At 51.7% G+C, this 56,532-nt stretch carries 56 protein-coding genes and 1 tRNA gene (2 of these 57 running past the window's edge); 33 read left to right on the top strand and 24 right to left on the bottom strand.

The genetic code is table 11. The features are described from left to right. Positions 1-560: the 5' portion of a sulfotransferase gene (locus BL107_RS01410; protein ID WP_009788471.1), read on the bottom strand. 61 nt of this gene lie to the left of the window's left edge; 560 of the gene's 621 nt are visible here — the first part of the coding sequence; it begins with the start codon at positions 558-560; the stop codon falls past the left edge of the window. Between the two features lie 5 nt (positions 561-565). Further along, the gene (locus BL107_RS12010) at positions 566-1,375 is read right to left on the bottom strand and encodes a glycosyltransferase (RefSeq protein WP_009788470.1); all 810 of its coding nucleotides are present in this window, start codon (positions 1,373-1,375) and stop codon (positions 566-568) included. Between the two features lie 71 nt (positions 1,376-1,446). On the opposite strand from BL107_RS12010, the gene psbZ reads away from it, so the two are divergent. The 6 genes from psbZ (at position 1,447) to BL107_RS01375 (ending at position 7,363) form a co-directional block, all read left to right on the top strand. Then, the gene (gene psbZ / locus BL107_RS01400) at positions 1,447-1,635 is read left to right on the top strand and encodes a photosystem II reaction center protein PsbZ (protein ID WP_009788469.1); all 189 of its coding nucleotides are present in this window, start codon (positions 1,447-1,449) and stop codon (positions 1,633-1,635) included. A gap of 7 nt (positions 1,636-1,642) precedes the next feature. Next, positions 1,643-2,128 (top strand): 6,7-dimethyl-8-ribityllumazine synthase, encoded by a 486-nt coding sequence (gene ribH, locus BL107_RS01395; protein ID WP_009788468.1) that lies wholly within the window; start codon positions 1,643-1,645, stop codon positions 2,126-2,128. Between the two features lie 61 nt (positions 2,129-2,189). After that, positions 2,190-2,261, top strand: a tRNA-Gly gene (locus tag BL107_RS01390). Positions 2,262-2,520: 259 nt separating this feature from the next. Beyond that, entirely contained in the window at positions 2,521-3,735 is a 1,215-nt protein-coding gene (locus tag BL107_RS01385) for an HlyD family secretion protein (protein WP_037987874.1), read from the top strand. Continuing rightward, positions 3,692-4,384 carry a hypothetical protein gene (locus BL107_RS01380; protein WP_232193093.1) on the top strand — a complete coding sequence of 231 codons (693 nt, stop codon included), beginning with the start codon at positions 3,692-3,694 and terminating at the stop codon, positions 4,382-4,384. Before BL107_RS01385 ends, BL107_RS01380 begins: the two co-directional genes overlap by 44 nt. Positions 4,385-4,396: 12 nt before the next feature. Continuing rightward, positions 4,397-7,363 carry an ABC transporter transmembrane domain-containing protein gene (locus tag BL107_RS01375; protein WP_037987871.1) on the top strand — a complete coding sequence of 989 codons (2,967 nt, stop codon included), beginning with the start codon at positions 4,397-4,399 and terminating at the stop codon, positions 7,361-7,363. Positions 7,364-8,153: 790 nt separating this feature from the next. Here BL107_RS01375 and BL107_RS01370 read toward each other — a convergent pair. Beyond that, positions 8,154-9,509 (bottom strand): hypothetical protein, encoded by a 1,356-nt coding sequence (locus tag BL107_RS01370; protein ID WP_009788464.1) that lies wholly within the window; start codon positions 9,507-9,509, stop codon positions 8,154-8,156. 126 nt (positions 9,510-9,635) lie between these two features. After that, a complete protein-coding gene (locus BL107_RS01365) occupies positions 9,636-10,826 on the bottom strand; it encodes a glycosyltransferase (protein ID WP_009788463.1) in 1,191 nt (396 codons plus the stop codon). Between the two features lie 35 nt (positions 10,827-10,861). On the opposite strand from BL107_RS01365, the gene BL107_RS01360 reads away from it, so the two are divergent. The 3 genes from BL107_RS01360 to BL107_RS12495 all read left to right on the top strand — a co-directional run bounded on the left by BL107_RS01360 (position 10,862) and on the right by BL107_RS12495 (position 14,491). Next, on the top strand, positions 10,862-12,247 hold the full coding sequence (locus tag BL107_RS01360; protein WP_009788462.1) for a M48 family metallopeptidase: 1,386 nt from the start codon (positions 10,862-10,864) through the stop codon (positions 12,245-12,247). A gap of 376 nt (positions 12,248-12,623) precedes the next feature. Next, entirely contained in the window at positions 12,624-13,694 is a 1,071-nt protein-coding gene (locus BL107_RS01355) for a tetratricopeptide repeat protein (protein ID WP_156779357.1), read from the top strand. Positions 13,695-13,705: 11 nt separating this feature from the next. After that, positions 13,706-14,491 carry a hypothetical protein gene (locus BL107_RS12495; RefSeq protein WP_156779356.1) on the top strand — a complete coding sequence of 262 codons (786 nt, stop codon included), beginning with the start codon at positions 13,706-13,708 and terminating at the stop codon, positions 14,489-14,491. A gap of 18 nt (positions 14,492-14,509) precedes the next feature. On the opposite strand, the gene BL107_RS01350 is transcribed toward BL107_RS12495, so the two are convergent. Continuing rightward, complete coding sequence (locus BL107_RS01350) at positions 14,510-15,991, bottom strand: sulfatase-like hydrolase/transferase (protein WP_083772460.1); 1,482 nt, start codon at positions 15,989-15,991, stop codon at positions 14,510-14,512. Here BL107_RS01350 and BL107_RS12490 point away from each other — a divergent pair. Next, positions 15,980-16,990 carry a glycosyltransferase gene (locus BL107_RS12490; RefSeq protein WP_156779355.1) on the top strand — a complete coding sequence of 337 codons (1,011 nt, stop codon included), beginning with the start codon at positions 15,980-15,982 and terminating at the stop codon, positions 16,988-16,990. The genes BL107_RS01350 and BL107_RS12490 overlap by 12 nt on opposite strands. A 59-nt stretch (positions 16,991-17,049) precedes the next feature. On the opposite strand, the gene BL107_RS01340 is transcribed toward BL107_RS12490, so the two are convergent. Next, positions 17,050-17,781 carry a sulfotransferase domain-containing protein gene (locus BL107_RS01340; protein ID WP_071984214.1) on the bottom strand — a complete coding sequence of 244 codons (732 nt, stop codon included), beginning with the start codon at positions 17,779-17,781 and terminating at the stop codon, positions 17,050-17,052. Positions 17,782-17,847: 66 nt separating this feature from the next. Here BL107_RS01340 and secA point away from each other — a divergent pair, with 66 nt between their 5' ends. After that, positions 17,848-20,661, top strand: a complete 2,814-nt coding sequence (gene secA, locus BL107_RS01335) for a preprotein translocase subunit SecA (protein ID WP_009788458.1) — start codon at positions 17,848-17,850, stop codon at positions 20,659-20,661. Here secA and BL107_RS12005 read toward each other — a convergent pair. The 6 genes from BL107_RS12005 to miaA all read right to left on the bottom strand — a co-directional run bounded on the left by BL107_RS12005 (position 20,646) and on the right by miaA (position 26,901). Further along, positions 20,646-22,169 (bottom strand): glycosyltransferase family 2 protein, encoded by a 1,524-nt coding sequence (locus BL107_RS12005; protein ID WP_009788457.1) that lies wholly within the window; start codon positions 22,167-22,169, stop codon positions 20,646-20,648. The genes secA and BL107_RS12005 overlap by 16 nt on opposite strands. Positions 22,170-22,174: 5 nt before the next feature. Then, the gene (locus BL107_RS01325; protein ID WP_009788456.1) at positions 22,175-23,029 is read right to left on the bottom strand and encodes a sulfotransferase family 2 domain-containing protein; all 855 of its coding nucleotides are present in this window, start codon (positions 23,027-23,029) and stop codon (positions 22,175-22,177) included. Then, complete coding sequence (cysE, locus tag BL107_RS01320; protein ID WP_009788455.1) at positions 23,026-23,772, bottom strand: serine O-acetyltransferase; 747 nt, start codon at positions 23,770-23,772, stop codon at positions 23,026-23,028. The genes BL107_RS01325 and cysE overlap by 4 nt, the downstream gene beginning before the upstream one ends. A 9-nt stretch (positions 23,773-23,781) precedes the next feature. Next, entirely contained in the window at positions 23,782-24,783 is a 1,002-nt protein-coding gene (locus BL107_RS01315) for a GntR family transcriptional regulator (protein ID WP_009788454.1), read from the bottom strand. Positions 24,784-25,294: 511 nt separating this feature from the next. Then, positions 25,295-25,948, bottom strand: coding sequence for a translation initiation factor IF-3 (gene infC, locus BL107_RS01310; protein WP_009788453.1), 654 nt, complete (start codon positions 25,946-25,948; stop codon positions 25,295-25,297). 56 nt (positions 25,949-26,004) lie between these two features. Further along, positions 26,005-26,901, bottom strand: a complete 897-nt coding sequence (gene miaA, locus BL107_RS01305) for a tRNA (adenosine(37)-N6)-dimethylallyltransferase MiaA (protein WP_009788452.1) — start codon at positions 26,899-26,901, stop codon at positions 26,005-26,007. A 158-nt stretch (positions 26,902-27,059) separates the two neighbouring features. Here miaA and gyrB point away from each other — a divergent pair, with 158 nt between their 5' ends. Genes gyrB through BL107_RS01285 form a run of 4 tightly spaced genes read left to right on the top strand, consistent with a single transcriptional unit; the run spans position 27,060 to position 30,087 of the window. Next, positions 27,060-29,027: a DNA topoisomerase (ATP-hydrolyzing) subunit B gene (gene gyrB, locus BL107_RS01300; RefSeq protein WP_009788451.1), complete on the top strand. Its 1,968-nt coding sequence runs from the start codon at positions 27,060-27,062 to the stop codon at positions 29,025-29,027. Continuing rightward, entirely contained in the window at positions 29,027-29,335 is a 309-nt protein-coding gene (locus BL107_RS01295; RefSeq protein ID WP_009788450.1) for a hypothetical protein, read from the top strand. The genes gyrB and BL107_RS01295 overlap by 1 nt, the downstream gene beginning before the upstream one ends. Next, on the top strand, positions 29,316-29,696 hold the full coding sequence (locus BL107_RS01290; protein ID WP_009788449.1) for a CrcB family protein: 381 nt from the start codon (positions 29,316-29,318) through the stop codon (positions 29,694-29,696). Before BL107_RS01295 ends, BL107_RS01290 begins: the two co-directional genes overlap by 20 nt. Further along, a complete protein-coding gene (locus BL107_RS01285; RefSeq protein ID WP_009788448.1) occupies positions 29,689-30,087 on the top strand; it encodes a CrcB family protein in 399 nt (132 codons plus the stop codon). Before BL107_RS01290 ends, BL107_RS01285 begins: the two co-directional genes overlap by 8 nt. On the opposite strand, the gene BL107_RS01280 is transcribed toward BL107_RS01285, so the two are convergent. After that, positions 30,053-30,526, bottom strand: a complete 474-nt coding sequence (locus BL107_RS01280) for a glutathione peroxidase (protein ID WP_009788447.1) — start codon at positions 30,524-30,526, stop codon at positions 30,053-30,055. The genes BL107_RS01285 and BL107_RS01280 overlap by 35 nt on opposite strands. 70 nt (positions 30,527-30,596) lie before the next feature. Here BL107_RS01280 and mgtE point away from each other — a divergent pair, with 70 nt between their 5' ends. The 3 genes from mgtE to BL107_RS01265 are packed head-to-tail and all read left to right on the top strand — an operon-like array spanning position 30,597 to position 33,833. Next, positions 30,597-32,057: a magnesium transporter gene (gene mgtE, locus BL107_RS01275; RefSeq protein ID WP_009788446.1), complete on the top strand. Its 1,461-nt coding sequence runs from the start codon at positions 30,597-30,599 to the stop codon at positions 32,055-32,057. 52 nt (positions 32,058-32,109) lie between these two features. Next, positions 32,110-33,108 (top strand): RpoD/SigA family RNA polymerase sigma factor, encoded by a 999-nt coding sequence (locus BL107_RS01270; RefSeq protein ID WP_009788445.1) that lies wholly within the window; start codon positions 32,110-32,112, stop codon positions 33,106-33,108. 38 nt (positions 33,109-33,146) lie between these two features. Then, positions 33,147-33,833: a hypothetical protein gene (locus BL107_RS01265; protein ID WP_156779354.1), complete on the top strand. Its 687-nt coding sequence runs from the start codon at positions 33,147-33,149 to the stop codon at positions 33,831-33,833. Here the strand turns inward: BL107_RS01265 and BL107_RS01260 are convergent. The 3 genes from BL107_RS01260 to BL107_RS13185 form a co-directional block, all read right to left on the bottom strand. Further along, positions 33,808-34,674, bottom strand: coding sequence for an alpha/beta fold hydrolase (locus tag BL107_RS01260; protein WP_009788443.1), 867 nt, complete (start codon positions 34,672-34,674; stop codon positions 33,808-33,810). The genes BL107_RS01265 and BL107_RS01260 overlap by 26 nt on opposite strands. 209 nt (positions 34,675-34,883) lie before the next feature. Beyond that, positions 34,884-35,906, bottom strand: a complete 1,023-nt coding sequence (locus tag BL107_RS01255; RefSeq protein WP_006169828.1) for a fatty acid desaturase — start codon at positions 35,904-35,906, stop codon at positions 34,884-34,886. 5 nt (positions 35,907-35,911) lie between these two features. Then, positions 35,912-36,034, bottom strand: coding sequence for a hypothetical protein (locus BL107_RS13185; protein ID WP_255344614.1), 123 nt, complete (start codon positions 36,032-36,034; stop codon positions 35,912-35,914). 152 nt (positions 36,035-36,186) lie between these two features. Between BL107_RS13185 and mutT the strand changes: the two genes are divergently transcribed. Continuing rightward, a complete protein-coding gene (gene mutT / locus BL107_RS01250; protein ID WP_037988640.1) occupies positions 36,187-37,311 on the top strand; it encodes an 8-oxo-dGTP diphosphatase MutT in 1,125 nt (374 codons plus the stop codon). Further along, positions 37,311-38,270, top strand: a complete 960-nt coding sequence (locus BL107_RS01245; RefSeq protein ID WP_009788441.1) for a carbohydrate kinase — start codon at positions 37,311-37,313, stop codon at positions 38,268-38,270. The genes mutT and BL107_RS01245 overlap by 1 nt, the downstream gene beginning before the upstream one ends. Here BL107_RS01245 and tsaE read toward each other — a convergent pair. Further along, the gene (gene tsaE, locus BL107_RS01240; protein WP_037987860.1) at positions 38,237-38,737 is read right to left on the bottom strand and encodes a tRNA (adenosine(37)-N6)-threonylcarbamoyltransferase complex ATPase subunit type 1 TsaE; all 501 of its coding nucleotides are present in this window, start codon (positions 38,735-38,737) and stop codon (positions 38,237-38,239) included. The two genes, BL107_RS01245 and tsaE, sit on opposite strands and share 34 nt — an antisense overlap. A 25-nt stretch (positions 38,738-38,762) precedes the next feature. Between tsaE and ahcY the strand changes: the two genes are divergently transcribed. Both ahcY and BL107_RS01230 read left to right on the top strand, forming a co-directional pair. Next, positions 38,763-40,193 carry an adenosylhomocysteinase gene (ahcY, locus tag BL107_RS01235; RefSeq protein ID WP_009788439.1) on the top strand — a complete coding sequence of 477 codons (1,431 nt, stop codon included), beginning with the start codon at positions 38,763-38,765 and terminating at the stop codon, positions 40,191-40,193. A 46-nt stretch (positions 40,194-40,239) separates the two neighbouring features. Then, on the top strand, positions 40,240-40,899 hold the full coding sequence (locus BL107_RS01230) for a DedA family protein (protein ID WP_009788438.1): 660 nt from the start codon (positions 40,240-40,242) through the stop codon (positions 40,897-40,899). A 13-nt stretch (positions 40,900-40,912) separates the two neighbouring features. Here the strand turns inward: BL107_RS01230 and BL107_RS01225 are convergent, their stop codons facing one another. Beyond that, positions 40,913-41,290 (bottom strand): single-stranded DNA-binding protein, encoded by a 378-nt coding sequence (locus tag BL107_RS01225; RefSeq protein ID WP_009788437.1) that lies wholly within the window; start codon positions 41,288-41,290, stop codon positions 40,913-40,915. A gap of 143 nt (positions 41,291-41,433) precedes the next feature. On the opposite strand from BL107_RS01225, the gene BL107_RS01220 reads away from it, so the two are divergent. The 7 genes from BL107_RS01220 (at position 41,434) to BL107_RS01190 (ending at position 47,765) form a co-directional block, all read left to right on the top strand. Further along, positions 41,434-42,486, top strand: a complete 1,053-nt coding sequence (locus BL107_RS01220) for a rod shape-determining protein (RefSeq protein WP_009788436.1) — start codon at positions 41,434-41,436, stop codon at positions 42,484-42,486. 4 nt (positions 42,487-42,490) lie between these two features. Continuing rightward, on the top strand, positions 42,491-43,237 hold the full coding sequence (gene mreC, locus BL107_RS01215; protein WP_009788435.1) for a rod shape-determining protein MreC: 747 nt from the start codon (positions 42,491-42,493) through the stop codon (positions 43,235-43,237). Between the two features lie 2 nt (positions 43,238-43,239). Further along, positions 43,240-43,749: a hypothetical protein gene (locus BL107_RS01210; protein ID WP_037987858.1), complete on the top strand. Its 510-nt coding sequence runs from the start codon at positions 43,240-43,242 to the stop codon at positions 43,747-43,749. Continuing rightward, the gene (locus BL107_RS01205; protein WP_009788433.1) at positions 43,746-45,056 is read left to right on the top strand and encodes an extracellular solute-binding protein; all 1,311 of its coding nucleotides are present in this window, start codon (positions 43,746-43,748) and stop codon (positions 45,054-45,056) included. Before BL107_RS01210 ends, BL107_RS01205 begins: the two co-directional genes overlap by 4 nt. Positions 45,057-45,146: 90 nt before the next feature. Beyond that, positions 45,147-45,908 carry a response regulator transcription factor RpaB gene (gene rpaB, locus BL107_RS01200; protein WP_037987856.1) on the top strand — a complete coding sequence of 254 codons (762 nt, stop codon included), beginning with the start codon at positions 45,147-45,149 and terminating at the stop codon, positions 45,906-45,908. A 57-nt stretch (positions 45,909-45,965) separates the two neighbouring features. Continuing rightward, complete coding sequence (lysS, locus tag BL107_RS01195) at positions 45,966-47,474, top strand: lysine--tRNA ligase (RefSeq protein ID WP_009788431.1); 1,509 nt, start codon at positions 45,966-45,968, stop codon at positions 47,472-47,474. A 27-nt stretch (positions 47,475-47,501) separates the two neighbouring features. Beyond that, a complete protein-coding gene (locus tag BL107_RS01190) occupies positions 47,502-47,765 on the top strand; it encodes a hypothetical protein (protein WP_006851112.1) in 264 nt (87 codons plus the stop codon). Positions 47,766-47,770: 5 nt separating this feature from the next. On the opposite strand, the gene BL107_RS01185 is transcribed toward BL107_RS01190, so the two are convergent. Genes BL107_RS01185 through egtB form a run of 4 tightly spaced genes read right to left on the bottom strand, consistent with a single transcriptional unit; the run spans position 47,771 to position 50,653 of the window. Continuing rightward, the gene (locus BL107_RS01185; RefSeq protein WP_009788430.1) at positions 47,771-48,244 is read right to left on the bottom strand and encodes a hercynine metabolism protein; all 474 of its coding nucleotides are present in this window, start codon (positions 48,242-48,244) and stop codon (positions 47,771-47,773) included. Next, positions 48,241-48,483 (bottom strand): hercynine metabolism small protein, encoded by a 243-nt coding sequence (locus BL107_RS01180; RefSeq protein ID WP_009788429.1) that lies wholly within the window; start codon positions 48,481-48,483, stop codon positions 48,241-48,243. The genes BL107_RS01185 and BL107_RS01180 overlap by 4 nt, the downstream gene beginning before the upstream one ends. A gap of 26 nt (positions 48,484-48,509) precedes the next feature. Continuing rightward, complete coding sequence (gene egtD, locus BL107_RS01175) at positions 48,510-49,463, bottom strand: L-histidine N(alpha)-methyltransferase (protein ID WP_009788428.1); 954 nt, start codon at positions 49,461-49,463, stop codon at positions 48,510-48,512. Continuing rightward, complete coding sequence (egtB, locus tag BL107_RS01170; RefSeq protein WP_198002311.1) at positions 49,460-50,653, bottom strand: ergothioneine biosynthesis protein EgtB; 1,194 nt, start codon at positions 50,651-50,653, stop codon at positions 49,460-49,462. The genes egtD and egtB overlap by 4 nt, the downstream gene beginning before the upstream one ends. Positions 50,654-50,698: 45 nt before the next feature. Here egtB and BL107_RS01165 point away from each other — a divergent pair, with 45 nt between their 5' ends. Continuing rightward, a complete protein-coding gene (locus BL107_RS01165) occupies positions 50,699-52,639 on the top strand; it encodes a serine/threonine protein kinase (RefSeq protein ID WP_037987852.1) in 1,941 nt (646 codons plus the stop codon). A 343-nt stretch (positions 52,640-52,982) separates the two neighbouring features. Here BL107_RS01165 and BL107_RS01160 read toward each other — a convergent pair whose 3' ends face one another. Both BL107_RS01160 and smpB read right to left on the bottom strand, forming a co-directional pair. After that, the gene (locus BL107_RS01160; RefSeq protein WP_009788425.1) at positions 52,983-54,104 is read right to left on the bottom strand and encodes a hypothetical protein; all 1,122 of its coding nucleotides are present in this window, start codon (positions 54,102-54,104) and stop codon (positions 52,983-52,985) included. Between the two features lie 4 nt (positions 54,105-54,108). Then, positions 54,109-54,609 carry an SsrA-binding protein SmpB gene (smpB, locus tag BL107_RS01155; protein WP_009788424.1) on the bottom strand — a complete coding sequence of 167 codons (501 nt, stop codon included), beginning with the start codon at positions 54,607-54,609 and terminating at the stop codon, positions 54,109-54,111. A 50-nt stretch (positions 54,610-54,659) separates the two neighbouring features. Here smpB and ruvB point away from each other — a divergent pair, with 50 nt between their 5' ends. The 3 genes in view from ruvB to BL107_RS01140 are tightly spaced (at most 1 nt apart) and all read left to right on the top strand, a layout consistent with a single transcriptional unit that may run on beyond the window. Beyond that, positions 54,660-55,703: a Holliday junction branch migration DNA helicase RuvB gene (ruvB, locus tag BL107_RS01150; RefSeq protein ID WP_009788423.1), complete on the top strand. Its 1,044-nt coding sequence runs from the start codon at positions 54,660-54,662 to the stop codon at positions 55,701-55,703. After that, positions 55,700-56,470 (top strand): tetratricopeptide repeat protein, encoded by a 771-nt coding sequence (locus BL107_RS01145; RefSeq protein WP_009788422.1) that lies wholly within the window; start codon positions 55,700-55,702, stop codon positions 56,468-56,470. The genes ruvB and BL107_RS01145 overlap by 4 nt, the downstream gene beginning before the upstream one ends. A gap of 1 nt (position 56,471) precedes the next feature. Next, a protein-coding gene (locus tag BL107_RS01140) for an amidohydrolase (protein WP_009788421.1) crosses the window boundary here: on the top strand, positions 56,472-56,532 show its 5' portion. It continues 1,118 nt past the right edge of the window; 61 of the gene's 1,179 nt are visible here — the first part of the coding sequence; the start codon lies at positions 56,472-56,474; the stop codon falls past the right edge of the window.

Raw genomic sequence — 56,532 nt, 5'->3', positions numbered from 1 at the left:
AAACGGTTGAGCTGTCGTTCTGAGCTTTCGCTGATGTGAAACACCAGAAGTTGTGTGGGGGCATGGGTTTGGAAGTAAGTCATCACCTCCGCGTGGTGTTCATACCAGTCGTGCAGCCAGCGTTGTTTCAACTGTCGACGGTTGCGGACCCCCTGGGGGGCTAAGGCTTTCAGATAAGCCTCGGCAAATTTTCCCTCGTCGTGCTTTAGCCGAGACCGCACCCAATGGAATGGATCTCGGGTGTTGAGGATGAAGAGTGCATCGGGGTAACCGCGATGCAAGGCCTTGAACCAGCGGCAGCCTTCAATCAGCGGTGCGTTCGTGCTGTTGCTTTCGCCCCAAGGGGATCCTGGGATGCAAATCATGTCGGTGTAAGCCGTCCATTGCTCGACCCCTGTGAGCAGCGGTAAGCCTTCTGCTTTGTTTTTGTGCAGGGCAAGGGCGAGGGTGTTGGCGCGCCAGTGCACTGAAGAAATTTTGTTGGCTTTGAAATAGTCGTGGAAGGAGGTGGTTCCACATTTGTTGAAACCGATCAGAAAGAGGCGAGGCGTTGAGGACATCGGTTTCAGGTTGTCCAGCGGTCATCGGTCCAGAGCGCACGCTGCGCGGCATCATTCAGCAGATTGCTGCTTAGCTCAGGTAGAGCATGGGCACGGATGGCCTCGAGGGGAAATGGAGTGACTTTATTGAGTGCACGCACGCGCATGATCGCTGCATGTAGGTCTGCATCGCGGTTGGCTGTCGTTGCTTGGGCGTGCTTGCGGTAACTCACGTGCTCTTCGTCCACCGCTTGGATATTCACTCCAGTGCGTGCCATTCGGAGATACAGGTCATAGTCCTCAGCCATGGTTAAGTCCGGACGGAATCCTTCGCCTGCGGCCTCAAATGCCTTGCGGGTAAAAGCAGTCCCAGGGTTGGTGATGAAATTCACCATCTCAAAGAGTGCGGATGAGAAGGGTTGAAGAACAGGTTTGGGTCGTCCTTCAGGTCGAGCACTGCTGAACAAACGCACGCGTGTGTAAATCAGTGCTGGGTTGCTGGGATTGAGCAGCTGAAAGCAGCGTGCAGCCCGGTGGGGATGGTTGAGGTCGTCGCTATCGAGGGTGATGAAACGGTCACTCTGGGCCATGGCAATGGCCTGATTGCGCGCGCTTGATACCCCACGGTTGAGGTCGTCCAATCGGTGAAATCTCAGCCGATCATCTTGAAACGCGTTCACTACGGAAGCAAGGTCGCTGGAATCGCTGTGGTCATCCACCACAAGTGCTTCCCAATCCTCAAAGCTTTGTGCAAGGCAGCTCCCTAGCGCTGCTTTCAGTTCGTGGGGCCTGTTCTTGGCGGGGATTAGAAAGCTCACCTTGGGCTGCTTGCTCATATGACGGCTGGTCTCTCTTCCACCAGGGGATCGTCTCTTCGTGTGACAATTATCAAACGTCCCGCCGATCCATGCAGTTCCTTAACACTCTCACCGTTCTGGCCCTTGTGGTGGTTTCTTTCGCGTTGATCGTCGCAGTGCCAGTGCTGTTTGCTTCGAACGAAGACAGCGGTCGCTCCAATCGCCTTATTCTTTTGGGTAGTGCAGCCTGGGTTGCTCTGGTTCTACTCAACTGGGGTGTCAGCTTCTTCGTCGTTTAAAACCCATATGGCAACTTTCGAAGGTCGTTTTACCAATACAGCAGGTCTTCGCATCGCAGTAGTGGTAGCCCGCTTCAATGATCTCGTTACAGCCAAGTTGCTGAGCGGATGCCTTGATTGCTTGGCTCGCCATGGCGTTGATACATCGTCCACAAGTTCCCAACTCGATGTGGCTTGGGTGCCTGGCTCTTTTGAGCTCCCCCTGGTTTGCCAGCAGCTGGCTCGAAGCGGTCGCTATCAAGTGGTGATCACTCTTGGTGCGGTCATTCGCGGTGATACACCCCACTTCGATGTCGTGGTGGGGGAGGCCAGTAAAGGCATCGCTGCGGTTGCTCGCGACACCAGCATTCCTGTGATCTTTGGCGTGCTCACCACAGACACCATGCAACAGGCCTTGGAGCGGGCTGGTATTAAAAGCAATCTGGGCTGGTCCTATGGCTTGGAGGCGTTGGAAATGGGTTCATTGATGGCTGCATTGCCGCCTTTGGATTGACCTCAGGCACCTTGGTGGTGCATGCTGGCTTAGCGACAGGAACCCAAGGGTTCATGCGATTGCGGATGTAGCTCAGTGGTAGAGCATCTCCTTGCCAAGGAGAGGGTCGAGAGTTCGAATCTCTTCATCCGCTTTATTTATTTTTATTAATTCGCTAGGAATCATTTTTGTACGAATTAAATGAGCATTCTTCAATCTGTAATTATCGACAAGGTTTCACAAGCGTAAATATGTTTATTTTGCGAAGAGAGCATCACCTAGTTGCTCCTCGAGATGGATTTTATTGTACTTCCAAGCCTCGATGCTTTATAGTGAATCCTATATTTAGGTTCTTTCAATACTTGGCTTTCGTTTTAAAGCAAAGTATGATATTGCCAAGCTGTGGTTAAGCAATGGAGAAGAAGCCCCTAATCACCGAAAATACTTCTCAATCATCTGCAGATGATTCAAATGTTCGATCTAAGCTCACTGTCAAGCAGCAAGTCGGTGATGCAGCGAATAAATGGTTAGCTCGAAATAGATCTTTAGTACTTCGACAAACTCCAGCTTGGGCTCAAGGGCTTACAGCGCTTATGCTGGCACTCGGAGGTACAGCTCTATTAGTTGGTATCTTTTTTAGAATTGACGAAGTCGTCACTGTTCAAGGCCAATTAAAATCTATTGGTGGAACTATCGAAGTGAAAACACCAGCTGGCGGAAAGGTAGCTGAAGTTTTATTTAACGATGGAGATAACGTTCAGAAAGGCCAATTGCTACTTCGCTTTGATACGCGTCAAGCTAAACAAGAACAAGAAATGCTTGTACGAGTTATTGCTATTGAGAAAAAAGAATTGAAGTCTCAAGTCTCTACTATTAATAGCCAGGAGGCAATGTTGTTAAGCAGAGTAGAAGTTCTTAAAAGACGCATTAAAACTAAATCAATGATTCTGAAGCAAATGGAGACCCTTGTAGAAGAAGGGGGGTTTCAACGTCTTCAGTATTTAGAACAAAAAGATGAACTCTTTCAGCTTGAGAATCAATTAGGTGAGCTCTTAGAACAACAAAACCAATTAAATAATCAAGTTGAGCAGATTCAGTTAAGCTCTACAAAATCTATTAATGAGATGGAAACAAGACTAAAAGCCGCTGAGTTACAACTTCAGTACCAAAACGTCAATGCCCCAGTATCAGGCATTGTGTTTGACCCTCAAGCAAGCGCAGATGGTGTGATGTCTGCTGGCGAAAGAATTGTTTCTATTGTTCCTCAGAAAGGCCTATACGCTGAAGTATATGTTCCTAACAACGATATTGGCTATATCAAAGTTGGACAAGAAGCTAAAGTACGTGTTGATGCATTTCCCTTTACAAGATATGGCGATATCGCAGCTACAGTGAGTCAAATCGCTGCTGATGCACTAGAACCCAAAACTGAACAGAATTTTTATCGTTTCCCAGTAAAGCTTAGGCTTTCAAATTCATATTTAATTTCCAATTCGATGAAAGTTCCTTTGAAATCAGGAATGTCCATTACTACTAATTTAAAATTGCGAGATAAACGAGTTATAAGTCTTCTTAGTGACATGCTTGTCGATCAAGCTGATAGCGTCCAAAGTATTCGACAACAGTAATGTAATGGATTCTAATTTTATCTTAGACCCTACCCCAGCAGAATGGATTGACAATGAATGTAATCAAATTATTCTGGAACAAATTTTTCCGTGTCACCATCTACTTGACGATGTGGATATGCTTAAAACCTTTCTGAGATTGTTTATTAGACAAAGAATTAATCAAAAATATCCTTCCAATCAGGGTCACTTGTTATGGGCTAGAGAGTTCTGGGGACATCGTCTCGATCAATTGTTTTTAGAGTGTAAAGATAGTTTAGATCAGGCTTCATGTAGATTAATTCGGGTCTCAAATCAAGGTCTCGCCTTTGAGCTCTACCATCGATTAAGCATGGGAGAGTCTACTTTTGAGCAGTTATCTATGTTGTATGGTGAAGGTAGCGAACGGTTCAAGGGTGGAGCTTTTGAATTGCAGAATATGGAAGAATTTCCCTCAGGAATACAAATCTTTTTAAAAAAATTGAAAGTGGGTCAAACAACAAAGCCTCTTTCTGTAGGGAATATGTTTGCAATTTTGCAGTTGATTGATTTTATTCCTTGTGTTCGTAGTCCTGCCCTTGATCAACGAATCTTGCAGCGTCAATTTGACTTGTGGTTGAACGGCATGTCAGATTATCTCTACGATCATTTAAAATCTATAAAAGATTAAATTTTAAATAATATGAATTCTTCTCTCGGCAGCCTCGAACTCATTGTAAAAGCTGTGAGTCAACAGCCACCATTCTCATCTCTAAGTCAAGAACACTGTAAGGCTCTTTTTTCGAAATCTCAAATTCTGCGATGTTCACTTGGGCAGCGCATTCTTCGTCCTGACACGCTCCCTGAGGATATTCATATTGTTATTCAGGGAAAAGTTCGTCTTTTAGCTCAAACTTCTGATGGATCAAAGACTATAGACTTGCGAGGATCAGGTCAATTAATTGGTTGGATATCGCTGCTTCGTGCTTCACCTTGTGAATGGATAATAGCTTCCGAAGATTCCCTTCTTTTATCAATACCGTCTGACATTTTTGTCAAAATATTCGAACAAAGTATTCCTTTTCAGAAGAAATTTTCAGAGATTAAAAATCTGCATGAAGTTTACGATGTTATAAAAGCCTCCGCAGATCATAATTTTTACCAACTGGAAGGATGGCAATCAAGATTGGATGATCTTGCCAATCAGAAGTCTTGGACTCAATCAATTGAACCAGGAGTTGCGTTTAAACCTTCATCTGATTGCCCTTCAGATGTTGTCTGGATTATGAGCAGCGACGGTGTCCCTAATTATCCGCCTGGATATAGGGTATTGCCAGGAGAATCTTTACCGACACGAGAGGGTTTTAAATTTCCATACCGATTGGTTGGTCTACTAGACCATCCTGATTTAAGCCCTCCTTTGAGTTCTGATTCCTCAAATAATCAAGATTCTCTGTTTATAGAGAATCCAAGTAAATCATTGCAGCAGTTAGGAATTCTTGAGGCAGATAATCAAGGTCTTGATGATAAGTATCCTTTTGTGAAGGGTGTTGGATCTTTTGAGGAGATTTTAGCAATTAGTGAGATGGTAGCACTTCAACAAGAGGTGCCATTCCGTAGAGACTCTATTTCTAAATTAGTTGAAGGTCATTTTCGAAGGAACAAACCCCTCACTTTAGAATTAATGGCTAGCCTTCAAGAAGTCCTTGGCCTTAATTGTCAACTTGCAAATGTAGACAAAAAGTATTTTCTTAGCATTGAGGCTCCTGCAATATTTTTGCTTGAAGAGATACCTGTTGTGCTTTTCTCTAATAGTGGTAAGAATATTATTCTAGGTCATCCTCATAAGGGTCTAATTTCTATAACCGAAAAAGATCTTCAAGACAAGTTAGGGGATACATTGCGATTTGCTCTTCCACGTAGGATTGGAACTACGCCTAGATCTCGCTTCGGATGGAGTTGGTTTACACCCTTAATTTCAAAATATAGGAAGTCCTTAATTTTAGTATTTGCAGCTTCTTTGTTTGCGCAACTATTTGGACTCATGATTCCTTTGCTCATTCAGCAAATAATTGATAAAGTTTTAACACAAGGAAATCTAAGCAGTTTAAATGTTTTAGGTTCTGTAATGATACTACTTGCTCTTTTTCAGGGCCTTCTTACGGCTCTCCGAACATATATCTTTGTCGATACAACTGACAGAATGGATTTGACTTTAGGAACTGCTGTTATTGATCGCTTATTAGCTCTTCCACTTTCTTACTTTGAAAAAAGACCAGTAGGTGAGCTTTCGCAAAGATTAGGTGAATTAAATACGATTCGCGGTTTTCTTACCGGAACTGCTTTAGTTTCTGTTTTAAATATTATTTTTGCGCTTTTATATTTAGCTGTAATGCTCGTTTACTCGCCATTCCTTACGGCTGTTGCGTTAAGTACGCTTCCGATTTATGTTTTGATGGTATTTTTGATTGCTCCTATATACAAAAATCTTATCCGTAAACGTGCTGTGGCTCAAGCAAGAACCCAAAGTCATCTTATTGAAGTATTGGGAGGAATACAGACTGTTAAAGCGCAGCATTTCGAGCTTACTGCGCGTTGGAAATGGCAAGATAGATATAGACATTTTGTTTCTGAAGGATTTAAAGCTACAGCCCTAGGTGCTACTTCCGGAGAGATCGGTGGCTTTTTAAATCAATTTAGTTCGTTACTTGTTTTGTGGATAGGAATGGGATTAGTACTAGAAGGTCAATTAACTCTCGGTATGTTGATTGCTTTCAGAATTATTAGTGGAAAAGTCACCTCGCCATTACTGCAATTGTCTGGGTTGTATCAAGGATTTCAGAAAGTGCAGTTATCTATGGAGAGGCTTAGTGACATATTAGATCAGAATCCTGAACTTTCAGCAGCTGAGGATGTTGCTCAAATCTCTATGCCTCCGATCTCTGGGAATATCCGATTTGAAAGTGTCAGCTTTCGCTTTGCGGACAAAGGTCCTTACCAAGTTGATGATGTAAGCCTAAATCTTTTGGCCGGCAGTTTTGTTGGCATTGTAGGCCAAAGTGGTAGTGGAAAAAGTACTTTGACTAAGCTTATCCCCAAACTTTATTCACCCGATCAAGGTAGAATTTTTATTGATAATTATGATGTTTCCAAAGTTAATCTTTCAAGTTTGAGAAGGCAAATTGGAATTGTCCCACAAGATTCACTACTTTTTGAAGGTACAGTTGCTGAAAATATTGCTTTGAATGATCCACAAGCCACAAATGATTCAATTATTGAGGCAGCTAAAATTGCCTGTGCTCATGAGTTTATTATGAGTTTAGGTCAAGGTTATGCAACACCATTAGCCGAAAGAGGCAGCAATTTGAGTGGTGGTCAAAGGCAACGCATCGCTATTGCTAGAACTGTACTTGCTAATCCTCAACTTTTGGTTATGGATGAAGCTACAAGTGCTCTTGACTACAGCACTGAAAGACAACTCTGCTTAAACCTTCAGGATTGGGCTTCTGGCAGAACTGTACTGTTTATTACTCATCGCCTGAGCTCGATCCGTAATAGCGATCATATACTTGTAATGGATTCTGGAAAGTTAGTTGAGGAAGGCACACATCAGCAATTAATGAATTTAAATCAAAGATATGCTGCACTTTTTGATCAGCAGGGAAATTGAATGAATCTTGCTGTCTTATTTGCTTAAGCAAATAAGACATACTGCTGCAGAAAAGATTGCGCAGATAATTTTTTTATTTTGAATAATTGATTGGATTAACCTGTTGTTAAGTCTATTTTTAAGAATTTAACGGAAAAATCTTGCTCTTATTTTTCTATTCTTCGCTTTTGTATTTGATGTTATAGCCAAAGCTTTGAAATTTCTTTTCATCAATCTTTCTTACTGTCTCAGGGGATAGTAGTTTTGCTTTGCTATTAAATTGCTACCTATTCATTATGCTTAAATTATAGATTTCATTTATGGCAGGCAGTTGTTTTATTCACTACCTGATTCAATATATATAAGTCCCAGAAGACTATTGGATGTGTTGCTAGTATAATTTTAAGTTGAATTAGATTTGTTATTGTTGTCGCAATTTCTCAGTTCTTTCAGGTTGCGATTGGAAGAGGATTCGAGCCCTCGCCTAGAGTTTGCTCTTCATAAAAATGACGCAAACCTCCATGTATCAAGCGAGTATGGGAGATCCATTGACCTAATTAGTGCAGAAAATCAATGGCATGAGGAATGTTGACTATATTATATTGATTAAGGGGTAATTATTGGTGACACAATAGAATGTTTCGTTGAAGAGGCATCGAGTATTGCTTGTCATATTACATATCGGTTGAGTGGTATGACCCATGGCAACAAAATGAATAAATTAGGGGCATATAAATTTTACCCATAAAAAAACCCCCTCCGGAAACGGAGAGGGATAGAAAACTAACAAATAATCCTATGGGATTATTAATTAGTTGTTAGCGTAGATGATGTCAACGGTGTTGTCACCAAGGGTTAAACCACCGGCAACACCTGTGATTGTGTCGTGAATGTCAGCGACAAAGTCATCAGAGGTACCAGTTGTGCCGCCCTGAATGAACATGAAGTAATCACCCGTTGATCCTTCGAAGATTGCAACGGAACCTTGGGTGGTTACAGTTGCATCCAAAACACCTACACGTGCAGTAAGACCTGCGGTTCCAAAGTCAGCGTTGACGAAAGTGCCGTCTGTGACAGTCGCATCGAGATCCTTGCTGGTGTCTTTGACAGCTTCAGCAGTAACGAAGGTTGTTTGGTTATCGAATTTGAAATCGATACCACTGACTGTCGCAGCGTTATCAATTTGGTCATAACCACCGATTGTGGATTCAGTGAAAGCTGCATAACCAACCTTGCCCTCATTAGATGAGAAAGCATCATTGAGTTTCAGGGTGTCAGCACCATTGCCACCATAAACGTAGGCTGCTGCGTCAGCGTCTCCACCGAAGTCGATGGAATCAGCTCCACCACCACCTTGAACAGTGGAACCAGCGGCCAAGGTATTGGACAAAGTAATGCTGTCGTTACCAGATCCACCACCAACTAAGGCAGTACCGGCCATGGTGCCACCGACTGTGATGTTGTCAGCGCCAGCGTTACCAAGAACTTGAGAAGATACTGATACTCCGCTGACAGTCAAAACATCTTTACCTCCCTTACCTTTAATGGTGCTGTCTGCACCAAGGTCATCTTCGAAAGTTAAAGTGTCAGCTCCACCACCATTGACTGAGGAGTCCATGTTGATGAGGAGGTGACTATTACCTGTTCCGGAAATAGTCATCTTGTCAGCTCCACCACCGCCAAGGATGGTTGCCGAATTAGTAGTAATCGTCGAGGCTGTTACTTCATCGGCGCCTGCACCAAAGCCGATTAGGCTGTCGGTGAAATCAACTGCTCTGATTTGCGCGGTATCTGAACCGCCGCCGAAGTAAAGTTGTGAAGATTTGAACGAAGTAGCACTCATCGTAAGAGTGTCATCTCCATCTCCGGTCTTCAGATCGGTTGATGCTGCAACGACGACGGTAGAGAGAGTGAGTGTGTCCCCACCAGCACCACCGAGAATGCTACCTGCGGAGATCGTTGCACCACTAATGACAATTTTATCAATACCACCGGCGGCATCGATATCTAGGTTGGTAGCAGTACCACCTTGCTCGAGACTGATCGTATCGGCACCAGCAAGACCATTGATGGTCGAATTTGCAACGGCGCCGCTTTGTGCGGTGAAGAGATCCCCGCCAGTTGTGCCGTTGGTAACGCTACCAGCGGAAGTAATTAAAAAAGCCATTGAGTAATTTGGAAGAGGGCCACACTAGACCAGCCAGATATTAACTCAATTGATCCATATGCGTCAATAATTGTGGAAATGCTCGCAAACTGCCCTTAGTCTTCTTCTAAATCCGACCAAAGCCAGTCAAGCTTGCTGTGCCACTAATATTTCTGCAACATTCTCCCATTTTTTCATATTAGTTTGTAGTGAGAGATTTCCCTTTCTCTTGTTGGAGGACAGTTTCCACCGATTCGGATTTCTTAATTGCATGTTAATCGCTTCAATAATGTTTTCACCTTCCAAATCTACGCAAAATTCAATATTATCATTGTCGTCGAATAATTCCTCAACTGCCAATGATTTATTAGTTACTATTGGCGTATTGCATAAATATGCTTCATGCAAGCTCCAGCTCATAACATATGGATGCGTTAAGTACACATGGCACCAGCTGCTTTGTAGCCACTTAACATAGTCATCATATTCTAATCTCCCTACCCATTTAATATTGTCGCTGATTCCTGTTTCGCTTAAAGAATTTTTGGCCCACTGCATCCAACTTCCATTCTTTGGACTCTTGCCTCCATAGCAAATTTGATCCAAGCCAGCAATTTCTACAGTCAAGTCCGGCCACTTTTCTATTAGTGCAGGCAAAGATTTGATAAATTCTGGAAAACATCTCATTGGCTCCATTCCTCGTGTTCCATATGTAATTTTTGGAATCGGACTAATTTGTTTAGGGTCATATCGAAAAACGTTTTCATTTACTCCATCATAAATGACATTGCATTTGTCTATCAGGCTATCGGGTAATTGTTTTTTCTGCCATATTGAAGGTGCAACAATATAATCTGCTAAAGTCATTTCAAATGCCATATGAATGTTTCGCTTCCATAGTTCTTGAAAATCTTTTGCAATTGATTTTAGATAGGGATTACTTCTCATTACCTGAGTTAATTCTGAATCCGGAGAAAACCACCATTCGAAGTATCCTATTAATTTTGTGTCAGGCCAAATTTCCTTGACGTGAACCCCACAACCCCATCCCGTATGACTAATGACTAAATTAGGTTTCCAGCCTGATTCATTTAATTTTACAAAAGCTGATCTGTAATAGTCAGCTCTTAACGAGACACGCTTGTTTTCACTTTTTGATATTTTTATGTAGTGCTCGTGTCCCATAGGGTGCTTTACTGCAATTAATTTGATGCCTTTGATTCGCCTTCCGTAGTGTGTTTGGCATATAAATCTCACGTCATGACCTTTATTTTCAAAGAAGCTGCATAAATGCTTGAATTGGCCTGGAAAATTAGGATGAAGAATGAGTATTTTCATTATATTGACGATGATGTTAAACTAGTTAAAAACTCATGGGTCTTTCTCTTGCTCTCGCAGCCCATAGGCAGGACAATATTGATGAAGCATTAATTCAGTATAGCAGGGCCTTCGATCAAGATATTAAGGATTGGAGACTATATCAGAACTATGGCGCACTTCTTAGAGAGAAGGGTGAATTTGATAAAGCAACTGTTGTGTATAAAAAAGGATTAGATTTCTATCCTCTACATATTGGTATCATTGGGAATTATGCGAATTTGTGTAGCAGTGTAAATCCAACTAAATCTTTGGGTCTCTTTTTACTTGGACTTCATGTTTGTTTGTCAGATCCAAAAAAATATCCTTCCGAATTGCCTTTATTTTACTCGTATGTTTTGGATAGGCTTATAGACCTTAAATTATACCATTGGGCTTCATCTTTGCTTTCAAGAGCTCTTTATCATGTCGGAGCGACTCCTTCTCTGCTTAAAAATCTTTTGATTTTATTGAGTGAACCTTCATTTAATAATCGCCTAAAATCTCTTAAATCAGAATTTGAGTACTTAGTTCTTGATTCAATTGATAAATGCAGTGATGTTGACGCAATAGCTTTGTATTTTGCAATCGCTAATTACTATAGGATGTTATGTGATCATGTTTCCTCTGCTAAGTATTACGATTTAGCAATGAAGCGTGCATCTTTCGCTCCTGGTATTCTCGCTGATGATAGGTACAAATTACAGCATTTAGTTGATGTACATAGTTGGAATTGCTCATCTCTTTTGCTCCAATCGGGTAATTTTGAGCGTGGATGGTCGTTATTTGAATACGGTTTACGCTGTCCTGCGGATGGCACTCAAAAATGGCAACGAGCGTTAATTAAGCCCTTTACTTCTGATCAATTACCATTATGGACCGGTCAGTGTGGTGTTGGAAAGCATCTCCTTTTGCTTGAAGAACAAGCAATTGGAGACGTAATAATGTTTGTATCGCTCATTCCTTTGTTGTTCGAGGAGTTTGCTCTAATAGGTCTTTTAACATCCATTAGACTAGCTCCGATCCTTCATCGTTCTTTTTCTTCTGAGATTACTGCTGGAAAATTCGTTCTCTACACACCTGCAGATATTAAAGACGGGACCCTTTCGTCATCCAATTTTGACTTTCAGTCGGCTATTGGCTCCATTTGTAGTAAGCGTTTCACTTCTATAGACCATTTTGCGCCCAAGGTACCTTTTTTAATCTCTAATTCAACTCTTACAAATCAGTTTCGTACGGAGTATTTGAAGCATGGCGTCAAAAAGGATTTTTTAGTCGGAGTTAGTTGGCGTGGTGGCGGAAGGGGAAAGCGCATAGAAGAAAAATCTATGAATCAAGATCTTTTCAAGAACTTTCTACTTAAACATCCGGGTTTTCGTTTTGTCGATTTGCAGTATGGCTAAACATCTAAAACAATATATGATTGGAAAAACTCCGGCATCGATATTATTCATGATGCTCGCATAGACTCTCTAAAGGATATGGACACTTGGATGTCTCAAGTTGCTGCATGTGATGTAGTCGTAAGCGTAGCCAATACTACAATTCATGGTTCTGGCTCCTTAAATATACCTACCATGTGTCTTCTTAGTAAGCATTTTGACTGGCGTTGGTTAAGTGACCAGAATCAAACCAATTCTTACTGGTATCCATCAGTAGGTATTGCTCGTCAAGATGACACTGGTGGTTGGCATTCTGCTCTCCAGAAGACTTCTCAATGGCTATTTGCTTCTGCAAGGTCAAATAACTAGTTGATGCTCTTCATACTCATGTGCTTTAATGGATCTATCGAATAGTGCTGCTTTGTCAAATTTAGTCTCTACACTCATTTCACATTTCAGAGGTGGTGACCATCAGTCAGTAATTTCAACTTGGATATCATCCTCACTTGTTTCGACTCTAGAACCTATTGCAGCAAAAATTGTAGCTAGTTCTTATTTTAGTCTTGGTAATTACCAGGAAGCATATAACTTGCTAATTGAGATTGAATCATGCTTTTCCGAAGATGAGTCTTATTATTCTCTCTTCGGCGTTACTTGTCGCAGGTTAGGCGACTTTGAACGATCAGAACCTCTACTTTTGAAAGCTTTAAAGCTTTCACCTGAATCTTTGGCCACAAAGAATAATTACGCCAATCTATTAATTGATCTTAAACGTTTCGACGAGTCACTTTTGTTATTGGATGAGATATTAAATATTAATCCCAATTTTATTGATGCAATAACCAATAAAAATAGATTATTAGATTCTCTTCAAAAAGTAAATTTATCTCAATCTATTATCGAATCAGCGAGTAATTCAGCTTGGTCACTTGCCGACCCCCTACTAATGGCTTTTACTCCAGATGAAGTGAAAAGAACGACCTCCAAGCTAACCGCAAAAGTTCTTGATAAGAATGAGTCAACTTTATTAAAGAATATTCCTCAATCGACTTCACATGAACTTCACCGTGATCAGTTGAAGATGGCAGAGCAAGCAGTATTGTCGAAAAATTTTAATTTAGCTCTAAAAACTTGTACTGCTATTTATGGTAATTGTAAATCTGATTTGATTGGTGATGTATACGAGGTAGCTGCTGATGCTTATATAGGTTTGAAGCTTTTTCATTATGCTGAAATCTGTTATGGTTGTGCAGCAAATTTAAAAGGCTATTCTTTTAAGCACTTATTTAATCTTGCAAATCTTGCTTGCATCCGTCATGACATCATCTTAGCCAAGTCTTATGCTAGTCGCGCACGTGATCTTGACTCTGATAATCCATCACTTATCAAATTAATTGATAACTTGTCAACCATGTCGTCACAATTCTCCTTCGTTACAGATTGGCCTTCTGTTAATATCGTAGCTTAGATATCTGAATCATGTCGGATTCAAGATGTATTACTTATATTGCTACCGGAAAAGCCTATATCGATGAGGCCTTCTTTAACGCTAGGCTTTCTAAAGTTAACTCTCCGACTATTCCTTTCTGTTTGTTCACTGATTTATTCGAATATGCATTATCAATTAATCATGACTTGGTATTCGAAAATATATATCAACACGATTGTCCAGTTTTTAATTATCGAGATAAGATCTCGCCGCTGTTGCATTTACCCTATGATGAAATACTTTTTCTCGATACTGATGCCTTCATATCATCTTCAATTGATTTAACCTTCAATATTTTGAAATTCTATGATATTGCAGCCTGTTACGCTCCTGTTCGTCATCCACCGGGCTGGAATGATGCTTCTGTTCCTGATTTTTTTCCAGAGATAAACACCGGAGTGTTATTTTTTAATAATTCTCCATCCTTTCGTCAATTAGTTACTGATTGGCTTGCATCATACGACTTACTTTTTACTAGCTTTAATCAGAGTTGGGATCAGGCGTCCTTTCGTTCTGTCTTATGGAAAGCTATTTCCAATCGATCACTAAGTCTATTTATTCTACCCGACGAGTTTAATGTTCGAACCACCAAGCCTTGGATTATTGGTCGTGGCTCACCCGCCTATATTATTCATGGTCGTTATCCTTCATCTGAATTATCTAGATTTCTTGACTATTTGAATGGCGATGTAGATACCTTTCGTACTTCTTCTATTTGGCTTACCAACAATCCCCATTCCTCCATTAGGCCAAGATTTGATCGCACGTTTGAGTAATCTGAATCTGGAAGTATCCTATTTATTGTATTCAATTTTACACCATCCCTTTTTCTTTCGTCGACGAGCATACCTAATTGCAATCCTATTCTGTCTAAATATTTTACATGCTACTGATATATTCTTGTTTTCGAGTATATTATTTTTCTCTTCCGGGTCTTTTTCTAGGTCAGTTGCCCATATTGCTTTACCTTCGCTTGTGTAGACAACTTTAATTTTGCCTTTAACTATCATGAATTCTTTGCCATACTCGGAAATTGCGTAATTTTGCCATTTGCAATTCCTAACTATATGTTTGCTTTTTCCGCCTATATGTAAGCCATCAATCGTGAATTTTATTAGTTCTGTCAGTCCTATTGGCTTAAGCAATCTTATATTTTTGTGACTTTGATTCGTCTTTTGCGGTGGACTATATATAAATGGCACTCTTACGCTTGGCTCCAAGAATGTTGATTTGTAGAGCATCTCATGGTCTCCTAGCATCTCGCCATGATCTGATGTTATTGCTACTGCTGTATTTTTGTAGTCTGTTCTTTCTTTCGCGATATCTATAATCTTACCTAATTGATCATCTAATAATTGTAGATGATCCGCATAGTCAAGTCTAAGTGCGTCAGTATGTTCTTTTTTTAATTTTTCTTTCCATAGATCCCTGATTTTTTTTGTCTCACATGTCGTTTCTAATCTGTCAATCCAGCCATTATTCTTAATTACTCTTGGGAGTTGTTCGTTGTTATTTCTTCCTTTCCATGGCTTTGGCGTGTCAAATGGTTCATGCGGGCCTACGAAACTAATCCACAGAAACCATGGCTTTTTAGTCGGCATTTTCTGAAGCATTTCTATACCCTTACTTGCAATCCAAATATCTGGATATAGTGAGTTAGGAAGAACACTTTCTCTAACCTGCCATGCAGCTTCATTGCATCCATTCTTATAGCGTTCAGCGAGGTCTTTAATGTGAGCTTTATACACTCCTGTCTTTTCCCAATCGTCTGTTATGTCACATTTTACTTTTTGTAAGGCCCGCGGTCCTGCAATTTCTCTTGATTCTATAAATCCTAAATCACTAAGCCTCTTTTTGTTTTCTCTTAAGTCACATTCAATGTTATGGTTGCTCCAATGTGTTTTTCCTACTATCGCTGTATGCCACCCTAAATCTTTTAGTTCACGTATCATTGATGGTGCGCTACCTGGCAAATCTAATGGCCTGTTATATGTAACTCCAGATTCACTTGGTCTCATACCCGTCAACCAACTTATTCTTGCCGGCACACATTGTGGGCTGCTTGTATAGCATCTCTCTATTATTAGACCTTCTTCTGCTAAGGCCTTCAATTCTTTCAGTTCTGTTACCGGTTTCATGGGATCTCCCCAGTCACCTCGCCATTGATCAAATGTGATTAATATTAAGTTTGTTCTGTCTTTATTTGTATATTGTTTCCCCTTAGATTTTCCTATTAGTTTTTCCCACATTTTTTCTTTTAATTTATGTCGGTTCATTACTGGTTAGCTCTCCATCCCGATATTACTCGTCCGATTGGCGGCGTAAAGCAGATGCATCGACTTGCTGAGTCTATTGTTGCCTGCGGACGTAAGGCAACAATTATTCAAGAGTCTGCTGATTTCCATCCTGGTTGGTTTAGCAGTAATGTTAATACAATTTCGTTTTCTGAGTGGGTTAAGTTACGCGATTCCTCTCTATCACGTACTCATAATGTCATTATCTTTCCAGAGACTTTCTTGACTACAATTTTTAAATACGCCGCAGGCTTTCCATCTGTCATATTTAATCAAAACTTATCATATACTTTTGGTCTTTCCGGCGATACTTCTTTTCTAAAGCCAAATATTGCATTGTCATTGTATCGTCATGAGTCGATTCTTCAGGTTTTTTGTGTGTCTCAACACGATTACAAGTTTCTCTCTGAGTTTGTTCTTCCTGGAAGCAATCGTGTTTCGTTGATTATTAATGGATTCGATCTCGGTGGTCTCCCTTCCATTTCTAACAAGAAGCGCCAGATTGTCTATATGCCTCGTAAGAATCTCCTTGATGGCTCCGTGGTCGCTTCTATTTTGAGAGAACGATCATTGCTTTCTGGTTGGACCATTAAGCCCATTGACGGTCTTGCTCATACTTCAGTTATTGAACTTATGTCTGAAAGTTTTCTTTTTCTCTCCTTTGGCCATCCTGAAGGATTCGGCTTGCCTGTAGCTGAAGCTCTTGCCTGTGGTTGCGCTGTTGTTGGTTATTCTGGTTTGGGTGGTCGTGAACTTTTTAACTTAGGTTCAGAGTTTTCTATGGCATCTGAAGTTGCTTTTGGTGATTGGGCAGATTTCGTCAATTCTGTTGAAGACTTTGAGCTATCTCTTTGTCAGAATCCAGATAGAGTCTTTCGAAACCTGACTTTATTGTCTGCTGAAGTTCGTTCTAGATATTCCTTATCGGCCATGCAAGACAGCGTTTCTTTGGCGTTAGATAAAGTTGAGGCAAGTTTATAGATTATGAATTAATTTGAAAATATATAATAGCTTTTATGTTTTCTTTCTATTCAATTCACTTAATTCCATGTCCACTCAAAGCCGTATCGTTCTTTTATGCCATCGGCTGTAGCTTGTAACTCTTTGCGAATCTTTCTTCGAAGCCTTTGTTTTAATTTCTCATTCATGCTTACTCCTTCATTCGCCTTTGGCATGCTTGGGAGCCTTAAGTCTGATCTAATCCCTAAGAATTCGGTTATTTTTATCCATTCTTGGGCTGGTTTTTCGAATAGGTCTTCGCTTTTTAATATAAGCATTTGATCTTTTTTGAATAATTTCTCATATCTGTCTAGTTGTTCTAAATACCTGCTTCTTCCTATGTAACTATGTTTTTGGAGGCTCCATATGCCTCCTTGTTGGAGCCTTTCTTGTTCTCTTGCTATGGCTTCCTCTGGTGAAAGTGTTTCGAATCCCTTTCTTTTAGCATGCAAAATTTGTGATATTGCTCTCTCTGCTGGATCTCTTAGCAATACAATCATTTTAACTTTCGGCAATAGTTTGTGTATTCTTGATGGAACGTTTGGGTGAAATAAATAAAATGGCGTTATTTCACCGCATTTTTGATCCTCTCTGGCGTCTATGAAATGGTTTTTATACCAACTTTCATTCCTTTCATGGTTCAAATCGAAGTAGTGCACTTCCTTGCAGTCAGGCAAATAAATCTGGGAATGTCCGCATAGCCATTCGTGCAAACTCGTTGTTCCCCCTTTTTGGGTTCCTATCCCTAAGAAGTCCGGCAGTCGAGCAGGCATGTCAGTCTTCTGGTTTGCAGTCCTTCGTCAGTAGGCTGGCATGACTTTCTGGTAGTCGTCGAGACCATGCTCAAGCTCCTGCTGGGTGACCCCAATGCCCGCAAGCTGAAGCGCTACCAGCCGCTTGTTTCCGACATCACTCTTCTCGAAGAGGAAATTGCTCCCCTGAGCGACGACGATTTACGTAGACGTACGGCCGCATTTCAAGAACGTCTTGCCAATGCCGGCACGCTTGTGAATCAAAGGCTCATCCTTGATGAGATTCTCCCTGAGGCGTTTGCTGTTGTTCGAGAAGCCGGAAAGCGTGTTCTCGGGATGCGTCACTTCGACGTGCAATTGATTGGCGGCATGGTGCTGCATGAGGGTCAGATTGCTGAGATGAAAACCGGCGAAGGCAAAACTCTTGTCGCTACGTTGCCTAGCTACCTCAATGCTCTCACCGGTCGTGGTGTGCATGTGGTCACTGTGAACGACTATCTGGCCCGTCGTGATGCTGAGTGGATGGGGCAGGTCCACCGTTTTCTGGGTTTATCAGTTGGTTTGATCCAGCAGGACATGCGCCCGGAGGAGCGACGCCGCAACTATGCCTGCGATATCACCTATGCCACAAATTCGGAGTTGGGTTTCGATTACCTCCGCGACAATATGGCCGCGGATATTAGTGAAGTGGTTCAACGCGAATTTCAGTTTTGCGTGATTGACGAGGTGGATTCAATCCTCATTGATGAGGCGCGTACACCCTTAATCATTTCTGGCCAGGTCGAGCGTGAGCAGGAGAAATACCAACAAGCTGCCCAATTGGCTGCCTCCCTTGAGCGCTCTGCCGAGATGGGTAAAGACGGTATCGATCCTGAGGGTGATTACGAAGTGGATGAGAAGCAGCGCAGTTGCACTCTTACGGATGAAGGCTTTGCCAAAGCCGAGAAAACTTTGGGTGTCCAGGATCTGTTTGACCCCCAGGACCCCTGGGCCCACTACATCACCAACGCCCTGAAGGCGAAGGAGTTGTTTGTGAAGGATGTGAACTACATAGTTCGGGATGACGAAGCGGTGATTGTTGATGAATTCACCGGTCGTGTGATGCCAGGCCGTCGTTGGAGTGATGGCCAGCACCAAGCGATCGAGGCCAAGGAAAAGCTTCAGATTCAACCGGAAACGCAAACTCTCGCTTCGATTACCTACCAGAACTTCTTTCTTCTCTATCCGCGATTGGCGGGCATGACCGGCACCGCCAAAACAGAGGAAGTGGAGTTCGAGAAGACCTACAAATTGCAGACCACGATTGTTCCGACCAATCGCATTCGCGCACGTCAAGACTGGGCTGATCAGGTATATAAAACTGAAGTGGCGAAGTGGCGGGCTGTTGCCAACGAAACTGCCGAGATCCACAAAAAAGCGCGTCCGGTGCTGGTGGGTACCACATCGGTGGAAAAGAGTGAGTTGTTGAGCAGCCTGCTGGCAGAACAAGATATTCCCCACAACTTGCTTAATGCCAAACCCGAAAATGTGGAACGGGAATCAGAAATCGTGGCTCAAGCAGGCCGCGCTGGTGCCGTCACGATTGCCACCAACATGGCGGGCCGTGGTACGGACATCATTCTTGGTGGGAACAGCGATTACATGGCCCGCCTCAAGTTGCGAGAGGTGTTGCTCGGTCGCCTAGTCAAGCCAGAAGATGGTCCGCTTCCATCCCTTCCTGTCCAGGATTCAGCCTCTGCTACTGGGTTCTCTGAGACGTCTGCAACGGCATCGCCCCGGGCCGGAGCCAGCCTTTATCCCTGTGAGCTTTCGGAGTCCACAGATCAAGTTCTTGCTCAACTTGCGCGAGATTTGGTGAAGGCATGGGGCGATCGCGCCCTCAGCGTGCTTGATCTTGAGGAGAGGATTGCCACGGCGGCCGAAAAGGCCCCAACCGAAGATGCCGAGATCCAATCGCTGCGGGAAGCGATTGCTCTGGTACGGGGTGAATACGACGCGGTCGTGAAGGAGGAGGAGGCCCGTGTGCGCGATGCCGGCGGGCTGCACGTCATTGGTACCGAGCGACACGAGTCGCGCCGAGTAGATAACCAGCTTCGCGGTCGTGCTGGACGTCAGGGTGATCCCGGTTCCACGCGCTTTTTCCTATCGCTAGGCGACAACCTTTTGCGCATTTTTGGTGGTGAGCGCGTGGCTGGCTTGATGAATGCATTCCGGGTGGAGGAAGACATGCCGATTGAGTCGGGCATGCTGACTCGCTCCCTGGAAGGTGCCCAGAAAAAAGTTGAGACGTACTACTACGACATCCGGAAGCAAGTGTTCGAGTACGACGAGGTGATGAACAATCAGCGCCGTGCTGTGTATTCCGAACGTCGCCGTGTGCTGGACGGCCGTGCGTTGAAGAAGCAGGTGATTGGCTATGGCGAACGAACGATGAATGAAATCGTGGAGGCTTACGTGAATCCCGATCTACCCCCTGAGGAATGGGATTTGGATCAGTTGGTGGGAAAGGTGAAGGAATTCATTTACTTGCTTGAAGATCTCACCCCTGCACAAGTGAATGGTTTGGGGATGGACGAGCTCAAGGCTTTCCTTCAGGAGCAATTGCGCAATGCTTACGACCTCAAAGAAGGTCAGATTGAGCAGCAACGCCCAGGCCTGATGAGAGAGGCCGAGCGCTTCTTCATCCTTCAGCAGATCGACACCCTTTGGCGCGAACATCTCCAGGCGATGGATGCGCTTCGGGAATCCGTGGGTCTACGGGGCTATGGACAGAAAGATCCTTTGATCGAATACAAGAACGAGGGTTACGACATGTTCCTCGAGATGATGACCAACATGCGCCGCAATGTGATCTATTCGATGTTCATGTTCCAGCCTGCTGCACCTCAAAGCGGCGGCTGACCATCGGCCTCCCACTGACGGAACGATGCCTCGTAATTAGGGCGGGGCTGAACTCCTTCTGGAATCACCTCACCCATTTGGCGGTAGAGCCCTTCTTTGGCGCAGCGGTAAAACACTGAGCCTTGATTGAGGTGATGGCGTTTGAGATTCGAGCGCCGCACGTGGTTCAGCATGATCCGGTCACCGATGAGGTGGCCGTAGCTCGGCATCAGTACCCAATGGTGGAGTAACTGGAATGCTTGTCGACCAAACAGCATCGTGTTGGTGTCAATGAACCGTTCTGGATCGGTGAGGGGGCACGGCCCCATCTCTGAGCCATCGAGGCGGCAGAGGGTTCGGCCACTCGAAACAAAATCGGCTTTCTCCTTGTCCATGGATGCCAGCAAATCAGCGATGTGGTTTGGTCCGTACCAGTTGTCGGCATCGAGGAAGGCGACGGCATTCACCCCTAACCCGATGGCGTGATAGCAGCCAATCAGCCGGGGGGTGGAGCCAATGTCCCCATGGCTGCGGGGGAGTCGCACATGCTCAGCGTTCCATTTGTTGATGCGTGGGCGTGGGTGTCCGTCGGACACCAGCACGTGCAGGCAGGGCTCGCTTTGGGCCAGCACGCTCTGATGGCATTGCTGCAGTTGGGCCAAGGGCTCTTTGTAGTAGGGCGTGATCACAGCCACCCGTGGGATTTGGTCGCCCAGGCTGCGCTGAAGCCTCCGGTCGTCGATCAGCTCGCCGCTGGCCAGTTGGGCGGTGAGCGTTGCCTCATCGGGGCGGAGGCCGTCGTAGTAAGCGAGAAGGGTGCCGGCTTTGAGGTGGGTGTTATACAGGCTGCGCCAGCTGTGGCCAACCCCAGGCCCAATGCGGCGGTTGCGTTCGAGGGCTTCGGAGCCTTGGCGAATCTTTCGTTCGAGTTGGGGGTAGCTGCGAATCGGCACATGCAGGATTTCAATGCCGCCGTTACTGATCGTGCTCAGGCGTTCGCCGTTCACCGTGGCGCCGTGGTTGCCATCACTCACCGTGACGTTCGGATCGGCGCGATGAATCAGCTTGGGGGGAAGTGGTTCCCCCAGGCTGTTGCGCGAAATGCGTTCCCGCAGCACCTGGCGCTGGTGGAAGGGGCGTTGATCCTTGGCGTCTCGTGCTGGAGGTAGAAAATTCGTGCGCTCCACAGTCACGGCCTGAACTGAGCTCGGCAGCGCCGCCAGAGTGGAGGCGAGATTGCCCTGGGTTGGCCACCAAAATTCATCGGCATCGCTGTTGATCACCCAGTCGGCGCCCAGGTCCGCCGCCATCCGTGCCATTCGCGTCACCCACACCGCTTGATCGTGGCTGTGGTCTGGCTCTTGGATCAGCCGCAGCTTCCCCATCCGTTCATAGCGTTGCAGCAGGGTCAAGCTGCCATCCATTGAACCGTTGTCGGTGGCAATGATCAGCTCCACTCCCTGATCGAGATGAAACCGCAGCATGCTCTCGAGGATGTCGGCCTCATCCCGGCAGAGCAGGGTGAGCATTAATGTCATCGCCGCTGCCTCCTGCTTCGGATCGGCTGCAACACCGGCTCATTGCGGTTGCTGCTGCGGCCGTAATACCAGCGCATTTGGGGAGTGAGGTTGGTGAGTGGCAGCTCGTGGGATGGCCCCAACCGCAGACACTGCTGCACGTGGTCGGCCAGATCTGGATCCTCAAAGTAGGCCTCGCTGCGCGCAAAGCCAAAGCAGCGAAAGTCGTTGCTGTGCAGCAGGTTGGCCATGGCCCGGAGGTTTGGGTCGTGGCTGAGATCATCAAGATCCGCCGTTTGGCGGCGACCCGCCCCAGCTCCTACGGCCGCCAGCTTGGTGCGTAGGCCCTTTGGCCACTTCAGCCGTGCACCCAAGTCGGTGAGATCTTCAGCTAGATCACTGCATCGGATCAGATGTTGCACCTTGGCTCTCTTGCCGTAGTGGGTAAACCAGTGGATTGGGAAGCCATGCACCCACCGCAAATCGTGGGCGTCCATCGCTGCGGGAAGTCGTCGCAGGTAAGCCAACCGTTGTTCTTGGTTGGGGAGTTGCGTGCGCATCTGCACTTCTGTGTCTCGACTGTTTTGTCGGAGAAACTCCCGACACGCCGAGGCCAAGCGTTCATAGGGATGCCGAATGCAGGCGATCACCGCATACCGCTTGAGAAACCGCCATTCCGGGAAATGGCGCAGATCCATTAACGGAAGGTGGGCTTTGTCCACCTGGCGATGCAGTACAGGGTTGTATTCGAAATCGAAAAAGCTCACCACGTCTCGGTCTTGCCCATCCTCCAAAAAGGCTTGGCGGAGGCTGGTGCCCGCACATTTGGGCACATGCAGCAGCACGATCTTCAGGGTGTGATCGATGATCACCCGCTGCTCTCCCCGAGAAATTCAAGGATTTCCCTGTCTTTGAGGCTTTGTGCCTCGCCACCATGGTCGTCTTGCAGAGCACAATCTGTTGCCACGTCATCGAGGCAGCTTCTTAGGGCGTTCACCGTGGTCTCCAGCTCGTCGATTCGCTCCATCAAGTTGCGGATTACATTTGCTTCCGCATCGGGGAGGGCGGAATGGGCTAGGGGGTTGATACGGACGCCGCTTTGGTGGATCACCCGGCCGGGGATGCCCACCACGGTGGAGTCTTCTTCCACATCTCTCACTACCACTGAGCCAGCGCCAATGCGGGTGTTGGGCCCGATCGTGATCGCCCCTAGCACCTTGGCCCCTGCTCCCACCACAACGTTTTCCCCCAACGTGGGATGGCGCTTGCCATGGTCTTTGCCGGTTCCACCCAGGGTGACGCCCTGATACAGCAGGCATCGGTGCCCGATTTCCGCGGTTTCCCCGATCACTACACCCATGCCGTGGTCGATAAACACACTGTGGCCGATGCGTGCACCGGGATGAATTTCGATGCCGGTTAGGGCACGCCCCACTTGGCTGATGCAGCGGGCCAGGAGCTTGAGCGGCAAGCGGCTGCGCCAAAGCCGATGGCTGAACCGGTGCAGACTGATGGCGTGGAGGCCTGGATAGCAAAACAGCATCTCCAGCCAACCGCGAGCAGCCGGATCGCGCTCGCGGATGATGGCGAGATCGGCTCGGATCTGATCAAGCATCGGCGGGGGTCAGCTGGCGGTCGCGGGGGTTTGCAGGCCGATCTCCTTGCGGAGTAAATCGATCGTATCGGTGCTGAGGTAACTCTCGGCGCAGTGCAGTTGCGGCATTCGCATCAGTTGCGATCGGTTTTGGCGCAGGCTCTGTTCAACAAGGGGCAAGCTGGGGCGATCGCAGAGCACGTGGCTGGAGGCGCGCAACAGCGCCAACAGACGACTCCCTACATCTGGAGTGGCCGTCATCAGCAGAAGGTCGTTGCCGCGCATCGAGTGCAGGATCACTTCGGCGGCCCGCAAGATACCGGGGCTGATGCTCACCAGGCCCACGCAACTGCCGGGGCGTAGCTCCTTCAGCATGGCCAGCTCATTGCGGAAATCGTTGAGATCCACCGCCACAGCCCGCACGCTGTGTTTTTTGGCCAGCTCCTCCACGGGCTGGAGGAAGTAACGGCTGGTCACCACCGTTCCATTACTGGAGGTTTCCAGCACGTTTTCCAATTCCTCCATCGGTACCACTTCCACGGGCACGTCGAGGCAGGGCTCCAATTCCTCAGCGATCAGCATCGAAGCACCAATGTCTTCCCGGGGCGTGCTCACCAACACCCGGGCGCCACAGCGCAGCCGCCAGTCGATTTCCCGGGTGAGCAGCTCACGGGTCTGCTGCAGCGTGCAGCCTGCGTTCAGCAGACCATCCACGCATTTGCGCACTTCCCGATCGAGATCGGTGACGCCGCGGTTGCGGATGTGGGGTGGAGTTTTGATTTCCCGCGGTTTCTGCTGGTCGCGTACATAGATGCCCGATCCGGCCATGGCCTCCACCACACCGTCGGTTTCAAGCTGGCGGTACACCTTGCTGATCGTGTTGCGGTGTAATCCGGTCTGCATCGCCAGCTGTCGCGTACTCGGTAATCGGTGGCCAGGCGGGTAGTGCCGTGCAGCAATGGCGAAGCAGATTTGGTTGTACAGCTGGGTCGACGCGGGGATGTCGCTTTCCTGCTGGATATGAAATCGCACGCCGGTGGGCCAGGTTGTAATGCGGCCACCATACGGAGCGAATCCGCTGGTGACAATTGCTTGTGTGTCCGAGAGCCTGTGACAATCTCCAACTCTCCAAGCGGCGACTGGGTCGATTTGAGCTCAGGAGCTGTGCCACTTCGCTGTTGGTGGTCGCCCACCGCTTCAAGCTTGGACGATATAGGAGATATATTTACTCAATCACGTGTAGCTATCGTGCTACCTGAGGCATCTGGCGTGAATGGCTGGGTGCGCAGCGTTGTCAATCGGCTTGCGGCCTCTGGAATACCGGCTCGGTCGATGCAGTTATTGCAAGAACGGCGCCTGGGCTCGATTTGTCCTATTTGGACCAGGATCTGTCTGAGGGTCGACGCCACAGAGGGGCTATGAATAACTGCCGATCAGATCAATCGAACTCAACGGCTCCGACTACGGCTTGAGGGGTGAGGAGCGCAGCAGCATTAACCCTGAGGACTCATCCCAGGGTTGGCAACTTTTGCTCGAGGGTTAATTAGGCCTGGGGGGCCGCCACCTTGGTGGCGGTGGACCGTGGAGGTGCAGGGATGGTGCGGATCGCTTGGTGCACGCTCGAATCCTTGTCGTCTTTTTTCAGGAGGGGGGTCTTACGAGGCGTCAGAAACATGATCATGTTGCGTCCCTCTCGCTTGGGGGATTGCTGGATTTCCGCCTTTTCTTCCAAGTCTTTCGCCATGCGCCGCAACAAAACCTCGGCTAGGGCGGTGTGCTGAATTTCCCGGCCACGGAAAATCACGGTGCACTTCACCTTGTCGCCGGCTTTGAGGAAGCGTTGTGCTTGGCCGATACGCACGTCGTAATCGTGCGAATCGATCTTGTATCGCATTTTCACTTCTTTAACTTCGGTCTGGTGCGACTTCTTCTTGGCTTCTTTGGCTTTCTTTTCTTGCTCAAATTTGAATTTGCCGTAGTCCATGATCCGGCACACCGGCGGATCGGCTTTTTCACTCACCAGCACCAGATCCAATTCGCGCTCTTTGGCCACTTCCAGCGCGTCTTCCCGACTGATCACTCCGAGTTGGCTGCCGTCTGAATCAACAACCCGCAACTGGGGGTAACTGATTCGGTCATTGATGTTTGGAAGCTCCCTTACTGGAGCGCGACGGTCAAAACGGGGACGTGGAGCCATTCAGAGGGAAAAGGGAACAGGTGCAGACAACACTAAAAACACAACGTCTGCTTGGATCAGCCTAGGTGTTGTTCGATCAGCGTCATCGCTTCCGTTAACAGATCCTGTTCGCTGAGCCATTGGGGAGTGTGTTGTCGCCGAAACCAGGTGCGTTGACGTTTGGCGAATTGCCGCGTGCGCTGGCAGGTTGTGGCGATCGCCGATGCCCGTGTGATCGATCCATCGTTGATTTGCAGTGCTTCTGCGTAGCCGATCGTTTGCAGCAGCGGTAAGTCGGCTCCGTAGCGGTCGGCCAAGCGTTGGGTCTCCTCCACCAGGCCGTCCTGATACAGCTGTTCGGTGCGTTGGTTGATCCGTTGCCGCAGGTTGCTGGGATCGAGCCCTAACTCCAAAATTCGCCAGGGGGGAGGCTCCACGCTGGCCTGGCCACTCATCGGTTGGCCTGAGGCGTACAGCACCTCCAAAGCGCGTTGGGTGCGGACCGCATCCGCAGGGGAAATTTTGGCTGCGGCGATTGGATCAGCGGCGGCCAAGAGCGGATGGCAGATGGCCTGTCCCATAGCACTGAACTGCTTGCGCAGCTCGGGTTGTGGACCTACGGCCGGCGGTTTGAGACCGCTCGTTAAAGCTTTCAGGTACAAACCGCTGCCGCCCACGAGTAGGGCGACGCCCCGTTCAGATAGTTCACGTTCAATGCAGGACGTGGCCTCCGCTTGAAATTCCTGCAGCGTGATCGGCTGGTTGGGATTGCGCAGGTCGAGTAGGTGGTGCGTTACCCGGGCCTGTTGTTCGGCGGTGGGTTTGGCGGTGCCCACGTCCATCTCCCGATACAGCTGGCGGGAATCCACGTTGATCACCGGCAGTTCGAGCCGTTCGGCCAGCTCAAGGGCGAGGGCGGTTTTGCCGCTGGCGGTGGGCCCTAGCAAGGTGATCACGAGTGGTTGTGTGGACATCGCCGCAGATCAAAGGGGGTGGAGGCCAGTTGGAGATAGCGCTTCAGAGGCCTCTGCAGGACGCTGTAGACACCCGGTGTAAAATTGAGAATGTCAGATCGTGGTTCAGACCCGTTGCGGCCCCATAGAACCCAGTTTCCTGACTTGAGAGCTTCTGAATGAGCGACGCTTCCAAGGTCCAGAACGAATACGGCGCTGAACAGATTCAGGTGTTGGAGGGGCTTGAGCCCGTCCGGAAACGCCCGGGGATGTACATCGGCACCACCGGACCCCGGGGTCTGCATCACCTGGTGTACGAGGTGGTGGATAACGCGGTGGATGAGGCCCTGGCTGGGCATTGCGACCGAATCACGGTGATTCTTGGCGCTGATGGCTCCGCTTCCGTGACCGATAACGGGCGCGGTATCCCCACGGATGTGCATCCCCGCACGGGAAAGAGTGCCCTGGAAACGGTGCTCACCGTGTTGCATGCCGGTGGCAAGTTTGGAGCAGGTGGATACAAGGTGTCCGGTGGCTTGCACGGCGTTGGTGTGTCTGTCGTCAACGCCCTGAGTGAATGGGTGCAGGTCACCGTGCGTCGTCAAGGTCAGGTGCACCGCCAACGGTTTGAGCGGGGTGCTGCGATTGGCAGTTTGTTGTCCGAGTCTCAGTCGGAGGCTGAGCAGGGTGAAACCGGCACCACAGTGTGTTTTCTGCCGGATCTTCAAATTTTTACCGGCGGGATCGTTTTTGATTACGCCACCCTGTCAGCGCGTTTGCGAGAGCTGGCCTATCTCAACGGTGGGGTGCAGATCGTCTTCCGCGATGAGCGCGAAGCCTCCCTGAGCGATGCCGGTGATCCCCATGAGGAGATCTATTTCTACGAAGGCGGCATCAAGGAATACGTCGCCTACATGAATAAGGCAAAGGATGCCCTTCATCCAGACATTATTTATGTGAATTCTGAGAAAGATGGTGTCCAGGTGGAAGCTGCCTTGCAGTGGTGCGCTGATGCCTATTCCGACAGCATTCTTGGTTTTGCCAACAACATCCGAACAGTGGATGGTGGCACTCATATTGAAGGCTTAAAAACGGTCCTTACCCGCACGCTGAATGCTTTTGCCAAGAAATTGGGCAAACGCAAGGATGCCGATTCCAATTTGGCTGGCGAAAACATTCGCGAAGGCCTAACGGCGGTGTTGTCGGTCAAAGTGCCGGAACCTGAGTTTGAAGGGCAAACAAAAACCAAGCTCGGTAACACCGAGGTTCGCGGCATTGTTGATAATTTAGTTGGCGAAGCCCTCAGCCAATTCCTTGAATTCAATCCTTCAGTGATCAGTCTGATCCTGGAGAAAGCGATTCAAGCCTTTAATGCTGCTGAGGCTGCACGCCGTGCCCGCGAACTGGTGCGACGTAAGAGTGTTTTAGAGAGCTCAACCCTCCCTGGGAAGCTGGCTGATTGCAGCTCCCGCGATCCCAGCGAGTCTGAGATCTACATCGTGGAGGGTGATTCTGCTGGTGGCTCGGCCAAGCAAGGACGCGACCGTCGTTTTCAAGCGATTCTTCCTTTGCGGGGCAAAATTCTCAATATCGAGAAAACAGACGATTCGAAGATTTATAAAAACACAGAAATCCAAGCTCTCATTACAGCATTAGGTCTGGGTATTAAAGGGGAAGAATTTGATCAAAAAAGCCTCCGTTATCACCGTGTTGTGATCATGACGGATGCTGATGTGGATGGCGCTCACATTCGCACCTTGATCCTTACATTCTTCTATCGCTACAAGCGAGAATTGGTGGAAGGTGGATATATTTATATCGCCTGTCCGCCTCTGTATAAGGTTGAGCGCGGTAAAAATCACACCTATTGCTACAACGAATCTGACCTGCAAAAGACGCTTAAAGGGTTTGGTGAAAATGCCAAATACACGATCCAGCGTTTTAAGGGTTTGGGTGAAATGATGCCCAAGCAATTGTGGGAAACCACGATGGATCCCAGTACGCGGATGATGAAGCGAATTGAAATCGAAGATGCTTTGGAAGCTGACCGAATTTTCACGATTCTGATGGGCGACAAAGTGGCCCCTCGCCGTGAGTTCATCGAAACCCATAGCAAAGAATTGGATATGGCAGCACTCGACATTTGATGGGTCCGATGTTGCGATGGAGTTGGCTGCTGGGAGTGGCCTTGATGGCCCCAGCAGCCATGCCAGCCGGTGGTGCAGATTTTCGGCAACCGCAAGTGCGACGTCGCGTCGGTGTTGGTGGTCATCTGCACGTGGCGTCTGATGCGCCCCTGCGTTTGAGTCCGATGGCTGTAGCGCCGCGTCTCAGCACCCTGAGGGCTGGAACCTCACTGCGTTTGCTACGGCGCTGGTCGGCGGCGGATGGCAATGACTGGCTGCACGTCCAACCACTTGGTGAGGATCAACCCCGTGGCTGGCTCCGCGCTTGAAGCGCTGCTGGTCGGATTCGGGGCGATCCCCGGTGCCTGGCTGCGCCTAAAAACGGTCAATCACTTCGAGCCGATGGTGCCCAAAAAGCACTGGGGCACGTTTGTCGTGAATGTAATCGCCTGCTTCGGCTTGGGCTTGGTGTTGGCGCTTGTTCAAAGCTGCAGTGCCAACCCACGCCTTGCGATGTTGATCGGGGTGGGATTTTTTGGAAGCCTCAGCACCTTCTCCACTTTTGCCGTGGAGCTTCTCAATGAATTGCGGTCTGGTCGCCCCTTCGTGTCGCTTGTTTTAGCGCTGACTTCGATTGTGTTTGGTCTGTGCGCAGCAGGGGCTGGTTACGGCCTGGGGAGCTATGCCTGAGCAGCAGCGTTCGTTAACTGCAGAACTGCAGGAGTTGTTCCTGGTGGCCCTTGGCGCTGTTCCTGGAGCGCTACTGCGTTGGCAGGTGGCGCTCCATGGCTCCGATCACCATCTGCTGGTGAATGTGCTGGGTGCTGCATTGCTCGGCTTGCTCGCCGGCTTGCCCGCAGCGCCACGTCGTCAGCTCTTGATTGGGATTGGTTTCTGTGGATCCCTCACCACCTTCAGCAGCTGGATGTTGGAGGCGATGCAATTGATCAGCGCTGGAAAGATTCTTGAGGCCTCAGGCCTCATCTGTCTCACCCTTGGGCTGGGACTGGGCGCCGCAGCCCTTGGGTTGTGGGTTGGCCAGAGGGTTAGGCGGCCAACGCCGCCTCGATCGGAGCCTTAAGCGCCTCGGGGGTGGCATCACTCTTGTAACGGGCAATCACCGTTCCGTCTTTGCCCACCAAGAACTTTTCAAAATTCCAGGCCACATCTCCGGCGGGTTCAGTCTTGTTCAGAGTGGTGTAAGGCTCTGTGGTGCTTCCCTTCGCGTTCACTTTGTCGAAGAGTTCAAAGTCTGCGCCGTAGGTGGCGGAACAGAAGCTCTTGATTTCATCCAACGTTCCTGGTTCCTGAGCGCCGAAATCGTTGCAAGGGAAACCAAGCACAGCCAATCCCTTGTCGGCATAGGCCTCATTCAGTGCTTGAAGCCCGGCGTACTGCTTGGTGAAACCACATTTGCTGGCCACATTTACGATCAGCAGCACCTTCCCCGCGTAGTCGCCGAGAGATTTGGTGGAGCCGTCTGGGGACGTTACGGAAACACCACTGATGTTGATCGTCATGCCTAAAGCCGGATATTTCGAAAGATTAACCGGCATGAACGGCCATACTTGAAATCCCGGCCGGAGAAGCATGACGGAGGCAGCGGGGCACGAAGCCGGCAACGTCACGGTTGAGCTCGAGTTGGTGGCGGAAGTGGTCAGCCAACAACTGGAGTCGATGCTGTCTGTCGGGAACTACGACGCGGTGAAGCTGTTGTTGAAGCCGGTGCAGCCGGTGGATATCGCTGAGGCGATCGGCAATTTGCCCACCAACCTTCAGGCCCTTGCGTTTCGTTTCCTCGGGAAGGATGAGGCAATCAGTGTTTATGAATATCTCGACAGCGCAACCCAGCAGAGCCTATTGCGCCTGTTGCGCTCCGGTGAGATGCGCGAGGTGGTCGAGGAGATGTCTCCAGACGACCGGGCACGGTTGTTGGAGGAGCTGCCCGCCAAAGTGGTTCGTCAGCTCTTGAGTGAGCTCAGCCCGGAAGAGCGCAGGGTTACAGCCCAATTGCTCGGCTACGAGGCGGAAACGGCTGGTCGTTTGATGACGACGGAATACATCGCTCTCAAGGAGAACCAAACCGCTGCCACAGCGTTGGAGATCGTGCGTCGTCGCGCTCGCGACACCGAAACCATTTATTCCCTATACGTCACCGATGCAGAACGCTGCCTCACGGGGATCCTCTCCCTCAGGGATTTGGTGACGGCGGATTTGAAGGCGCGCATTGGTGATGTGATGACGGGTGATGTGCTCAGCGTTTCCACCGACACCGACCAAGAAAAGGTGGCTCGCACGATTCAGCGCTACGACTTTTTGGCTGTGCCTGTGGTGGATTCAGAGCAGCGCTTGGTGGGCATCGTCACCGTTGATGACGTGATCGACGTGATTGAGCAGGAGGCCACCCGCGACCTCTACGCCGCTGGTGCTGTGCAAGCTGGCGACGAAGACGATTACTTCAGCAGCAACTTGTTTACCGTCGCCCGCCGCCGGATTGTTTGGCTGTCGGTGCTCGTGGTGGCGAGTTTCTTCACCTCGGAGGTGATTGCAGCGAATGAGGCCGTGCTGAAGCAAGTGGTGCTCTTGGCAGCGTTCATTCCTTTATTGGGAGGCACCGGTGGCAATGTCGGTGCCCAGAGTTCCACCGTGGTGATCCGTGGATTGAGCACCCAAAGCATTTCGGTTTTGAAGCCTCTGCAAGCGGTGCTGCGGGAAGCGATGGCCGGTGCCGTTCTCGGGGTATTGATGATGATTGTGGTGCTGCCCTTTGCCTGGTGGCGTGGTGGGGGCGCCTTGGTGGGGGTGTCGGTGGGGATCAGCTTGCTGGCGATTACCACCCTGGCGGCAACGGCTGGAGCGGCGTTTCCGCTGTTGTTCGACCGGATGGGCCTGGATCCAGCCCTGATGTCCACACCGTTCATCACCACGTGTACCGACGTGGCCGGGACGCTCATTTATTTGAAAACGGCGCAGTGGCTGCTGCTGAACCTGCCGCAGCTGGGTCAGGCAGCAGGTATTTCTACCCAATTCTTGGCGGCTTCTGCTTTCTGAGAGCTTGTTTACGTTTCTTAGGGGTACGCTTTACATAACTCAACGAAGCGCCATGGCACCCGTCGCTACCGCTGCTTCAAAACCAGCAACTTCTACCCGAACCGTCAGTGTTGACGTCGATCTGGTGCGTTCGTATCTCCGGGATATTGGACGAGTGCCCTTGCTCACCCATGAGCAAGAAATCACCCTTGGTCGTCAGGTTCAGCAGCTGATGGAGATCGAAACTCTTGAGGCCGAGTTGGAGAGCAGGGATGGAGCCAAGCCCGCCCGCGATCAACTCGCCAAGGCTGCTGAACTCAGCACTGTTCAGCTCAAGCGGAAGTTGCAGCAGGGTCATCGCGCCAAGGAGCGGATGGTGGCGGCCAATCTTCGTCTCGTTGTGAGCGTTGCCAAGAAATACACCAAACGGAATATGGAACTTCTGGATCTGATCCAGGAAGGCACTATTGGTCTGGTTCGCGGCGTTGAAAAGTTTGACCCCACCCGCGGTTACAAGTTTTCTACCTACGCCTACTGGTGGATTCGTCAGGGCATCACCCGTGCCATCGCAGAGAAAAGCCGCACGATCCGCCTGCCGATTCACATCACCGAGATGCTGAACAAGCTCAAGAAGGGCCAGCGTGAGCTCAGTCAAGAGTTGGGTCGCACCCCCACCGTGACGGAGCTTGCCCAATTTGTCGATCTGCCTGAAGACGAAGTCAAAGATTTGATGTGCCGTGCCCGTCAGCCTGTGAGCCTGGAGATGAAGGTGGGTGACGGTGACGATACTGAATTGTTGGAGCTTCTTTCCGGAGATAATGAGCTCCCCAGCGATCAAGTGGAAGAGGATTGCCTCAAGGGCGATTTGCGCAGCTTGCTGGGCCAGCTACCCCATCTCCAGGAACAAGTGCTGCGCATGCGCTTCGGGATGGATGGTGAAGACCCAATGAGCCTGACGGGTATCGGCCGCATCCTTGGGATGAGCCGCGATCGTGTTCGCAACCTCGAACGTGATGGCTTGGCCGGTTTACGTCGGGTGAGTGATCAGGTGGAGGCCTATGTCGCTTGCTGAAGCCTCTTTAAGCTTGGGCCAGATATCTGGCTCATGCTTTGAAGCGGCGATTGCAGTTTGTACATATTGGTAAGTGCGGGGGATCAACAGTTGAAAAGCTCCTCCCTCGTTCACTTGTTATCAGTGAAAAATACTCTTCCTTCTTTGAATCTCACATCAATGGTGTCGTCGTAGATTCGACTTGTGATTATCTTTTTTGCCTTCGCAATCCGATTGATAGGGCCTTCTCCGCATTCGAGTGGCGCTACAAACTCGTAGTTGATGATGCGTTGCCAGATCAGGTGCGCCGCTTTCCTGGTGAAAGAAAGGTTTTAAGCACTTATAAGAGTTTGGGAACAATGGCCCGTTCTTTGTATTGGTCTGATGGGCGGCTTAATCAGGCTGTCGCAAGAGATTTTCATGTTGTGCATCATTTGCGCGAGTCGATCTCTTTTTACTGTCGACCTCTTTTGGCTGTTGTCATCCCTACCAATATTTTGGGAGTGGTGTGTCAGGAAACCTTGGCTGCAGATTGCACCAGGATCCTGGGTGTTGATGCGGCCGAAGTGCGAGAACGCAGCAATGCATCCAAGCGGGCGATTGGCCAGGATCTTGATGCTGCAGCGGTTAACAATCTCAAGCGATTTCTCGTTGAAGACTATCAATGTCTTGCGGCACTTTGGAGTTTTGGGGCACTCAGTGATCAGCAGTTTTGGCGTGTCATGACGTCGTCAGTGGAGGCATAGAGGTCATCAATGTTTTGAGCAACGCTTCATTTGTGGCGTCCGGTGCCTCGTCATGAGGGCAATGCCCGGCCTCAGGAATCACTGTGAGCGAGCGCACGCAGTTGATGCTGTCGCACCAACGTTGGGCTTCCAGTAAGGGTTCCCAAGGATCCTTTTCTCCCCAGATCAGATCTACCGGAATTGACAGGTGCTGCATCAACTCTGGGGCCAAATAGTCGTCGAAGAGGTTGATAAAGCCGCGGAAGGCTTCGGCAGCTCCATCGCGTTGGGTTGGTTGAAACAGCAGGTCCACCAACGCGTCGTCGATGTTGGCGTCGCTGGGATAGGCCTGCTTCAGCACACTGCGGATTACGCCGGGTCGAGCGGCATTGCGGAAGAGGGCTGTGCTCAGCCAGCGCTGACGCACCATCGTTTTGAGTAGGGGTCGAATCCAGGCCATCCAGGCCGGTTGCGTGGCCAGTTGTTTGTCGTCCATTAACCGTTGGGCGCAATCGATCAGCACCACGCCGCGGCAGCGGCTTCCCAGCAGTTGTGCGGCTCGTAGGGCGACGACGCCACCGATGGAGTTGCCAATCAGCAACACAGGTTTGTCGATCACTTCTTCGCAGAAGTCGGCTACCTGCTGGCCCCAGAGATCAAAGCCGTAATGCACCGCGTCGGCTGTGACGGGTTCATCCTTTAGTCGGGCCCTGGGTTGATCACTGCCCCCGAACCCGAGCAGATCAATGGCGTAGGTGGGAGTTTGCGCTCCCAGTACTGGTTGGTTGAAGCGCCAGTGGTTGGTGTTGGCCCCAAAGCCATGGATCAATATCACCGCCGTCGGTGCCGTTGGATCTCCCATCAGTGACCATCTAATTTGATGGGATTGCCATGCCCATGTGTCCTGAATTGAAGGAAAGTTTTTGGTCATCTAGGAGGTGGATTAGTGTGGAAATATGGGAAATATTGACTCCTAATAATAGAATAGTATTTTGGTAACTTTGCTATAAATTAAATTCAGGTAAGGGGGAAATTTCTAAATATTAATTGAAATAGATTCCCTCAAAATTTCTAAATCGCACTCAGTTTATCTTGAGATGGAATTTCAGCAAGGCTCATTTTGGCAGGGTCCCACAAGAGGAATTTTGAGCATTGCAGCATGGTTCCTAGTGTCAACGTCGGCACATTTTGTAAGAGGTGCTGATTCTGCTGATGACAGGCTTCTAAATTGTAATTAGGAATGCGCTCGCAGAGATGATGGATGTTGTGGAATCCGATGCTGGCTGTAAACCATTGAAGTATCGGTGGGAGAACGAGCAAGCTCGAACCTTCTAATGCACCACGCATTGGGCTCCATCCCTGGCTTGGATTGGCGTAGCTATTTTCAAAAATGTGCTGTACGTAGAACACATAAATCAGGCTGCTGGCTGTTAGGCAAAGAACAACGCTGTAAAGGCTAAGGAACAATCCGAAGCCAATCCACCATCCTAGGCAGATCACAGCAATCAGGCTAAATAAATTACTCAGGCAAAGATCATTTAATTCCTCTCTTGAACCCCACATGCGATTTTTTGGACTGATGAGCCCAATCAAGAGGTCGAGTCTTGGTTTGATCGCTAAGTAATAAAATCCACCTGGAATGGCCATTAGTGGGTGGTGGGTTGTTTCGTAAATCCTCTGTTCTTTGCGGCTGAGGTTTTGAAATTCATCCAGGCTGAGGAAATCAGCAACCCCTCGATAACGTTCCCAGTCGCCGTTGGTCTTGTGGTGATAGGCGTGATCGATCGACCAAGAGAGCTGCGGAATCGCGTTAACGACGCCCAGAAGGAACCCGAAGATCCGATTTAGCCGTGCTGTTTCGAACAGCGATCCATGACCGCAATCGTGCATTAGCGAAAAACTTCTCAGCGAGAACAAGCTGAGAATGATCAAAAACGGCGGAGTGAGCCAGAGAGACACCGCTGCTGCTTGAAGCATGAGCCACCACAACAGCCCATACGGAATCAGCGTGTTGGCAATTTGAAGGAGAGCCCTTGTATTGCTTCGTTTGCTGAAGGGCTTCAGCGTGAACTCTTGGTATGAGGGTGTTGTCATAACGGTTAAATCGGGGAAACGAATTCGAGAGTCCGGAGTTCCACGAGTCCAAAGGCGTCTTGGCGGACCGTTGCTTCAGATTGGAGAGCTCCACCCATGGCTGCTGATGGGAGAGCGTCAGCAAACATTGTGTCGTCGGATTTGGTAGGGCTAAATCAGGCGATTTCTGTGCTTAAAAAAACAAGCGTTCAGTTGTAGTCCCGATTTTTGACTGCCATGACGATAGAACGGATTTTGTTGAACCGTCCCGTTGTTCCATCGCAACGCACCGATCACTGCGATGTCTGAGCCGCTCCTGAGCTGGTGGCAGCTCTATGGCCGTCAGGACCCAGCTCAGAAGCCTTGGATGTTCAAATCCGACGGCACTTGGCCTTTGCCTGAGGATAACTTGTCTTCCTATGGCATTTGGATCGCTGAGGTGATGCTGCAGCAGACCCAGCTGTCGGTGGTGTTGCCCTACTGGCAGCGCTGGATGGCAAGGTTCCCAACCGTGGATGCCTTCGCCACCTCGTCGTTGGAGCAGGTGCGGTTGCAGTGGCAAGGCCTTGGCTATTACTCCAGGGCACGGCGTCTTCATGAAGCAGCTCGGGTTTTGGTCCAACAGCCTTGGCCAAAGGATCTCGATGGCTGGATGGCGTTGCCGGGCGTCGGCCGCACCACCGCTGGCGGAATTGTGTCCAGCGCCTTTAATGCGCCAGCGCCGATTTTGGATGGAAACGTCAAGCGGGTTTTGGCTCGTCTGCATACCCATGGGCGGCCGCCGTCCCGCGATCAGCACTTGTTTTGGCGGTGGAGTGAAGAGCTGCTGGATCTAAGGCGCCCAAGGGATTTCAACCAGGCGCTGATGGATCTTGGCGCCACGGTGTGTACGCCGCGCCGGCCGGGTTGTGACCAGTGCCCCTGGAGAGCGTCATGCGCTGCTTACGCTTCTGGCGATCCCAGCGGCTGGCCCGTGGTCGAAGAGCGCAAACCCCTTCCGTTTCAAGTGATTGGTATTGGTGTGGTGATCAATGAGGCGGGTGACGTCTTGATCGACCAACGCCTGGAGGAGGGACTTCTTGGAGGGATGTGGGAATTCCCCGGTGGAAAGCAGGAGCCGGGTGAGCCGATAGAGGCCTGCATCGCCCGGGAGCTGATGGAGGAATTGGGGATCGAGGTTTCAGTGGGGGAAAGCCTCATCACTGTCGACCATGCCTACAGCCACAAGAAACTTCAGTTTGTGGTGCATCTCTGCCGTTGGATGTCCGGGGATCCAAAACCCTTAGCCAGCCAACAGGTGCGATGGGTCCGACCGGAGCAGCTGAAGGACTATCCCTTTCCCGCTGCGAATGTCCGGATCATTGAGGCGTTGCTTGGCAGATTGAGCAGGACCAATCAGCTTCAAGGACCTGGCGAAGGCAGCTGATGGCTGATCCCAATGCGGTGATCTGTTTGGGAGAGGCCTTGATCGATCGCCTTGGTCCCCTCGGGGGTAATCCGGCGTGTGCTCAACCTGTGGATGACCGCTTGGGTGGAGCGCCCGCGAATGTGGCCTGTGGCTTGGCGCGTCTCGGCACATCGGTGTCCTTTGTTGGGCGTGTCGGGGGCGATGCGATCGGCGCAGACTTTCAGCATTTATTTGGTCAGCGGGGCGTTGATACCTCCACGCTTCAGGTAGACCCATCCCATCCGACGCGGATCGTGCTGGTACGGCGAGCTCGCGATGGGGAGCGCCAGTTCCAGGGTTTTGCCGGTGATCAAGGAGATGGGTTTGCTGATCAGGCGCTTCAACCGGTTGCCCTGACCTCTGCCGCCCGTTGGCTGTTGGTGGGCACGATCCCCTTAGCTTTCCCTCAGTCCGCCCAAGCATTGCTGGATGCCGTGGCCCAAGCGCGATCGCAAGGCATTGCTTTGGCGCTGGATGTGAATTGGCGGCCCACGTTTTGGGATGTCGCTGCGGATCCTTCTGCCGGTCCGACGCAGGCGGCGCGGTCTGTCATTCGTCCCTTGTTGGAGCAGGCGGCATTGATCAAGTTGGCCCGGGAAGAGGCTCTTTGGTTTTTTGCAGGAGATGATCCCCGTGTGATTTCCTCCGGCTTGCCCCAGCGGCCGGATGTGGTGGTGACGGACGGGGCTGCCCCGGTGCGCTGGTGTATTGGCGGTACAAGCGGAACCCAACCAGCGTTGTCCCCTCCACAGGTGGTGGACACGACGGGGGCAGGGGATGCCTTCACCGCTGGGCTCTTACATCGTTGGTTGGCTCCGGTGGCTGAACGGCTGCGTTTTGCTGCCGCTTGTGGTGCCTTGGTCTGTGCTGGTGCTGGGGGCATCGATCCCCATCCCACGGAGGCTCAAGTGGAGGCGTTTTTGGGAGGCGTCAGCTGAGCCCGTCGACCTCCATTCTGGGTATGGGAGAGTTCTAGCTGCCAAGCCTCCGGAAGGTCCAGGCTGAGCCGTTCTGGCCACTCCACCGCCATCAATGCACCGATGGCTTTGGCTTCTTCGTCTTCCTGCAGAAAGAGATCGTCCGCTGCACGGGATTGTTCGAGCCGGTAGAGATCGAGATGGATCAGCGGCGGATTCCCGTCCGTGTAGTGCTGAGCCAGCGCGAAGGTGGGGCTGGTGATGGGTTCGCCAATACCTAGAGCCGATGCGATCCCTTGCACTAGCGAGGTTTTGCCTGCTCCTAAAGGGCCCTTGAGCAGCAGAATCGCGTCGCCTGGAAGTCGCTGGGCCAGTTCTGTCCCGAGGGCCTGGGTGGCCTCGAGATCCGGCAAATGGATGCCTCTATTAGTAAATTGGCTCCATCGCGAGCCCGAAGCCTCGGGGCCTCTGCAGAGATTCCAGTTCACATTCTCCCTACGGAGCTAGAAAACCATGGTGGCAGCGCCCACAACCGCGACCGAGCTGAAGCTCGGGACTGACTGCGTGATTGCCGATATCAACCTTGCTGATTTCGGTCGCAAGGAACTTGATATCGCCGAAACCGAGATGCCTGGTCTGATGGCATTACGAGCGAAGTACGGCAACGAGAAGCCCCTGAAGGGTGCTCGGATTGCTGGTTCTCTCCATATGACGATCCAAACGGCCGTTTTGATCGAAACCTTGGAAGAACTCGGCGCCGATGTGCGCTGGGCCTCCTGCAACATTTTCTCCACCCAAGATCATGCCGCCGCTGCCATCGCAGCGAATGGCACCCCAGTGTTCGCCGTTAAGGGTGAAACGCTTGAGGAGTATTGGGCCTATACCCATCGCATCCTCGAGTGGAGCGATGGCGGTGCTCCGAACATGATTCTCGACGACGGTGGCGACGCCACGGGGCTTGTGATTCTTGGCACCAAGGCCGAGCAGGACATCACCGTTCTCGATAATCCCTCCAACGAGGAAGAAACCTTCCTGTTTGCTTCGATCAAAAAGAAGCTTGCTGAAGATTCCAGCTTCTACAGCCGCACAAAAGCAGCGATCCAAGGAGTCACGGAAGAGACCACCACAGGTGTGGCTCGGCTCTACAAGATGCAAAAGAGTGGGGAGCTGCCCTTCCCGGCAATCAACGTCAACGATTCAGTCACCAAGAGCAAGTTCGACAATCTCTACGGCTGCCGTGAGTCGTTGGTCGACAGCATCAAGCGCGCCACGGACGTGATGGTGGCTGGTAAGCAAGCCCTGGTGGTGGGCTACGGCGATGTGGGCAAGGGTTCTGCCCAGTCGTTGCGTGGTCTTGGTGCCACCGTCTGCATTGCAGAGGTGGATCCGATCTGCGCCCTTCAGGCGGCGATGGAGGGCTACCGCGTTGTCCGCTTAGACGATGTGGTGGATCAGATGGACATCTTCGTGACGGCCACTGGCAACTACCAGGTGATCAGAAATGAGCACCTGGTGAAGATGAAAGATGAGGCCATTGTCTGCAACATCGGCCACTTTGATAATGAAATCGATGTGGCATCCCTCAAGAACTACAAGTGGGACAACATCAAGCCCCAGGTGGATCACATCACCTTGCCCAGTGGCAACAAAATCATCCTCTTGGCTGAAGGCCGTCTGGTGAATCTTGGCTGCGCCACGGGCCACCCAAGTTTCGTGATGAGTAACTCTTTCACGAACCAGGTGTTGGCTCAGATTGAGCTGTTCACCAAGGGCAATGAGTACGGCAAAGAGGTGTATGTGCTGCCCAAGCACCTCGATGAAATGGTGGCCCGTCTTCACCTCGAGAAGATCGGCGCCAACCTCACTGAGCTCAGCAAAGATCAGGCCGATTACATCAACGTGCCGGTAGAAGGTCCTTACAAGCCCGACCACTACCGCTATTGATCTCTGCCAGTCCCATGGAAGACTTGCGCGGTCACACGCAAGCTCCATGGGTCTTTCTGATCTCGTCACCCAGTTGCCGGAACTCATCGGTCAAGCCGTTGAGGCGAATCAGTGGCTGGGATACACCGCAATTTTTGCGGCGATGTTTTTGGAAAATTTGTTCCCCCCGATCCCCTCAGAGCTGATCATGCCTCTGGGGGGTTTTTATGTGCAGCAGGGCCAGCTCCAGTTGCTGCCGGTGGTACTGGCGGGTTTGCTTGGCACCGTGTTGGGAGCTCTGCCTTGGTACGGCATTGGGCGGTTGGTCAATGAAGAACGCATCGAGCTCTGGCTTAGCCGTTACGGCGGTTGGATCGGCATTCGTCCGGAGGAACTGGGCCGAAGTCGAAAATGGTTCAGCCGTTACGGCACGGCGCTGGTGTTTTGGGGACGGCTTGTGCCTGGCATCCGCACGTTGATTTCGGTTCCGGCCGGCATTGAAATGATGCCCATGACGCCCTTCTTGCTTTGGACAACAGCAGGAAGCTTGATCTGGACGGCCCTCCTCACCGTGGCCGGCATGGTGATGGGAGAGGGATACAGCAATGTTGAGCTCTGGATCGATCCTGTGTCCAAAGCCATCAAGGTGATCCTTGTGATCGCTGTGCTGGGTGGCGCCACATGGCTTGGTTTACGCATTTGGCGCCGCCGAAACTCAGCCGATTAACGCGTGTTTGCTCTTAGAAGGGGATGTCTTCGTCGGAGGCTTGTCCGCCGAAGTTGCCGCCCGACTCTTGGTTGTCGCGCTTCGAGCCCAGAAGCTCGAGGCGGTCAACACGAATGACGGGCTTGCTGCGCTCTTCGCCGCTGCTGCGGTCGGTCCAGCGATCAAGCTTGAAGCTGCCAATGATCCCCAGCAACGCCCCTTTCTTCACGTAATCGGCGGCCACCTGGGCTTGCTTTCCCCAGATTTCGAGGTTGAACCAATCGGGTTCGTCGTCGCGGCTGCGACGGTTCACGGCCATTGTGAGGTTGGCCACCATGCTGCCGGATTCGAAGTACCGCACTTCGGGATCCCGGCCAGCACGGCCAACGAGGGTGACGGAATTTACGCCCATTGAAAGATCATCTCCTGATGATGGTTGTCATGATGCGCCACTGTTGAAATGGCTGCATCAAGAGAGTTCCACCCAAGCCTCCGGTTGTAACAGGCAGCCCCGGTATTCGCTCCTATGCTCCGTCGGTCTTGGTCCCGATGTCCGTGCTGTTTCGTCGTTTTCAGCTGTCACGTGATATCGGCATCGATCTCGGCACGGCCAACACTTTGATCTACGTCTCCGGTCGGGGCATTGTGTTGCAGGAACCCTCCGTGGTGGCGCTGGATTTAGAGCGGGGAACCACTTTGGCGGTTGGGGATGAGGCCAAATTGATGTTGGGCCGAACCCCCGGCAACATTCGCGCTGTTCGTCCCTTGCGCGACGGGGTGATTGCTGATTTCGATGCAGCGGAGCAAATGCTCAAAACCTTTATTGCCAAAGGCAACGAAGGCAGAGGAATTCTCGCGCCTCGCTTGGTGGTGGGTATCCCGAGTGGAGTCACCGGCGTGGAACGCCGTGCTGTGCGCGAGGCCGGCATGGCGGGTGCACGGGAAGTCCATCTCATTGATGAGCCCGTCGCGGCGGCGATTGGGGCGGGGCTCCCCGTCACCGAACCCGTGGGCACGATGATCGTCGATATCGGAGGCGGCACCACAGAAGTGGCCGTGCTCAGTCTTGGTGGAACCGTGTTGAGTGAATCCGTTCGAGTCGCCGGCGACGAGATCAGCGATGCAATCGGGGTCTACTTGAAAAAAGTCCACAACATGGTGGTGGGCGAACGCACGGCGGAAGACATCAAGATCCGTATTGGCTCTGCCTTCCCCGACGATGAGTTCGACCAACAATCCATGGATGTGCGTGGTTTGCACCTGCTGTCTGGACTGCCACGAACCATCAATCTGAAGGCAGGGGATTTGCGGGAAGCCATTGCTGAACCCCTCAATGTGATTGTTGAAGCGGTGAAGCGCACTTTGGAACGCACGCCGCCCGAATTGGCTGCCGACATCGTTGATCGCGGCATCATGCTGGCCGGAGGAGGCGCGCTCGTGCGCGGTATCAGTGATTTGATTAGCCACGAAACAGGCATCTTTGTCCACATCGCTGAAGACCCGCTTCTCTGTGTGGTGAACGGATGCGGTCAGGTCTTGGATGATTGGAAGCGCTTCCAGCGCGTGGTGGATACCCCGGAATTCGTCCGGTCCATGGCCAGCCTCTGAGCAGATGGCCCCTTCGCTCCGGCCTGGTAAGAGCCGTTGGCGTGGGTTGGGTCAACTCAGCCCGTGGTTGCTCGTGGTAGCGAGCTTGCTGCTTGTTCGATTCAGTAAGGGAGCTGGTTTCGCGGATGCCTACGCCCTCATCACGCGTCCTTTTTGGCCTGGCTCAGCCCAGCGTGAATGGATTGTGTCTGCGCGGACTGTGGAGGATCAGGCTCGCTTGCAATTGCTCGAACACGACAATCTCCGCCTTCGCGCTTTGTTGGAGCTTCAGCGCAGTGGATCGCGCCAAGAAGATGTTGGTGCTCCTGTGATTTCCCGTTCCCCTCGGGGTTGGTGGCAACAGCTTGAGCTCGGCAAGGGTGCGCTTCAGGGATTTCAAGCTGGCGATGCCGTGCTCGGTCCTGGCGGCTTAGTGGGTCGGATTGCCAGCGTGACGCCGGTAACGGCTCGGGTGCGGTTGCTCACGGCCCCAGGGCATGAGATCGGGGTGTGGCTGCCGCGCTCCCGCAGCCACGGATTGTTGGTGGGCCGCGGCAGCAGTCGCCTCAATTTGCGGTTTATTGATAAGGACCCTAATGTCAGCCCAGGAGATCTCGTCACCACATCTCCAGCGAGCACGTTGCTTCCGCCGAATGTATCGGTGGGCGTGATTCAGTCGGTGGATGAGCGGGCTGTGCCGGCACCGACCGCGATCGTGCAGCTCATCGCAGCGCCCGAGGCAATCGATTGGGTTCAAGTGCGCACCCGTTGAAGATGGCCCGATTGCATCGACAACCGAGTTGTGTGGCCTCGGCATTGCTCGTGCCCTTGCTGGTTTTAGCTTCCCCGGCTTGGCTCAGCGTTGATGGTGTGGGACCCGCCTGGGTGTTGCTTTGGTTGTTGCCCTGGGCGCTCACCGATGGCCCGATTTCGGGGGCATTCGCAGGGATGGCGTTGGGATTGATTTTGGACGGACTCAGCCTTGAGGGGGTCACGCAAGTGCCCGCACTGTTGGCCCTGGGTTGGTGGTGGGGTCGGCTGGGGCGTCGGGGGAGCCAGATCCAACGCAGCCTCAATTTGGGTTTATTGGCTTGGCTTGGTTCCGTGGGGTTGGGGCTGAGTGTGTTTTTGCAGGTACTGATTCGTGAAGGGGGCAGCCTGGACTCGTTCACCCAAAACTGGGGTTGGCAGACCCTGTGGAGCCAGGCCCTGATCACGGGCTTGTTGGCCCCAATGTTGGTGTCTTTGCAGTTGTTGCTATGGCGTCGGAGAGTGCCGTCATGACCGTTCAGCTGACCCGTCGACGCTTGTTGTTGTTTGCGGCAGCGGCTGGCTTGGCGGCTTGTGGGCGGCGCAGTCCTGCCCCAGAGTTGAATTTGTGGACGTTGCAGCTGGCGCCCAAGTTCAACCGCTATTTCGCCGATTTGATGGCGGCTTGGACAACGTTGCATCCCGAGGATCCGGTGCGCTGGACGGATCTGCCTTGGGGGTCGGTTGAGCGCAAATTATTGGCTGCTGTGTATGCCCGCACAGCACCCGATCTGGTGAATTTGAACCCCCCTTTCGCGGCCAACTTGGCCAGCAAGGGAGGGCTCACGGATCTCACGCCCCTGCTGCCATCGGATGCGGCTGAGCGCTACTTGCCATCGGTGTGGCAGGCCTGTCGCGACCCAGATGCCGGACTAATCGCTGTGCCCTGGTATCTCACCGTGCGGCTCAGTTTGGTGAACCGGGAACTGTTGGATCAGGCCAACATCGCGGCACCGCCGACGCGCTGGGATGAGATTCCTGCCTTTGCCCGGCAGATTCGCAAGCGGACGGGGCGGTACGGCCTCTTCCTCACCATGGTGCCGGATGATTCCGCAGAGATGTTGGAAACCCTCGTCCAGATGGGGGTTTCGTTGTTGAATTCAGAGCGTCGGGCCGCGTTCAATAGCCCCGCTGGTCGTCGGGCGTTCCAGTTTTGGACTGAGTTGTACCAAGAGGGATTGTTGCCGCGGGAAGTGGTGAGTCAGGGCCAACGACGGGCGATTGAACTGTTCCAGAGCGGGGATTTGGCGATGGCGGCCACTGGGGCGGAGTTCTTGCGCAGCATCCAAACCAATGCACCAGGGGTGGCCGCGGTGACGGAGTCCCATCCCCCTGTGACAGGCGCTGATGGCACCGCCAATGTCGCGTTGATGTCGTTGGCCGTGCCTCGCCAAAGCACCAAGCAGGCCCTAGCCCTTCAGTTGGCTCTGCTCCTCACGAATGCCACAAACCAGGCGCGTTTTGCTACCGAGGCACGGGTGCTTCCCTCGTCCGTGGAGGCTTTGGCGATGGTGAGGTCCCAACTGCAGCAAGAGCAACCCCGCACGCCTCAGCAGGATCAGATTCGTCAAGCGCGGTTGCTGTCGGCAATCACGTTGGAGCGTGCCCGTGTTTTGGTGCCGGCTTGGCCAGGCATTAAACGGTTGCAGAAAATTCTCTACACCCAGTTGCAGCGGGCGATGCTGGGCCAAGTGGAAAGTGCTGAAGCACTTGGGGCTGCGGCCATGGAGTGGGATCGCTACGCCGCGTCGCGCTGGCCTCTAAGTCAACGCAATTCTTAAGAGAATCAGTAAACCACCTGTGCGACAGGCTCTTCGCTCCTGTTCCCATCCCCTGACCGGTAAAGTTTCAACTCGTTAAGCAAGGTGCTGATGACGGGCGAGCTGCCGTCACAACCAAAAGCAACGGTCCTTGTTGTGGATGACGAAGCTGCGGTACGCCGCGTTTTGGTCATGCGTCTCCAGTTGTCGGGTTACCGCGTTGTTTGCGCCGAAGACGGCGAACAGGCCTTGGAGTTGTTCCACAGCGAGTCGCCAGACCTCATCGTTTTGGACGTGATGCTGCCGAAGCTGGATGGCTTTGCTGTTTGCCGTCGTCTTCGGGCTGAATCCTGCGTCCCAATCATTTTTCTGTCAGCTGTAGAGGCCATTTCCGAGCGAGTGGCTGGCCTCGATCTAGGAGCGGACGACTACCTGCCAAAGCCCTTCAGCCCCAAAGAACTCGAAGCGCGCATCGCAACGATCCTTCGTCGTGTAGGCCGCGGCAACGCTGTTGTTGAAAGTCGTGAACTTCCGACTGGTCAGGGCGTGCTTTGTCTTGGTGAGTTAGTCGTCGATACCAATCGCCGTCAGGTCACCCGTGGCAGTGAGCGCATTAACCTCACTTACACGGAGTTCAGCCTTCTGGAATTGCTCTTCCGCGATCCAGGCCATGTCGTCCCACGGGCTGAAATCCTGGAGCAATTGTGGGGGTATCCCCCTCGCCGAGCTGCCGATCTTCGCGTCGTCGATGTCTATGTCGCGCGTTTGCGCGGCAAGCTCGAGCCCGATCCACGCAATCCAGAGCTCATTTTGACGGTGCGCGGCATCGGTTATTCGTCCCAGCGCGTGGGCGAAGTGTCCGCGACGGCCTAATCCAAGCAGCCTGAAGTTCTGCGGCCCGGCAAGATACGGCCGACTGCCCTTGCTGCATTGTCTGAGCTGCGCGATACCCGCCTCGAGAAGGCAACCACCTTGGGAGAGCTGGGACAGGGTCCCTACGCGCTCACGTTTGAGCCAAGCCATCGGATGGCGGAGTTACAGGCAGACCATGCCGATCTCCCCAATGGTGAGGAGCGTGAGCTGAGTGTTGCCGTCGCCGGTCGCGTGATGACCCGCCGTGTGATGGGGAAATTGGCCTTTTTTACCCTCGCGGATGAAACGGGAACGATTCAGCTCTTTTTAGAAAAAGCGGGCCTGGAGGCCCAGCAAGAGGGATGGTTCAAACAGATCACCTCCCTTGTCGATGCTGGGGACTGGTTGGGTGTGAGCGGTACTTTGCGTCGAACCGACCGCGGTGAGTTGTCGGTGAAAGTGCGTGATTGGCGCATGCTGAGCAAGTCGCTTCAGCCCTTGCCCGACAAATGGCATGGACTGGCGGATGTGGAAAAGCGCTACCGCCAGCGCTATCTCGATTTGATTGTGTCGCCGCAGTCGCGCGAAACTTTCCGTCGTCGAGCCTTACTGGTGAGTGGCATTCGTCGTTGGCTCGATGAGCGTCAGTTCCTCGAGATTGAGACGCCGGTGCTGCAGTCGGAAGCGGGCGGCGCCGATGCACGGCCGTTCATCACCCACCACAACACCCTCGACCTGCCCCTATATCTCCGCATCGCGACGGAGTTACACCTCAAGCGGCTTGTTGTGGGTGGGTTTGAGCGGGTGTATGAGCTCGGTCGGATTTTCCGGAATGAGGGGATGAGCACCCGCCATAACCCTGAGTTCACCTCGGTTGAGGTGTATCAGGCCTATTCCGATTACATCGGAATGATGGAGCTCACGGAATCAATGATTGCCGAGGTGTGCCAGCAGGTGTGCGGTGGCACACACATTCATTACCAGGGCACAGATATTGACCTCACGCCGCCTTGGCGTCGGGCCACCATGCATGAGCTGGTGGAGGAAGCTACCGGGTTGAACTTTGAAGCCTTTACAACCCGTGCTCAGGCGGCTGAAGCGATGGAAGCCGCCGGTCTGGAGGTTCCTGGCGCTGCCGACAGTGTGGGGCGCCTGCTCAATGAAGCCTTTGAGCAACGGGTGGAAGCCAACTTGATCCAACCCACCTTTGTGACCGATTACCCGATTGAAATTTCTCCGCTGGCTCGGAAGCACCGCAGCAAGCCTGGGCTTGTGGAGCGCTTTGAGTTGTTCATCGTCGGTCGCGAAACGGCGAATGCCTTTAGCGAGTTGATTGACCCTGTGGATCAGCGGCAGCGGCTTGAGGCTCAGCAAGCGCGAAAAGCCGCTGGAGACTTGGAAGCCCAAGGATTGGACGAGGATTTCGTCCATGCGTTGGAAGTGGGGATGCCCCCGACGGGCGGTTTGGGAATTGGGATCGATCGCTTAGTGATGCTGCTCACCGATAGCCCTTCAATCCGTGATGTAATTGCATTCCCGCTCATGCGCCCAGAGTCGCGCCCTGATGAGGCCCCCTCAGTGGGATAATGAACGCACAGGCATTGTCCAATCCTCATGAGTGGTGAGCGCGTAGGGTTCCGCTTCAAGCACGCTGACGCGGTGGTCAAGCGCAATCCACAGGGCCGTTCCCGCCGGGGATGGGTCATGGAACCTGTGGAACAGACCACGAGTCGCGGAACAAAAATGCCGGCCTACCGCATTCGCTGGCGCGATAGCGAACGTCCGGAAATCGTCCTGCAGCACATGCTGATCGCTGATCCTGATCCAACGCCGCCCCCCGAAGGTGTCAGCCTCGAGCCACCTGCACCCAAAGCTTGATCAAGTCAAAGTCCGGCATTCTTGCGGAGCTCTCGTAGCTCCTGTTCGGCTTCAAAAAGCGCCCAGTCCTTCTCCAGATCGGAGCCGCTGGGCGTTTTTTGTTGGGTCTTTAACTCCAACAATTGATGCTCCACTTCGTTGAAGCGGCGACCAAGGTCATCGAGGTCGTTCCAGAGTTGACGTCCCTGGTTCATCAGTCCATGGAGATGTTGATCAGCGCGATTGGCTAGGTCGCTTGCATTGGCTAGTCGAGCCTTATCGGAGCGTTGTCGCCAAGCCCGCACGTCTTCGGCGAGTTTCAGCAGCTGTTGGCGTTGGTGTTCGGCTTCCCGTTGCAGCTGTTGCCGTTGCCGTTGAAGGGATTGAGCGCGGTCACGGCTGTGCTGTTCTTGAAACAGCTGGTCTTGCAGAGGGTTGTTGCGCAGGAAGCCGGAGAGGCGTTGATCCAGCTCCTGTTCCAGCTGCTCCAGCCAACTCATGCTTGATCGCCCGCAGCTGGGGTGGTGATCAGTGGCTTTTCGATTTCTTTGAGTAGCGGCTCGAGAGCGGCCAATTTTGAGTTGAGGATCATTTGGGTGAGTTGAGCCGCCTTCACTTCGCCCACTTCGCCCTCGAGGGTTCCGAGCCGATCAAAAGCAGCTAAATAAAGGGCTTCGAGATCCTGGATGAGACGTTCGCGTTCCTGTTTGATCGCTTGGCGCCGTTCGTCCTGTTTCATGACGATGAAGGGTCTTTGTCGTTCTCTCAGTTTGACGGCACCAAGAGGTGAAGGGAGATCTGATCCTGATCGTCGTGCCAACGTTGTTGGATCTGCCACCCCGCTTGCGCGGCCATGATTGCGGCGGCGTCTGGGGTGTATTTCACGCTGTGTTCGGTTACCCAGCGTTCATTGGGCTCGAACGACCAGGCTGACTCGGCCAGCTGGATGGTCTGGGAGCAGCGACTCACGAGAGCCATTTCGATGCGCTGTTGATCGGCCTGCCAACAAGCCTCATACCGGAAGTTCTGGGGTTCAGCATTGCCCTGTAAATCGCGGTTGAGGCGTTTCAGCAGGTTGAACGCGAAGGCCCTCGAAACTCCGGCGGCATCGTCGTAGGCGGCTTCCAGAAGAGCCGGATCGCGGGGTTGGTCCAGCCCCAGCAGCAACGGGCCGCCCGCTAACAGATGCCGAAATCGTTTGAGCAGAAGTACGGCGTCTTTTGGTGTGAAGTTTCCAAGTGAGCTGCCGGGGAAGAAACCGATCAGGCGCTCCCCGATGAGCCAGGGATGTGTTGGTAAGCCCTCGAGCTGGCTGTGGTCACAGCAGATGCCCAACATCTGGATGGCGGGATGCTGGGATGCCAGACCCGTGAGGGAGTCTTCCAGTGCGGATCGGCTGATGTCCAAAGCCACGAAGGTTTTGGGTCGCAGGGCTCTCAGGAGTGGGTCGACTTTCTTGGCATTACCAATGCCGAATTCCACCACCACCCCAGATCCAACAGCGTTAGCGATGTCGGCCGCATGAGACTCGAGCAGGGTGATTTCGGTGCGGGTGAGGCCGTATTCCGGCTGATCACAAATCGCCGCGAACAACTGGGATCCCGCGGCGTCATACAGCAGCCATGCTGGCAATTGCCGCGGTTGCCGCTGGAGTCCTTCTTGGACCACACGTTTGAGATCCGTCGTGGCGGGGTGGAGGTCGATCAACGCGATGCTCATCGGGCGAGGCGCAACCCTGCCGCCATCCACCTGCTGGAGGGGGGGAAGAAATTTCGGTAAGTGTCTCGGCCATGGCCGGGGGGGGTAAGCCAGCAGCTCCCCCGCAACACCATTTGTGAGCTCATGAATTTGCCGTTGTATTCACCGATGGCTCCCGGTGGTGGACGGAAACCGGGATAGGGGCGGTAAGGACTTGCGGTCCACTGCCAAAGCACTCCATGGGCATGGTGCATCGCTGGGCCATGGAGAGCGCAGGCATGCTCCCATTCCGCTTCTGTTGGCAGGCGGCATGCACTCCAGCGGGCGAAGGCATCGGCTTCGAACCAACTCAAATGCCGCACAGGTGCAGCAGAATCTCGCCGCTGCCGTCCGGCAAGGCCAAATTCGTCGCGGGCTTCGCGCCAGTAGCGCGGTTGGGTCCATTCGCGCTGCTGTACCAAGCCCCATCCATCACTCATCCAGAGCTCTGGTCGCTTGTAGCCACCGTCGTTGATAAATGCCGCGTAGTTCGCATTGCTCACTAGTTCATCGCTGATCTGGAATGGATCGAGCCAAACCCTGTGCCGTGGCGTTTCGTTGTCGAAATGAAAGCTGTTGTTCTCGGCGCCGATCTCCACGACGCCTCCATCACAAGCCAGCCACTGGGGTTCGTTCGTCCGTGTTTTGAGGTCTGCGTTGACGCCGTAGATCGGCTCTAGCGGTTGACGACTGAAGCCATCCAGAACATCCATCAGCAACAACTCTTGGTGCTGTTGCTCGTGCTGAAGCCCAAGCTCCACAAGAGTTCGGAGTTCCGGTGTTGGTTCTTTGCCGAGTAATTGCCTCAATCCAGCGTCAACGACTGCCCGCCACTCGAGAATCTCGCGGATGGTTGGACGGCTCAGCACGCCCCGTTCACTTCGGGGGTGCCGCTCTCCAACCGCCTCGTAATAGGAATTGAACTGGTAGCTCCAACGGGGATCACAGGGCGTGTGGCTGGCGAGATGCGGCTGAAGAACAAAGGTGTCGAAGAACCAGGTGGTGTGTGCCAAATGCCATTTCGGTGGGCTGGCATCCGCCATTCCCTGCAGCCCTAGATCTTCTGGCTCAAGATCTGCAATCAAGGCTTCACTGCGACGCCGTACCTCCAGCAGGGTGTCAAGCAGCAAGGCGTGAAGGAGAGCTTGCGAGACCCTAAGAGTTGAAGGCATTCAGTTCAGCCTCGGTAGCATCACCTCAATGACTCAGCGTGGATTTTGAGCGTTACCGGCACAGTGCTGGTGGAGCGCTACCGATTGGAGGAGCGCCTGTCTGGGCCTGATCCGGTTCAGGGATCCCTGTGGCGTGGTGTGGATCTTTTGGCAGGCGAGATCCCTGTCGTGATCCGTCAGGTGGAGAGCCAGATGTCCAAACAACGCCTGCAGACGCATTGGCCTGTGTTGCAAGCGATCTTGCATCCCCAAATTCCGCGATGTGGTGAGCAATTGGAGTTGGATGGGGCCCTCTGGACTGTCCGTGACTGGCAGGAGGGTTTGAGCTATGCGCAGTTGCTCCAACAGCGGGAGCAACGCCAGATGCTGTTTGGACCAGGTGAGATGTTGCTATTGCTGCGTCAGCTGCTGCCTGTGCTGGCCGTGGTGCATGGCCGCGGCTTGGTCCACGGTGATGTGAACCCCCGCAACCTGTTGCGCCGTAGCGCGGATGGATTGTCTGTGCTCTTGGATTTTGGCTTGGTGCAAGCGGAGGGAGAGGAGCCACTAACTGGGGCCACGCCTGGGTATGCCCCCCGAGCCCAAGGCCGGGGAGAAGCCTGTGCGGCGTGGATGGATCTGCACGCTCTTGGGGTCTCGTCCCTTGTGCTGCTCACAGGACGATCACCGGAACAGCTGATCTCCCCCTCTGACGAGGGTTGGTTCTGGCCTGAGCAACTTGTGCTCACGGCTGATTTCAAAGAGGTGCTGCAACGGCTCTTGAGTGAAGATCCGCAGCGGCGTTTCTCGGATGCGGCATCGGCTCTAGCGGCGCTGAAGTCTCTGCCAATGCCCGAACAGTCGGGCCCGATCGCCCGCGCGGATCGAACTCTGCCGCTGGCCCCCTCGGCGAGTGCTGCTGCTGAGCCAGCACTCCCTTCGCTTACGCCAGAGGCCACGCCCTCGCGTCGGTTGAGCCGGGTTGAGGAACGTGAATTGGGGGCTGAAGGCCGATTGTGGCCCGTGGTGGTTGCCTTGGCACTGTCTGCTCTGGTGGGTTCGGCGATCGGTTGGTTCTTGCTGTCTCGCAATGCTTCTCTTGGTCAGGCACCTTCGACGGCAGCCGATGTGGTGCGGCAGCCCCAGACGGCAAGCCTTCCACAGGAGGAAGTGGATGAACGCCAGCAGTTATTGAGTCGTCTGCGGGCCCTTCAGATGGACCGCGTCTGGTTCTTGACGTTGGTGAACAAAGCAACTTTGGATCGTTTCCCTGAACGGGGAGGGCGTTTGCCATCCGACGATTTGGAGGATGCTCCGCTGCGTCGGGTGTGGAACGAGCTTGCTGAAGATTGGTTGGCCCGGATTGAACAGCTACCTCCAGCCTTGCGTTCGCGTCTAGGGAGCCTCAAGCAGGCCGATTGGAGTGACCAGCGCGCAGCGTTGGTGAAGCAGGGCGTCACCCCAAGGGCCGTGGAGCAGTTGGTGAGTGCTGGTGCCCGAGACCTATTGCCTGGCGATGCCCGAGGGCGGCAACCGCGAGAGCCCTATCGCCAGCTTTGGTATGCGGCAGCGATCGAGAGCCTTCGCGATGTGCAGATTGAGCAGGTCAAAGCCAAGCCGCGTATGGCAACAAACCTGTCGTTGCGGATACCCGCAGGAGGTGCACGCTTGATCTCCGTTGGTGTTCCTGCTGGTACCGGCCTGGTCCTTGGCATTAATGGAACGCCTTTGATGGAGATGACCGTGTTCGGCGCCGATGGCGCTGTGAGAGCGGAGCGGGGACCCTTGCGGGTTTCAACGCTTCCGCCAGACCTTGGCTCTCCCGTTCAGGTGTTGATCACTAACGATGGTGTGTCGTCTGGATCATTCACCTTGTCGTGTCGGGCTGATCGACCGCTGTCGCGCCAACAAAAGCCTGTTCTTGAGCGCAGGCGCCGAGTGCCATTGCCAGAATTTGATTCTGATCCAATTCGAGATTCTGCGACCGGAGAGTCTCCTAACAATTGAGATATGCAAGTTTTTAACATCAGTTTCAGATTAAATTTTGCCCCAATTGCTTGGCTTTAATATGTAAGTATTGGCTGTTCTTTGGGTTGTTTTGTTAGTAGATATTTTCATTATTATATGTACTTTGTGTCAAAAAATTTGAATCGTTATCCTTGATCGTGTAGCATCAACGCATGATCAAAATACTTGGAAATTGTCTTCTGTTTTAGATAAAAAATAATTTATTTCGTCCTCGATATTAGCTCCACTTTAAAGCATCAAGGCTTTATTTATGCATATCTACGTAAGTGAATTAAATTAGCTCAATATATTCAAATTATTTTTGAAGAAAATTGTATCACTTTTACGAGCTTAGTGTAATTTTTATGGATTCTTCCCACTTTAAAATGTTCAGATTCGCATCAAAGCGCTCTAAAGCTTCTGGTCTTAATTTCGAATATTTGGAGCAAAGTCTTGCATTATTATTAATTGCATATGTCAGCATTGCCGGAAAATTATTCCCGATTAGGCAAACTTTTGAAAGTTCTTGATAAGACTCTATTGGACTGGCGAGGGCAATGCAGCCCGATTGGATTGAGTCCACGAGTCGATTGTGAGAGACACCGGCCTTTGTGGGGTCAGAAGGATCTGACGGTAATAGACTAATATTGGCTCTAAGTAGTTCTTTCTCCAGTTGTTGAGGTTGATCATGGATGTTCCAAAGCACTAATCTTACAGTCCAGTTTTTAGGTATATTTAAGTGTCGAAATATTTCCCCTGCTTTCTTGATTCCGATATCAGATGTAAGGATGGTTAATTCAAATAAAATAGATCTGATCGAGACATTAAGTAGGCTGTCTGCAATGTTCAGCAAATATTCGAGATTCTTAAAGTTCCCGAACCATATTATTTTAACCTTCTCGTCTGATTTGAAGGTTTGAAATTCTTTTTTTGCAAGTAAGCATGGGTCTTCAATAATCGAAATTGAAGGTTTGTTTGATGTTGCGCCATGAGCGAGGGTTTTAAGCTTTTTCGATGGTGTAACTATATGGTCAGAAAGGTAGATTAAATTCTTGTATAATTCTCCATCTGGAGAATTGCTGCTAGCGACATGGTCTGAATAAATTAGCATTAGTTTCGAGCCTCTTCTTTTTAATGTTAATGCGCAAAAAGCATGAAATTGTGCGAATTTATTTGCATTTTTTTTCGTGTGAGATCTCATTTTGCTGATAATGCATATATCCGCATTATTTATTCCTTCTAATTCGGAAAGTTCAAAATTTTTATTCAACGAAACGACTTGCGTTCTGTAATTGAGATGAGTAAGAGCTTTAACTAGAGGCCTGATTTGTAGGCGATCAGATGCTACAGATGATTTGTACTTGTTGACTTCTTCAGGCGAAAAAATTTGATTCACTCCGACATATGGAATGATCAGAACAGCATTCAGAGAAGTATGCGCTTCCTTGTGGAGGAACTTGTCCATTGCTTTAAAAATTTTTTAAGGCTGATCTAACATCTTTTTTTGTCTGTTTCTCTTTGTCCGCAGCCCGTTTGTCATGCAACTTGCGGCCTTTGCCAACTCCAACAGTGAGTTTAATCCAAGAGCCCTTCAGGTGAATATTTAGAGGAATAAGAGCCAGGCCTTTTTTCTCTAATTGCCCTCGGAGTTTGTCAATCTCACGACGATGGGCGAGCAGCTTTCGCGTTCGTAGGGGGTCGTGATTGAAATAAGCGCTCGCGTGGCTATGGGGAGAGATGTGCACGTTGTGAAGCTGCAGCTCTCCGTTGCGAATTAAACAAAAACCATCGCGGAGGTTGGCTTTGCCATTGCGGATTGATTTCACTTCGGTGCCTACCAGCTCGATGCCTGTTTCAAGGGTTTCGAGAATCTCGTACTGATGCCGCGCCTGACGGTTGTCGGCCATGAGGCGGTTTGCAGCGGCCCTTGCGGCGGCAGCGGCCGCTTTTTTGACTCCTCCTTTTGCCATGGTTTTATTTGCGTTTACCAAGGCTATCCAGGCCTGGGTAGCCTTGCCCCATGGCGATTGTCTCTTCCAGCTCCGGTCGCAAACCTCCCCGTCGCGAAACAGCGTTGGTGGATCCGCAGCCAGCTCCTGAAGAACAGGTGATTCGGCCGGACGACAGCTTGCGGCCGAAGCGCCTGGCCGAGTACATCGGCCAATCCGAACTCAAACAGGTGTTGGGCATCGCTGTCGAGGCAGCCCTCGGCCGTGGTGAAGCCCTCGACCATGTATTGCTTTATGGCCCGCCTGGGCTGGGCAAAACCACGATGGCTTTGGTTCTGGCCGAGGAGCTTGGGGTGAACTGTCGGATTACCAGTGCTCCGGCATTGGAGCGACCCCGAGACATCGTTGGATTACTCGTGAATCTCCAGCCACGGGATCTGCTGTTTATTGATGAGATCCATCGCCTGTCGCGGGTGGCAGAAGAACTTTTGTACCCAGCGATGGAAGACCGTCGCTTGGATCTCACGGTTGGTAAGGGCAGCACGGCCCGCACCCGCACCTTGGATTTGCCCCCTTTCACTCTTGTAGGTGCCACAACGAGGGCAGGCTCCTTGAGCTCTCCGTTGAGGGACCGCTTTGGCTTGATTCAGCGCTTGGAGTTTTACGGCCAAGCCGATCTAGAGGCGATTGTGGCTCGTACCGCCGAGTTGGTGTCGGTGGATCTCACTTGCGCAGCCTGTGCTCGCATTGCCGCCTCATGTCGGGGGACACCGAGAATCGCCAACCGTTTGCTGCGTCGCGTCCGGGATGTGGCCAGTGTGCGCCAGGGGAAGGGAACGATTGACGACTGCATGGTGGCGGAGGCGCTCAGCCTGCATCGCGTTGATCAGCGTGGCCTTGATGCCAGTGACCGTCGCTTGCTCACCATGTTGGTGGATCAGCATGGCGGAGGTCCCGTAGGTCTTGAAACTTTGGCGGCTGCCTTGGGTGAAGACCCCGTCACGTTGGAAACCGTTGTCGAACCGTTTTTGCTCCAGCAGGGCTTACTGGTTCGTACACCGCGGGGACGCATGGTTACCGATGCCGCGCGTTCACATCTTGCGGAGGCGGTATGAATCGCTGGTTGGTTGGAATCCTCGCGCTGAGCTTGATCTGGCCTTGGCCAGCCATCGCTCTAGACCTGCAGGGTTTGTACGAACAGGCTTTGAGTGCGAGTCGGTCGGGCGATTTTGTTCAAGCCCTACCGCTGTGGGACCGGGTGTTGGAGCAATCTCCTCGAGATGCAGCGGCCTTGAGCAACCGCGGCAACGTGCGCTTGGCGCTTGGCGATCTTGATGGTGCGATTGAGGATCAAACCCGATCGATCGAGTTGGCCCCAGATGAGGCCGACCCGCACCTCAACCGCGGTACCGCGGAGGAAGCTTTAAAAGATTGGCCAGCTGCTGCTGCCGATTATCTCTGGATCCTTGAACGGCAGCCGGATGATGCCTCGGCCTTGTACAACCTGGGAAATGTGCGCGGCTCCGAGGGTGATTGGAATGGAGCTCGCGATTTATATGGCAAGGCTTCCCTCGCTAGGCCGGGCTTTGCGATGGCCCGTTCCAGTGAGGCTTTGGCTGCTTGGCAAGAGGGTGATCTCGCTTGGGCGGAGGTGGAGTTGCGCAAGTTGATTCGGCGCTACCCCCTGTTTGCCGATGCCCGGGCGGCCTTAAGTGGTTTGCTTTGGCGTCAGGGCTCTGCCGGAGAAGCCGAAAGCAATTGGGCCGCGGCCGCGGGGCTGGATCAGCGCTATCGCCAGGCAGATTGGTTGGTGGATGTGCGCCGCTGGCCACCCCAGCCCACCCAAGACCTAATGGCGTTCTTGGCTCTGGAGAAGTCTTGAGATGGATGTGATGGGGTTTCCTTTGGATCGATTGGCGCACGAGTTGCCCGAGTTGTTGGAAC

Source organism: Synechococcus sp. BL107, assembly GCF_000153805.1.
Classification (GTDB): domain Bacteria; phylum Cyanobacteriota; class Cyanobacteriia; order PCC-6307; family Cyanobiaceae; genus Parasynechococcus.
The sequence above is the reverse complement of the archived record's forward strand: the minus strand, read 5'-3'. Positions and strand labels throughout refer to the sequence as shown.

Coding starts and splice junctions, on each gene's coding strand:
- BL107_RS12010 (WP_009788470.1), bottom strand. CDS start 1,375: ATGAGCAAGCAGCCCAAGGTGAGCTTTCTAATCCCCGCCAAGAACAGG.
- psbZ (WP_009788469.1), top strand. CDS start 1,447: ATGCAGTTCCTTAACACTCTCACCGTTCTGGCCCTTGTGGTGGTTTCT.
- ribH (WP_009788468.1), top strand. CDS start 1,643: ATGGCAACTTTCGAAGGTCGTTTTACCAATACAGCAGGTCTTCGCATC.
- BL107_RS01385 (WP_037987874.1), top strand. CDS start 2,521: ATGGAGAAGAAGCCCCTAATCACCGAAAATACTTCTCAATCATCTGCA.
- BL107_RS01375 (WP_037987871.1), top strand. CDS start 4,397: ATGAATTCTTCTCTCGGCAGCCTCGAACTCATTGTAAAAGCTGTGAGT.
- BL107_RS01370 (WP_009788464.1), bottom strand. CDS start 9,509: ATGGCTTTTTTAATTACTTCCGCTGGTAGCGTTACCAACGGCACAACT.
- BL107_RS01365 (WP_009788463.1), bottom strand. CDS start 10,826: ATGAAAATACTCATTCTTCATCCTAATTTTCCAGGCCAATTCAAGCAT.
- BL107_RS01360 (WP_009788462.1), top strand. CDS start 10,862: ATGGGTCTTTCTCTTGCTCTCGCAGCCCATAGGCAGGACAATATTGAT.
- BL107_RS01355 (WP_156779357.1), top strand. CDS start 12,624: ATGGATCTATCGAATAGTGCTGCTTTGTCAAATTTAGTCTCTACACTC.
- BL107_RS12495 (WP_156779356.1), top strand. CDS start 13,706: ATGTCGGATTCAAGATGTATTACTTATATTGCTACCGGAAAAGCCTAT.
- BL107_RS12490 (WP_156779355.1), top strand. CDS start 15,980: ATGTCGGTTCATTACTGGTTAGCTCTCCATCCCGATATTACTCGTCCG.
- BL107_RS01350 (WP_083772460.1), bottom strand. CDS start 15,991: ATGAACCGACATAAATTAAAAGAAAAAATGTGGGAAAAACTAATAGGA.
- BL107_RS01340 (WP_071984214.1), bottom strand. CDS start 17,781: ATGCCTGCTCGACTGCCGGACTTCTTAGGGATAGGAACCCAAAAAGGG.
- secA (WP_009788458.1), top strand. CDS start 17,848: ATGCTCAAGCTCCTGCTGGGTGACCCCAATGCCCGCAAGCTGAAGCGC.
- BL107_RS12005 (WP_009788457.1), bottom strand. CDS start 22,169: ATGCTCACCCTGCTCTGCCGGGATGAGGCCGACATCCTCGAGAGCATG.
- cysE (WP_009788455.1), bottom strand. CDS start 23,772: ATGCTTGATCAGATCCGAGCCGATCTCGCCATCATCCGCGAGCGCGAT.
- infC (WP_009788453.1), bottom strand. CDS start 25,948: ATGGCTCCACGTCCCCGTTTTGACCGTCGCGCTCCAGTAAGGGAGCTT.
- miaA (WP_009788452.1), bottom strand. CDS start 26,901: ATGTCCACACAACCACTCGTGATCACCTTGCTAGGGCCCACCGCCAGC.
- gyrB (WP_009788451.1), top strand. CDS start 27,060: ATGAGCGACGCTTCCAAGGTCCAGAACGAATACGGCGCTGAACAGATT.
- BL107_RS01295 (WP_009788450.1), top strand. CDS start 29,027: ATGGGTCCGATGTTGCGATGGAGTTGGCTGCTGGGAGTGGCCTTGATG.
- BL107_RS01285 (WP_009788448.1), top strand. CDS start 29,689: ATGCCTGAGCAGCAGCGTTCGTTAACTGCAGAACTGCAGGAGTTGTTC.
- BL107_RS01280 (WP_009788447.1), bottom strand. CDS start 30,526: ATGACGATCAACATCAGTGGTGTTTCCGTAACGTCCCCAGACGGCTCC.
- mgtE (WP_009788446.1), top strand. CDS start 30,597: ATGACGGAGGCAGCGGGGCACGAAGCCGGCAACGTCACGGTTGAGCTC.
- BL107_RS01270 (WP_009788445.1), top strand. CDS start 32,110: ATGGCACCCGTCGCTACCGCTGCTTCAAAACCAGCAACTTCTACCCGA.
- BL107_RS01260 (WP_009788443.1), bottom strand. CDS start 34,674: ATGGGAGATCCAACGGCACCGACGGCGGTGATATTGATCCATGGCTTT.
- BL107_RS01255 (WP_006169828.1), bottom strand. CDS start 35,906: ATGACAACACCCTCATACCAAGAGTTCACGCTGAAGCCCTTCAGCAAA.
- BL107_RS13185 (WP_255344614.1), bottom strand. CDS start 36,034: ATGTTTGCTGACGCTCTCCCATCAGCAGCCATGGGTGGAGCTCTCCAA.
- mutT (WP_037988640.1), top strand. CDS start 36,187: ATGTCTGAGCCGCTCCTGAGCTGGTGGCAGCTCTATGGCCGTCAGGAC.
- BL107_RS01245 (WP_009788441.1), top strand. CDS start 37,311: ATGGCTGATCCCAATGCGGTGATCTGTTTGGGAGAGGCCTTGATCGAT.
- ahcY (WP_009788439.1), top strand. CDS start 38,763: ATGGTGGCAGCGCCCACAACCGCGACCGAGCTGAAGCTCGGGACTGAC.
- BL107_RS01230 (WP_009788438.1), top strand. CDS start 40,240: ATGGGTCTTTCTGATCTCGTCACCCAGTTGCCGGAACTCATCGGTCAA.
- BL107_RS01225 (WP_009788437.1), bottom strand. CDS start 41,290: ATGGGCGTAAATTCCGTCACCCTCGTTGGCCGTGCTGGCCGGGATCCC.
- mreC (WP_009788435.1), top strand. CDS start 42,491: ATGGCCCCTTCGCTCCGGCCTGGTAAGAGCCGTTGGCGTGGGTTGGGT.
- BL107_RS01210 (WP_037987858.1), top strand. CDS start 43,240: ATGGCCCGATTGCATCGACAACCGAGTTGTGTGGCCTCGGCATTGCTC.
- BL107_RS01205 (WP_009788433.1), top strand. CDS start 43,746: ATGACCGTTCAGCTGACCCGTCGACGCTTGTTGTTGTTTGCGGCAGCG.
- rpaB (WP_037987856.1), top strand. CDS start 45,147: ATGACGGGCGAGCTGCCGTCACAACCAAAAGCAACGGTCCTTGTTGTG.
- BL107_RS01190 (WP_006851112.1), top strand. CDS start 47,502: ATGAGTGGTGAGCGCGTAGGGTTCCGCTTCAAGCACGCTGACGCGGTG.
- BL107_RS01185 (WP_009788430.1), bottom strand. CDS start 48,244: ATGAGTTGGCTGGAGCAGCTGGAACAGGAGCTGGATCAACGCCTCTCC.
- BL107_RS01180 (WP_009788429.1), bottom strand. CDS start 48,483: ATGAAACAGGACGAACGGCGCCAAGCGATCAAACAGGAACGCGAACGT.
- egtD (WP_009788428.1), bottom strand. CDS start 49,463: ATGAGCATCGCGTTGATCGACCTCCACCCCGCCACGACGGATCTCAAA.
- egtB (WP_198002311.1), bottom strand. CDS start 50,653: ATGCCTTCAACTCTTAGGGTCTCGCAAGCTCTCCTTCACGCCTTGCTG.
- BL107_RS01160 (WP_009788425.1), bottom strand. CDS start 54,104: ATGGACAAGTTCCTCCACAAGGAAGCGCATACTTCTCTGAATGCTGTT.
- smpB (WP_009788424.1), bottom strand. CDS start 54,609: ATGGCAAAAGGAGGAGTCAAAAAAGCGGCCGCTGCCGCCGCAAGGGCC.
- ruvB (WP_009788423.1), top strand. CDS start 54,660: ATGGCGATTGTCTCTTCCAGCTCCGGTCGCAAACCTCCCCGTCGCGAA.
- BL107_RS01145 (WP_009788422.1), top strand. CDS start 55,700: ATGAATCGCTGGTTGGTTGGAATCCTCGCGCTGAGCTTGATCTGGCCT.